General features: G+C 73.6%; 50 protein-coding genes (1 of these 50 only partly in view). 33 read left to right on the forward strand and 17 right to left on the reverse strand.

Annotated features, from left to right (window positions below):
* Positions 1-346: 346 nt before the first annotated feature.
* The 3 genes from ACIRST_RS14330 to ACIRST_RS14340 form a co-directional block, all read right to left on the reverse strand.
* Positions 347-775, reverse strand: coding sequence for a DUF4240 domain-containing protein (locus ACIRST_RS14330; protein WP_402802496.1), 429 nt, complete (start codon positions 773-775; stop codon positions 347-349).
* Between the two features lie 169 nt (positions 776-944).
* Positions 945-1,616, reverse strand: a complete 672-nt coding sequence (locus ACIRST_RS14335; RefSeq protein WP_402802497.1) for a hypothetical protein — start codon at positions 1,614-1,616, stop codon at positions 945-947.
* Between the two features lie 406 nt (positions 1,617-2,022).
* Positions 2,023-2,460, reverse strand: coding sequence for a hypothetical protein (locus ACIRST_RS14340; RefSeq protein ID WP_402802498.1), 438 nt, complete (start codon positions 2,458-2,460; stop codon positions 2,023-2,025).
* Between the two features lie 333 nt (positions 2,461-2,793).
* On the opposite strand from ACIRST_RS14340, the gene ACIRST_RS14345 reads away from it, so the two are divergent.
* Positions 2,794-4,233 (forward strand): alpha/beta hydrolase, encoded by a 1,440-nt coding sequence (locus ACIRST_RS14345; RefSeq protein ID WP_402802499.1) that lies wholly within the window; start codon positions 2,794-2,796, stop codon positions 4,231-4,233.
* Between the two features lie 36 nt (positions 4,234-4,269).
* On the opposite strand, the gene ACIRST_RS14350 is transcribed toward ACIRST_RS14345, so the two are convergent.
* Positions 4,270-4,995, reverse strand: a complete 726-nt coding sequence (locus ACIRST_RS14350) for a HEAT repeat domain-containing protein (RefSeq protein WP_402802501.1) — start codon at positions 4,993-4,995, stop codon at positions 4,270-4,272.
* A gap of 277 nt (positions 4,996-5,272) precedes the next feature.
* Here ACIRST_RS14350 and ACIRST_RS14355 point away from each other — a divergent pair, with 277 nt between their 5' ends.
* A complete protein-coding gene (locus ACIRST_RS14355) occupies positions 5,273-6,025 on the forward strand; it encodes a hypothetical protein (protein ID WP_402802503.1) in 753 nt (250 codons plus the stop codon).
* Positions 6,026-6,453: 428 nt separating this feature from the next.
* Positions 6,454-6,879 (forward strand): hypothetical protein, encoded by a 426-nt coding sequence (locus ACIRST_RS14360; RefSeq protein ID WP_402802504.1) that lies wholly within the window; start codon positions 6,454-6,456, stop codon positions 6,877-6,879.
* Positions 6,880-6,911: 32 nt separating this feature from the next.
* On the opposite strand, the gene ACIRST_RS14365 is transcribed toward ACIRST_RS14360, so the two are convergent.
* From ACIRST_RS14365 to ACIRST_RS14375, 3 genes are all read right to left on the reverse strand, one after another.
* Entirely contained in the window at positions 6,912-7,619 is a 708-nt protein-coding gene (locus tag ACIRST_RS14365; protein ID WP_402802505.1) for a hypothetical protein, read from the reverse strand.
* A 215-nt stretch (positions 7,620-7,834) separates the two neighbouring features.
* Entirely contained in the window at positions 7,835-8,974 is a 1,140-nt protein-coding gene (locus ACIRST_RS14370; protein WP_402802749.1) for a glutamate--cysteine ligase, read from the reverse strand.
* Between the two features lie 353 nt (positions 8,975-9,327).
* Complete coding sequence (locus ACIRST_RS14375) at positions 9,328-10,191, reverse strand: SDR family oxidoreductase (protein WP_402802507.1); 864 nt, start codon at positions 10,189-10,191, stop codon at positions 9,328-9,330.
* Positions 10,192-10,278: 87 nt separating this feature from the next.
* On the opposite strand from ACIRST_RS14375, the gene ACIRST_RS14380 reads away from it, so the two are divergent.
* Positions 10,279-11,007 (forward strand): TetR/AcrR family transcriptional regulator, encoded by a 729-nt coding sequence (locus tag ACIRST_RS14380; protein WP_402802508.1) that lies wholly within the window; start codon positions 10,279-10,281, stop codon positions 11,005-11,007.
* 141 nt (positions 11,008-11,148) lie between these two features.
* Here ACIRST_RS14380 and ACIRST_RS14385 read toward each other — a convergent pair whose 3' ends face one another.
* On the reverse strand, positions 11,149-11,862 hold the full coding sequence (locus tag ACIRST_RS14385) for a hypothetical protein (RefSeq protein ID WP_402802509.1): 714 nt from the start codon (positions 11,860-11,862) through the stop codon (positions 11,149-11,151).
* Positions 11,863-12,055: 193 nt separating this feature from the next.
* Positions 12,056-12,961 (reverse strand): oxidoreductase, encoded by a 906-nt coding sequence (locus tag ACIRST_RS14390; protein WP_402802510.1) that lies wholly within the window; start codon positions 12,959-12,961, stop codon positions 12,056-12,058.
* Between the two features lie 66 nt (positions 12,962-13,027).
* Here ACIRST_RS14390 and ACIRST_RS14395 point away from each other — a divergent pair, with 66 nt between their 5' ends.
* The 4 genes from ACIRST_RS14395 (at position 13,028) to ACIRST_RS14410 (ending at position 18,719) form a co-directional block, all read left to right on the forward strand.
* Entirely contained in the window at positions 13,028-13,714 is a 687-nt protein-coding gene (locus ACIRST_RS14395; RefSeq protein ID WP_402802511.1) for a TetR/AcrR family transcriptional regulator, read from the forward strand.
* Between the two features lie 84 nt (positions 13,715-13,798).
* Positions 13,799-14,512, forward strand: coding sequence for a TIGR00266 family protein (locus ACIRST_RS14400; RefSeq protein ID WP_402802512.1), 714 nt, complete (start codon positions 13,799-13,801; stop codon positions 14,510-14,512).
* Positions 14,513-14,647: 135 nt separating this feature from the next.
* A complete protein-coding gene (locus ACIRST_RS14405) occupies positions 14,648-16,363 on the forward strand; it encodes an alpha/beta hydrolase (protein ID WP_402802513.1) in 1,716 nt (571 codons plus the stop codon).
* A 190-nt stretch (positions 16,364-16,553) separates the two neighbouring features.
* Positions 16,554-18,719 carry a bifunctional lysylphosphatidylglycerol flippase/synthetase MprF gene (locus ACIRST_RS14410; protein ID WP_402802514.1) on the forward strand — a complete coding sequence of 722 codons (2,166 nt, stop codon included), beginning with the start codon at positions 16,554-16,556 and terminating at the stop codon, positions 18,717-18,719.
* 77 nt (positions 18,720-18,796) lie between these two features.
* Here ACIRST_RS14410 and ACIRST_RS14415 read toward each other — a convergent pair whose 3' ends face one another.
* Both ACIRST_RS14415 and ACIRST_RS14420 read right to left on the reverse strand, forming a co-directional pair.
* Positions 18,797-19,216 (reverse strand): arsenate reductase ArsC, encoded by a 420-nt coding sequence (locus ACIRST_RS14415; RefSeq protein ID WP_402802515.1) that lies wholly within the window; start codon positions 19,214-19,216, stop codon positions 18,797-18,799.
* The gene (locus ACIRST_RS14420) at positions 19,213-19,608 is read right to left on the reverse strand and encodes an ArsR/SmtB family transcription factor (protein WP_402802516.1); all 396 of its coding nucleotides are present in this window, start codon (positions 19,606-19,608) and stop codon (positions 19,213-19,215) included. Before ACIRST_RS14420 ends, ACIRST_RS14415 begins: the two co-directional genes overlap by 4 nt.
* Before the next feature lie 88 nt (positions 19,609-19,696).
* Here ACIRST_RS14420 and ACIRST_RS14425 point away from each other — a divergent pair, with 88 nt between their 5' ends.
* Both ACIRST_RS14425 and ACIRST_RS14430 read left to right on the forward strand, forming a co-directional pair.
* Positions 19,697-20,179, forward strand: coding sequence for an ArsI/CadI family heavy metal resistance metalloenzyme (locus ACIRST_RS14425; RefSeq protein WP_402802517.1), 483 nt, complete (start codon positions 19,697-19,699; stop codon positions 20,177-20,179).
* Positions 20,180-20,298: 119 nt separating this feature from the next.
* On the forward strand, positions 20,299-20,577 hold the full coding sequence (locus ACIRST_RS14430) for a hypothetical protein (RefSeq protein WP_402802518.1): 279 nt from the start codon (positions 20,299-20,301) through the stop codon (positions 20,575-20,577).
* A 97-nt stretch (positions 20,578-20,674) separates the two neighbouring features.
* Here the strand turns inward: ACIRST_RS14430 and ACIRST_RS14435 are convergent, their stop codons facing one another.
* From ACIRST_RS14435 to ACIRST_RS14455, 5 genes are all read right to left on the reverse strand, one after another.
* Entirely contained in the window at positions 20,675-20,995 is a 321-nt protein-coding gene (locus tag ACIRST_RS14435) for a hypothetical protein (protein ID WP_402802519.1), read from the reverse strand.
* 142 nt (positions 20,996-21,137) lie between these two features.
* Entirely contained in the window at positions 21,138-21,767 is a 630-nt protein-coding gene (locus ACIRST_RS14440) for a hypothetical protein (protein WP_402802521.1), read from the reverse strand.
* Between the two features lie 579 nt (positions 21,768-22,346).
* Entirely contained in the window at positions 22,347-22,826 is a 480-nt protein-coding gene (locus ACIRST_RS14445; protein ID WP_350524180.1) for a nuclear transport factor 2 family protein, read from the reverse strand.
* A gap of 299 nt (positions 22,827-23,125) precedes the next feature.
* Positions 23,126-23,539 carry a MarR family transcriptional regulator gene (locus ACIRST_RS14450; RefSeq protein WP_402802523.1) on the reverse strand — a complete coding sequence of 138 codons (414 nt, stop codon included), beginning with the start codon at positions 23,537-23,539 and terminating at the stop codon, positions 23,126-23,128.
* Positions 23,540-23,574: 35 nt separating this feature from the next.
* Positions 23,575-24,417 carry an SDR family oxidoreductase gene (locus ACIRST_RS14455; RefSeq protein ID WP_402802524.1) on the reverse strand — a complete coding sequence of 281 codons (843 nt, stop codon included), beginning with the start codon at positions 24,415-24,417 and terminating at the stop codon, positions 23,575-23,577.
* Positions 24,418-24,550: 133 nt separating this feature from the next.
* Here ACIRST_RS14455 and ACIRST_RS14460 point away from each other — a divergent pair, with 133 nt between their 5' ends.
* From ACIRST_RS14460 to ACIRST_RS14570, 23 genes are all read left to right on the forward strand, one after another.
* The gene (locus ACIRST_RS14460; RefSeq protein ID WP_402802526.1) at positions 24,551-25,063 is read left to right on the forward strand and encodes a MarR family winged helix-turn-helix transcriptional regulator; all 513 of its coding nucleotides are present in this window, start codon (positions 24,551-24,553) and stop codon (positions 25,061-25,063) included.
* A gap of 412 nt (positions 25,064-25,475) precedes the next feature.
* The gene (locus tag ACIRST_RS14465) at positions 25,476-27,422 is read left to right on the forward strand and encodes a phage tail sheath family protein (RefSeq protein WP_402802527.1); all 1,947 of its coding nucleotides are present in this window, start codon (positions 25,476-25,478) and stop codon (positions 27,420-27,422) included.
* Between the two features lie 13 nt (positions 27,423-27,435).
* Entirely contained in the window at positions 27,436-27,954 is a 519-nt protein-coding gene (locus ACIRST_RS14470; RefSeq protein ID WP_402802528.1) for a phage tail protein, read from the forward strand.
* Complete coding sequence (locus ACIRST_RS14475) at positions 27,951-28,778, forward strand: hypothetical protein (RefSeq protein ID WP_402802529.1); 828 nt, start codon at positions 27,951-27,953, stop codon at positions 28,776-28,778. Before ACIRST_RS14470 ends, ACIRST_RS14475 begins: the two co-directional genes overlap by 4 nt.
* Positions 28,775-29,758, forward strand: a complete 984-nt coding sequence (locus tag ACIRST_RS14480) for a hypothetical protein (protein WP_402802531.1) — start codon at positions 28,775-28,777, stop codon at positions 29,756-29,758. The genes ACIRST_RS14475 and ACIRST_RS14480 overlap by 4 nt, the downstream gene beginning before the upstream one ends.
* Positions 29,755-30,987 carry a Pvc16 family protein gene (locus tag ACIRST_RS14485; RefSeq protein WP_402802532.1) on the forward strand — a complete coding sequence of 411 codons (1,233 nt, stop codon included), beginning with the start codon at positions 29,755-29,757 and terminating at the stop codon, positions 30,985-30,987. Before ACIRST_RS14480 ends, ACIRST_RS14485 begins: the two co-directional genes overlap by 4 nt.
* A complete protein-coding gene (locus tag ACIRST_RS14490; RefSeq protein WP_402802533.1) occupies positions 30,984-33,035 on the forward strand; it encodes an AAA family ATPase in 2,052 nt (683 codons plus the stop codon). The genes ACIRST_RS14485 and ACIRST_RS14490 overlap by 4 nt, the downstream gene beginning before the upstream one ends.
* Positions 33,032-33,337 (forward strand): hypothetical protein, encoded by a 306-nt coding sequence (locus tag ACIRST_RS14495; RefSeq protein WP_402802534.1) that lies wholly within the window; start codon positions 33,032-33,034, stop codon positions 33,335-33,337. Before ACIRST_RS14490 ends, ACIRST_RS14495 begins: the two co-directional genes overlap by 4 nt.
* Positions 33,334-36,528 carry a DUF4157 domain-containing protein gene (locus tag ACIRST_RS14500; RefSeq protein WP_402802535.1) on the forward strand — a complete coding sequence of 1,065 codons (3,195 nt, stop codon included), beginning with the start codon at positions 33,334-33,336 and terminating at the stop codon, positions 36,526-36,528. The genes ACIRST_RS14495 and ACIRST_RS14500 overlap by 4 nt, the downstream gene beginning before the upstream one ends.
* Positions 36,529-36,550: 22 nt before the next feature.
* Positions 36,551-37,219, forward strand: coding sequence for a hypothetical protein (locus ACIRST_RS14505; protein WP_402802536.1), 669 nt, complete (start codon positions 36,551-36,553; stop codon positions 37,217-37,219).
* Between the two features lie 32 nt (positions 37,220-37,251).
* Positions 37,252-37,557, forward strand: coding sequence for a tail protein X (locus ACIRST_RS14510; RefSeq protein ID WP_402802537.1), 306 nt, complete (start codon positions 37,252-37,254; stop codon positions 37,555-37,557).
* A complete protein-coding gene (locus ACIRST_RS14515; RefSeq protein WP_402802539.1) occupies positions 37,554-38,654 on the forward strand; it encodes a phage late control D family protein in 1,101 nt (366 codons plus the stop codon). The genes ACIRST_RS14510 and ACIRST_RS14515 overlap by 4 nt, the downstream gene beginning before the upstream one ends.
* Before the next feature lie 6 nt (positions 38,655-38,660).
* Positions 38,661-39,365: a phage baseplate assembly protein V gene (locus ACIRST_RS14520; RefSeq protein ID WP_402802541.1), complete on the forward strand. Its 705-nt coding sequence runs from the start codon at positions 38,661-38,663 to the stop codon at positions 39,363-39,365.
* A gap of 82 nt (positions 39,366-39,447) precedes the next feature.
* On the forward strand, positions 39,448-39,813 hold the full coding sequence (locus ACIRST_RS14525; protein ID WP_402802542.1) for a GPW/gp25 family protein: 366 nt from the start codon (positions 39,448-39,450) through the stop codon (positions 39,811-39,813).
* Positions 39,810-42,374, forward strand: coding sequence for a putative baseplate assembly protein (locus ACIRST_RS14530; RefSeq protein WP_402802543.1), 2,565 nt, complete (start codon positions 39,810-39,812; stop codon positions 42,372-42,374). Before ACIRST_RS14525 ends, ACIRST_RS14530 begins: the two co-directional genes overlap by 4 nt.
* Positions 42,371-45,055: a hypothetical protein gene (locus ACIRST_RS14535; RefSeq protein WP_402802544.1), complete on the forward strand. Its 2,685-nt coding sequence runs from the start codon at positions 42,371-42,373 to the stop codon at positions 45,053-45,055. The genes ACIRST_RS14530 and ACIRST_RS14535 overlap by 4 nt, the downstream gene beginning before the upstream one ends.
* A gap of 109 nt (positions 45,056-45,164) precedes the next feature.
* Entirely contained in the window at positions 45,165-47,417 is a 2,253-nt protein-coding gene (locus tag ACIRST_RS14540) for a hypothetical protein (protein ID WP_402802546.1), read from the forward strand.
* A gap of 154 nt (positions 47,418-47,571) precedes the next feature.
* On the forward strand, positions 47,572-51,042 hold the full coding sequence (locus tag ACIRST_RS14545; protein WP_402802547.1) for a DUF6519 domain-containing protein: 3,471 nt from the start codon (positions 47,572-47,574) through the stop codon (positions 51,040-51,042).
* Between the two features lie 51 nt (positions 51,043-51,093).
* Entirely contained in the window at positions 51,094-51,453 is a 360-nt protein-coding gene (locus ACIRST_RS14550; protein ID WP_402802548.1) for a hypothetical protein, read from the forward strand.
* A 147-nt stretch (positions 51,454-51,600) separates the two neighbouring features.
* Positions 51,601-52,356 carry a BTAD domain-containing putative transcriptional regulator gene (locus tag ACIRST_RS14555; RefSeq protein WP_402802549.1) on the forward strand — a complete coding sequence of 252 codons (756 nt, stop codon included), beginning with the start codon at positions 51,601-51,603 and terminating at the stop codon, positions 52,354-52,356.
* Positions 52,357-52,450: 94 nt separating this feature from the next.
* Entirely contained in the window at positions 52,451-53,038 is a 588-nt protein-coding gene (locus tag ACIRST_RS14560) for a DinB family protein (RefSeq protein WP_402802550.1), read from the forward strand.
* Between the two features lie 162 nt (positions 53,039-53,200).
* On the forward strand, positions 53,201-55,522 hold the full coding sequence (locus ACIRST_RS14565; RefSeq protein WP_402802551.1) for a protein kinase: 2,322 nt from the start codon (positions 53,201-53,203) through the stop codon (positions 55,520-55,522).
* A gap of 509 nt (positions 55,523-56,031) precedes the next feature.
* Positions 56,032-56,505 (forward strand): hypothetical protein, encoded by a 474-nt coding sequence (locus tag ACIRST_RS14570; RefSeq protein ID WP_402802552.1) that lies wholly within the window; start codon positions 56,032-56,034, stop codon positions 56,503-56,505.
* A gap of 135 nt (positions 56,506-56,640) precedes the next feature.
* On the opposite strand, the gene ACIRST_RS14575 is transcribed toward ACIRST_RS14570, so the two are convergent.
* Positions 56,641-57,361 carry the 3' portion of a HEAT repeat domain-containing protein gene (locus tag ACIRST_RS14575; RefSeq protein ID WP_402802553.1) on the reverse strand. 719 nt of this gene lie beyond the right edge of the window, so 721 of the gene's 1,440 nt are visible here — the last part of the coding sequence; its start codon lies off the right edge, out of view; the stop codon is at positions 56,641-56,643.

A 57,361-nucleotide genomic window follows, 5' to 3' on the forward strand; every position in this document is an offset into this window, starting at 1 on the left:
TGGCGGGCCGGTGCCCGGCTGGCCGGGGTGTTCGGGGTGTCGGTGAGCCGGAGCACGGGTGCCGAGACCCGCCGGCCGGTGGACCTGCTGCCCGACCGGGAGTCGTCGGGCCTGGCGGCCTGGCCGGCCGAGCGGCCGGGCGGCGCGGATTGCTCGCCCGAGCCATCCGCACGGTCGACGCCGGGATCTCCCGCCCGGACCACTACCCCATCGCCCTCGCAGCCCACCCCCAGTGAAGAACCCTCAGGCGGGAACAGCAGGGCAGACATGCCCGACGGCCGGAAAGGCCGGGATCCTCACCCTCTTCGGTGAAGAGCGCCCGGCAGCATTCGTCTCTGTCCGGCGCTCAGCCGGCCCAGCCCTCGGCGTTCGAGTACGACTCGAAGGAGTAGCGCGTGTCGCGGCCCCACTCCTCACCGGTGATGCGTTCGTAAGCACGGTCCGGCACGTAAAGCAGGCTCTCGGCCCAGATGTGGTCGATGACGAACGGGGCGAAGGCGGAAGCGTCCTGCAGAACTCTGCCGAATACCGCGCGGCCGGCGGCGACGACCGCGGCCCGCGTGTACAGGAAGGCGTCTTGCGACAGGTCTTGTCCGTACTCCTTGCGGTCCAATTGGTAGAGCACCCAGGACAGTTGTTCCGCTAAGCCTGTGACCAGCGACAACGGCGACCGGGCGAGGCGCTCAGTGATGTTGGCGGCGAGGAGTTCGGCCTCCGAGTCAGGTCCTGCGGGCCTGCAGTCTTCGATGAGCTGCCAGAAGGCGTCTTCGTTCACGCTGGGAGCATGACGCAGCGGACGGACACTTCCGACCACTGAGCGACCTGGGTGCTGTTGTGGGACTGGTGGAGATCACCAACAGCATCCGGAAGTTGAGCCAGAACCACTTCACGTGCACGAAGCCAACGGCGCACCGGCCCAGGCATCAACTCGCCCGGATCGATCGTCAGTAGTGTGACCAGTATGGGTCGTCGGTGATCGGGGGCACGACGGTCAGCTGGTGCGAGTAGTCGTCCAACCGGTGGCCGGGCTGGGAGGGGGCCTTGCCGTACACCTCGGTGCCCGCGTTGTGGACTCCGTCCATGAAGGCCTGGAGGCTCACCCCCGGGGTGTCCATCTCCAGGGTGACGAGGACGCCGTCGGGTGAGGTGGCGGAGATCTGGCGCTCATCGGTCGGGAAGGTGTCGGTGTTGGCCCCGACGAAGTTCTGGAACTTGCCGACGGTGTAGCCGTGCGCGGTCCAGTACCGGGCGAGCTGGTCGGCGAGGACCTTGTACTTCGACCGGTCGATCCGGGCCTGGAGCGACCACATGCGGTACACGTGGGAGGTCGGCATCGGTTCGCCGTCCCAGTGGTCCGGGTCGCGGACCACCCAGTACCAGCCGTCGGAGTGCGCGACCTGCGGGGTGATGGCGCCCACCGAGCCTTCGAGGGCGCTCTGGATACTGTCCCGGGCCTTCCCGGCGTCCGTCCCGGGCTCGTCGTGCCTGGCGACCGGGCCATGGCCGTGGTCCCAGGCCCAGTTCGCGGTCGCGATTGCGCCGATCAGAAGGAGGGGGAGCACCATGCCGAGAACGACCGGCCACCTGCGGGCCGTCGTACGGTCACCGGTCTGCATCTGTGTCGTCCCCCGTGTCGGCCGATCCGCTTGCGTTCTTGATCACGCTACTGACGTGCAGTACCGCGGTCCTGAGCACGAGTACTCAGATCCGGGCTCAGGCCGAGGCCTGCAACCACGAGCGCCGACGCACCATGGGGCACGCGAGCCGGGCGTTCGGACCGGCATTCCGGCATTGCCACCACAGGTCACCTCAAGCACGGGCAGGTGACGTGACCCCTGACGTCCGTCAAGAACACGCAGCGTCAAGTGACATGGCTGAGAACAGAGGAGGGCTCCGCGCTCCGAGCGTGGCGAGAGCAGTGCAAGGAGAATCAGGTCCTGTCCGGAGTCCGGATCCACCTACGTGCAGTCAGGAGCAACGGGATTGCGCCTCGGCCGCCCCGGACGACCCGCAGCCGGTCCGTCACCACTCCCTGCCGCGCCTGACCAGGACCGCCAGCACCACCACGGTGGGCAGTTTGATCACCAGAGACACGGCCAACGCCACGTAGGAATCACCGTCGCCCCCTATCGTCATCACGTCGATCACGGTACCGATCAGCATCAGGGTCACGCTCGCGGCTGCGGCCCACGCGACCATCCGCGAACGCCCCGTCAGGAGAAACGCGGTGACGATCAGTGCGGCGCACTGGAGCAGGTCCTCCGTGCCGATCCACATCTCGGGCCAGGTCCCGAGCCACGTTTGCCCCGCCGCGTTCGACCCGAACAGCGCCACCACGACCAGGGCGCCGCCCAGCACCCTGCGCCGACGCGCCGACTGCGGCTCGTCGGCCCCCAGCCGGTCGAGCACATCACGCAGCGGCCGGTCCGCACGTATACGACTTCCCATGACCGGCACCATATCGCCACGCCACCGCGGCCCGGGCGCCCTTTCCGGCTGCACCCCCGCCCGGTGGCGCAGCGTGGCCGCGGCCACGGCGGCGCCGGCAGTGGGCAGTTGGGCGATCCAGGCCGGGTGGTCCGTCTCAACCGGTACTGACTTGCCCGGCTGACGCGTTCCGCAGCGATGACGGATTGCTCGCCCCGAAGCCGGGGGGTCGCTGGAGCGGTGCATGCGGTGTCATTCCGATCACCTGATCGGGTCTGGCCCGTCGATTCCTGTCGACCATGCCGCAACGGCGTCGCTTACGTTGGTCGGGACGACGTGATCGCGTCGGGACCGGGGAGAAGTCGGATGCGCAGGAGCTTGTCCGTGGTGCTCGGCGTCGCCGTGTTGGCAGTCGCACTGGTACCGGGGGTGTCCGCGGCGGCCGCGCCGGGTGCGGTGCAGTGGGGGGCGTGCCCGGAGGATGCCGCGTGGGCCGGCCTGGAGTGCTCGACGGTGCGGGTGCCGCTGGACTATCGGCAGCCGGACGGGAGGAAGATCGAGATCGCGGTCTCCCGGCTGGCGAGCCGGAAGCCGGCGCAGCGGCGAGGGGTGCTGTTCACCAACCCGGGTGGTCCGGGCGGGGTGGGGCTGCGGTGGGCGGGTCAACTCGGCCAGTTGCTGCCCCAGGAGGTGCGGGACGCCTACGACGTGATCGGGATCGATCCGCGCGGCGTCGGCCACAGCACGCCGGTGACCTGTGATCTCACCGAGGAGCAGATGGCACCGGGCAACCTGCCGTATGCGAGGAATCCGGGCGATGTGGTGAAGCAGGCCGAGATCGCCGAGACCGTCGCCAAGCAGTGCGCCGCCTCGGAAAGCGGGTACATGCTGCCGCACGTCACCACCGCGAACGCGGCTCGCGATCTGGATCGGATCCGGGAAGCCCTCGGCGAGCCGAAGATCTCGTACCACGGGGTTTCCTACGGCACCTATCTCGGCGCGGTGTACGCGCAGCTGTTCCCGGAGCACACCGACCGGATCGTGCTCGACAGCAACCTCGGGCCGGGCGGGTACGACCGCACGGCCATGCGGCTGTTCGGTCGTGGCATGGCGGACCGGTTCCCGGACTTCGCGAAGTTCGCCGCCGCGGAGAACGCGAAGTACGGACTGGGCGCCACGCCTGAAGAGGTGACGGCGAAGTTCTTCGAACTCGCCGCGCGGCTGGACCGCAAGCCGGTCGGCGGGGTCGACGGTTCGCTGTTCCGCGGGCTCAACTTCGGCGCCCTCTACAGCGACTTCGGCATGCCGGAGCTGGCCGGGAACTGGCGGCTGCTCGACCAGGGCCGGCCACTGCCACCACCCGTGCCCGCTTCCGACAATCCCTCCGCCGCCCGGCTCTACACCCTCTGCGGCGACTCCAGCTGGCCGAAGTCGGTGCTGCGCTACCAGGTGGATGTCGAAGTCGACCGGGTCAAGTACCCGATGCTGGGCGCCTCCGGGGCCAACATCACGCCGTGTGCGTTCTGGCCGTCCGAGCCGGTCGAGCCGCAGGTGCGCATCACCGGCGAGGGCCCGTCGAACGTGCTCCTGCTGCAGAACCTCCGCGACCCGGGAACGCCGCTCACCGGAGCCCGGAAGCTGCGGCGGGCCTTCGGCGACCGGGCCAGGATGGTGACCGTCGACGCCGGCGGGCACGGTTCGTACCTGTTCGCCAAGAACAAGTGCGGCGACAGAGCGGTGACCACGTTCCTGACCACCGGGGAGCGACCGGCGCAGGATCTCGCCTGCGCGGCCGAGACCGGCTGACCGGATAGCCGAAACAGCCGAACTCGACTCGGGGCCTCACAGATCCGAGGCGTCAATCCAAGAGATCGTCGCCACCAGGTCGGGGGCCTTGTCGGTTTCTTCGGCTGCCAGAAGTGCCCAGTCCCGGCATTCGGTCACGATCCGAGCCCAGGGCAAGCGGCGGTCGATGTCCCAGTCGATGCCCGGACCCCGACGCCAGTAGGCCCCGTCGTCCGGCTTGATCTGCCACACCTGGTAGTAGAGCACCGCCTGACCGTGAGCGGCCAGATCCTCGATGACCTCGGCAAGGTGAGCCGTCGGCCATGCCGGGTCCGGGTTCCCCGGCGAGGCCCGCAGCGCAGCGGCCCGTGGCGGGATCACGGGCTCGCGGGCGCCGAGATCCGTCAGCGCCCAGCGCAGCGCCTCTCCTTCGCTGTCATCGGGGGCCTCCCCTCGCTGCCGGAAGGCTTCGTAGACCCGTTGGAGATCGGGCACGGCACGCTGGATCCCCAGGCCCGCCAAGGCTTCGGCCGCCCATTGGCGAACGGTGGCGTTCTCGCTGTCCAACAGGCCGATCAGCACGTCTCCCGGCCGCGGATCCTTCAGCGCGGTGAAGACGTCGATGGCGCAGAGCTGCCCGAACGCCCCCAACTGCGGCACTGCGGCGATCAACTCGTCCAGCACCTCCGGCCCCATGGCGATCAGCGCGTGCTGGGCGTCTTCTGCCACTTCGCTCGAATCCGCGTCGAGCTCGCCAACCCGCTGAGCAATCGTGCCGTCCATGGCCACGGAGTCTGGCCCATGCCCTCCATCGCGACCACTCAATAACCAGGCACCCCGCGCCCACGACAGGTGCGAGCCCTCGGCTCAGCCGACCGGCGCTCACCGCTCATCGACTCTCCGAGCGATACCCGACTGACACGGAAAGGAGCCCGCAGGACGTCGCGAGAGCGGTCAGGGTGGCCGGATCCGCGTCGGACGCCGGTGCAACAGTCGGTGCAACAAGGGCCGCCGGGCGGGCTCCCGATGGCCTCTGCGCAAGGGTCGATAGGCTGACGGTATGACAGGAGTGCAGGAGTTCGGCGTGCTGCTGGCGCGCCTGATGGAGCATCGAACGATCGATGTCTCCGTGCTGTCGACGGCGGCCGGCACCGGGACGGAGGAGCTGCAGGCCGTGCTCGACGGACGGGTACCGACCGAAGGGCTGCTCAGGGCCCTCGGACCGGCGCTCGGGCTGCACACCGCCGACCTGTTCGTCCTGGCCGGGCAGCCGGTACCCGACGACCTGACGCCGGTCACCCGCAATCCGCACTGGTCGGTCAGCCATGTCGTCTACAACACGATGGTCATGCCCGCCGGGAACCGGCGCCCGCTGCTGGACGCGATCCGGGCGCAGCCCTTGGTCCGGCGGGAGGGAAAGGGTGGTGTCGACCGGCCGCACCACCAGTACGAGCCGGGCTTCGGCGCGGTGCTGCTGCAGCTGGCGCACAGTCGCAACCTCACCTGGCTGTCTACGGCGAAGGCCCTGTACGCGGTGACGGACGGGCGGATCTACCTGGCGGCGTCCACGATCGGCGGGGTGGGCCGCGGCACCGTCGAAGCGACCCCCGAGCTGGTGGCCGGTTTCGCGGGCGTGCTCGGCATTCCCGCCGGCGATCTGGCCGCGCTCGGCGGCATCCGCCTGCCCGACGACCTGCCACCACTCCACTCCCGGGCCGCCGACGTGGCCGCGGTGATCTGGGAGGCGCGACACCTCACCACCGCCCAGCTCGACGCGGTCGAGCAGCTCTCCCGCCACCTCGCCGGCCGCTGACCGGCCGGCCCCGCCAAGGCCCCGGGAACCACCCGGCCGGCCACGGCCGAGAACAGCCACCGACCGGCGGCCCGGCGTGCCGTCGGACGCTGACCGCACGCCGGGCTGCCACCAGGGCTGGTTCGAGTCCTTCGACGTCTTCCTCTCCCCCAAGAACAGCACCGACTGGCTCCGCGCCTGGACGCATGGTGGTGAGAATCGCGTCCCGCCGCTGAAAGGATCACTTCCCGGAAATACCCGTCGTGCCGGACAGGATCAGCCCGATATCGTCATGCGCGGACTGGCCGAGCGTGGGGTACGGGGGCGGAGATGGCGGGAATCCGGGTCGTGGCCTGCCTGCCCGCGGCTGCACGGGACGACCTCGTCACGGCGCTCGGGCAGGCGATCCGTGGGATCTGTGGCAACGCCTCGCCCCCGAGCATCCGCCGATGCTGCCGTGGACGACGCTCCGCGCCCGTCACCTGGAGGATCCGCAGGGTTATCCGACCGAGCGGATGTGGGCCGACTTCACGGGACAGCCGCTGCTCCAGGCGTTCGTCGCGGATCCGCTCAGCCAGGTCCCCGAGCTCGGTGACATCTCGTGGCTGAACCACCAGATCGGACTCGTCCCCGCACTCGACGGTGACCGGGCGGACTTCGTGGACCGGGTGACCGTCCGTATCCAGCAGCCCGACCTTCTCACGCTCGACAGCTGGTGGATCGAGGGCGGAACCTCGCCCGTCCACGCCCTCTGCGAGGACTGGAAGACCTGCCCTCACATGGATGACGGGTGGCACTACCAACACGACATCGGCGGGTACCTGGACGCGCTTGCCGACGATGTCCTGCTGATCAAGCTCAAGTGCCATGGGTGACCGCCTGCTGGTGGGACCGGACGGCCTCGCGGCTACGCCGAGGCCCTGCCGGCCACCCAGGACCGCCAGACATGACGGGTGTTCGGCACGTCAGGGCGGTCAAGGAGCCAGAGCACGTACCCTGCCTGGCACCGGGCCCACGGACTGTCCGAGTCGACTGCACGATCGAGCCGGTCGCGCAGGTCGGCGCTGTCGACGGCCCTGGCGACCCGCACGTATTCGCGGTCCTTGCAGCGGTACGCACGGTGGACGACGATCTCGACCAGATCGGTGAGCTTCGCCTTCACCGCGTCCTCCTGGCGGGCGAGGGCCAGGTCCCGGATGAGCCGCTGCTTCGTACCCCACGCCTTCGCATGGTGCGTCCACTCCTGCGGGTACTTCGCCTCCCACTCCAGGAAGAGCAACGCATAGGGCAGCCCCGGCCAGGTCGCCAGATCCCCGACTGCATGGCGACCCCACAGCCCGTCAGGCAGCGAACTCCTCTGGGCTTGGTGATACATCCGATGCGCCTGTACCAAGGCCGACTCCTGGTACTGCTCTTCCGTTCCCAAAGACGACGTCAGCCACCACATCTCATTGAACCGACCGAGCGCGTCCGAGACCTTCCTCTGCGCCTCGGCCAGACGAACCAGCGCCGCAGCCCGCTCGGCCGGATCGTCCGCTATCAGACCGAATGCCCAGCCCAGTCGCTCGTCCCATGCACGAGCATCGTCCGCACCTGCAACCACTTCCTCAGCCACGCAGGAGATCATCCCCCAGCGCGGCCGGCTCGCTCCACCCGGTGTGGAGAGACGCCACGACTCCGAGAACGACGCCCCGAAGCGCGGACAGCGAGATCGCTTGACCGCCGTGGCAGCGCGGCCCCGGTGGCCAGGACGGGCGGCCGGACGTCGCCGCGCCGTCACGCTCGTCGCCGCGCCGTCACGCTCCGGCTACCGCGCTCAGGCCACCCCGCTCAGGCCGCCGCGCTCTCCGCCGCGATCATCGCGATCAGTCCGGAGCGCCCGTGTTCCGCCAGGTGCCGACGCTGGCGTTCGGCGCCGTTGCCCTCGTCCAGCAGGCGCTCGACCAGCGGGACCACCGCACGGGTGTCACCCAGTTCGTCCATGACCGGACGGAGCGCGGCCAGCATGGAGCCGACGAGCTCGCCGGTCGGCCGGGACAGTCCCGTCGCCGGGTCGTGCAGGGTGCCGTCCATTCCGTACCGGGCGGCGTGCCACCCCGCGCCGTCCAGGCTCTCCGGCGTCCGCTCCGGCGCGGGACGTCCGGCGGCCGCGTCCCGCATCGCCGTGACGACCAGCGCGCGCACCAGCCCGGCCAGCATCACCGCCTCGTCGGCGCGCAACTGGACGTCCATCGCGCGCAGTTCGACGGTCGGGAACTTCGCCGAGAGCCGGGCCTGCCAGTACAGCTGGCCCCGGTCGCGGATCAGCCGGGCGTCCAGCAGGTGGTCGATGCGGCGGTCGTAGTCCTCGGCGTCCCTGAAGTACGGCGGGATCCCGCTGATCGGCCAGCGGCTGAAGACCACCGTGCGCCAACTCGCGTAGCCGGTGTCGGAGCCGTACCACAGCGGCGAGTTGGCCGACAGCGCAGTCAGCACCGGCAGCCAGGGCCGGAGGCGGTTCAGCACCTCGACACCCGTCTGCGGGTCGGGCACGGCCACGTGTACGTGCATGCCGTTGATGAGCGCCTCGTCGGCCAGCCGCGACATGTTCTGCCTGATGGCGCGGTAACGCGGGGCGTCGACGATCGCCGGGGGCGTGGAGGGGGCGTACGGGGCGGTGCCGCACGCGGCGAGCCGGCAGCCGGCCGTCTCGGCGGCGGCCGCGAGCGCGTGCCGCAGGCGCAGCAGATGGCCGCCGACCTCGGCGAGGTCCCGGCAGACCGGGGTGGCCACCTCCACCTGCGCCTGGAGCAGCTCGTTCTGCAGCTCGGTGTGGTGCACGGCTGGGTGCAGTCCGGCGGCCTCCTGCACCGCGTCGACGTGCGGCAGCGGCAGACCGCTGTCCGGGTCGAGCAGCAGGTACTCCTCCTCGACGCCGATGGTCGGACGGCCGCCCGCATCCAGGGTGAGCCCGCCGTCACCGCCTGTCATGCCGGTGCCAGTGCCCATAACTGCGGGTTACCCGCCCATCTGGTGGCCAACCGGCACAGGCGCAGCCCGGCTGCCCGGTTCGGGGTGCCCGGCCCGTTCGCGGACCTGGAGTCGGCGCGGATCGTCCGGCACCGGGACGTCACGGGGCAGTGTCGACGTCACAGGGCAGTGTCGACGTCACAGGGCAGTGTCGACGTCACGGGGCAGTGTCAGTGGCAGGGGCTACGCTCCCCACACCCTGAGGAAACCCCGGAAGACCGCCCCTCGACTTCGCCTACAGGAGGCGGTCTTCCGGCCACCCCCGCCGACGTCACCGGTGGCGGACGCGTGGACATCGTCGGCTCCCTCGGGATCTATTCGGCCCAGGCGCGCGTCAGCAGGGCACCGAAGGTGGCGGGCTCTCGCCCGATCAGCTCGGCCAGCGTCGAGTCGACGGCGGAGAACTCGCCGTTCCGCGCTGCTGCGAAGATGCTCACCATCAGGTCGGCGATCGGGGCCGGGGCGCCGTGCGCCAGTGCCTGCTCGCGGAAGGCGTCGTCGGGGACGACGGTGCGGGTGAAGGGCCGCCCGGTGGCCCGGGACGCGACCTCGGCGATGGCGTCGAAGTCGAGCGCCGCCGCGCCGGTGAGCGGCGGGGTGGGCCCCTCGAAGCGGCCCTCCTCCGCGGTGAGGATCGCCGCGGTGGCCTCGGCGAGGTCGTCGTGGCCGGTCCAGGCGACGGGGCCGTCGGCGGGGAGGGCGATGTCGCCGGTGTGGCGGGCGGACTCCAGGAACAGCAAGGCGCTGGCCGTGTAGAAGCCGTTGCGCAGTGCGGTCCACGGCAGACCGGTGGCGCGCAGCAGGTCCTCGGTCCGGGCGTGGTCACGGCATGCCTGGAAGCGGGAGTCGTGGGCGGCGCCCGTCTGGCTGGTGTAGAGGATGCGGCCGACGCCGGCCTTCACGGCTGCGTCGATGGCGGTGCGATGGCCGCTGACGCACTCCTCGCCCGTGCGGTCGAGGGAGACGAGGAGCACCTGCTCGGCCCCTTCGAAGGCGTGCACGAGCGAGGCGGGGTCGTCGAAGCTGCCCTGCCGGACACGAACGCCGCGGTCGGCGAGGTCCTGGGCTTTGCGAGGGTCGCGGACGCTGACGCCGACGCGGTCGGCGGGGACGCGCTCCAGGAGGCGTTCGACGGTGCGGCGGCCGAGCTTTCCGGTGGCTCCGGTGACGATGATCATTGGCTCCCCCAACGGTGTTTCCAGTGGAATCACTTTGACAGTAACACCGGAATATCGGTGGAATCAAACCTCCGATACCATCGATCCATGGTTACGCGTGACACCACCGACAGCCCTCGTCGCCGCATCGTCGAGGCGGCCGTCGAGCTCCTGGAGAACGGCGGCCCGGACGCGATGAGCACCCGCGCGGTCGCCGCCGCGGCCGGAATGCAACCGCCGGCGATCTACCGCCTCTTCGGCGACAAGGAGGGGCTGCTTGAGGCCGTCGCCGAGCACGGCTACGCGCAGTTCCTGGAGAGCAAGCGCGCGCAGCTCGACCCCGATCCGCAGGACGCGGTGGAGGACCTGCGCCGCGGCTGGGACGTGGTGGTGGAGTTCGGGATCTCCCGCCCGGAGCTGTTCGCGGTCATGGACAGGGCCACCGGCCAGGAGGCGGACACGGCACACCGCGCGGGCCTGGAAATCCTCCACGGCCGGGTGCGCCGACTGGCGGCCGGGGGGTGGCTGCGGGTCGACGAGGAGCTGGCCGCCCAGATCATCCAGGCCACCGGCCGAGGCGCGGTCACCACCTGGCGCTCCACCCCGGCAGAACGCCGCAACCCGGCGCTGCTGACCACGCTCCGCGAGGCCATGGTCGCCGCCGTCACCCGCGCCGAACCGACGGTCCCCGCCGCGGAGGCCGGCCCCGCCGCGGCGGCCCGCGCCCTGCGCGCCGCTCTCCCCGACGACGCCGACGTCCTGAGCGAGGCCGAGCAGCACCTGCTGCGCGAGTGGCTCACCCGCCTGGCAGCGGACAGGGCCGCTCCGCATGCCTGATCGCACGTCAGGAGCCCTCGTGCCGGTCGGACCTCCCGAGCAGATCTCGTGCGACGGCGGGTCCGCATCGAGGGACAGGGGCCGGACGGGGCCGCGGCGCGGCGGTCAGGCGCGGCCCGACGGTCAAGCGCGGCGCGGCGGTCAGGCGCGGCCCGAGCCGATCCAGACCCGCAGCGGACCGACCGCCTCGAAGCCGTGCCGCAGGGCGGCCACCAGATCGTCGTCGCCCTCGTAGCCGACCAGGGGCAGGGCGGGGAACAGCCGGTGGACCGCCTCCAGCACGACCGGCCAGGCCGCGTCGACGCCCCCGTCCAGGGCGAAGACATTGGAGATCCCCACCACCCGGTCACTGCGGCTCGCCACCGCACCGGCCACCACCCGGCCGTCGGGAGACCGTCCGGCGATCACGAAGGTGGCCGGGTCGTCGAGCAGTTCGGGCCGGAAGAGGTGCGTGTAGCCGGCTCCGTCGTCCCAGGCGAGCGCCCAGGCGCGCAGGGCGTCGGCGCTGTCCACCACCTCCCAGGCGAGGTCCGACGCGGTGGTGGGCGGGCCCGCCGGGCGGTGGACCCACTGCGCGTCGAACAGCACCCGGAAGCCGGCCTCGGTCAGATCGAGGTCGGCGAAGCTGTCCTTGACCGACGCCCCAGGGACCGCGTTGTCGATCCGGGCGACCAGCGCGGCCGCGTCCGCCCCGGGCAGCAGCGTCACCGCGTCGGGGTAGTAGAGGGGTGTGCGGCTCGCGGCAGCCCACGCCTCCTCCTCGAAGGCGCCCACCGAGCCGTGCGTTCGGCTCATCACCGCACACCATTCGGCGTTGTTGCGGGCGGCCGCCCGTACCAGGGAGTGGTTCGACATCGTCACAGGTGCGGATCATGCCCCGACCGCACCCGACCGGGCGACCCATTTCCGCGCCGCCACTCCCCCTCCGTGACGCACTCGGTCAGCCGCCCGGCGGTCCGGACAGCGAGCGCGCGGGCGGGCCGCGCCTGCTCGTAGGCGTGGCCGACCGGAATGGTCGGAGGGTGAACGGCGTGCCCGCGGGCGCCGCTCAGTGGTCCAGGATCGCGGGGAAGCCCACGCCGGTGAGCTTCTCGGAGGCGTCCCAGAGGCGGCGGGCCTTGGTGTCGTCCGTGGCGTTGGCGCTGAGCTGGGCGGGGGCGGGGTAGCCGCGCAGCTCGCCGCGGCCGTCGGGGCCGGTGTAACTGGCTCCGGGCAGGGGCTGGGTGGCCGCGTAGAGCGAGGGCAGCGCACCCTGCTCCTCGGACTGGGCGATCAGGCGGTTGGCGATCGCCAGCACCAACCGCTGGCCGGCGCCGGCGGAGCCGCTCTGCAGGTTGGTCGCGGCGTAGCCGGGGTGCGCGGCGTGCACGGTGACGGTGGAGCCGGCCGCGGTGAGGCGGCGCTGGAGCTCCCGGACGAAGAGCAGGTTGGCCAGCTTGGACTGCTGGTAGGCCCGCCAGGGGCTGTACGACTTCGTCGAGTTGAGGTCGTCGAAGTCGATGTCGACGCCGGGCCTGCGGTGGGCGTTGGAGGCGACCGTGACGACGCGGTCGGTGATGTGCGGCAGCAGCAGGTTGGTGAGGGCGAACGGCCCGAGGTGGTTGGTGCCGAGCTGCATCTCGAAGCCGTCGGCCGTGCGCGCCTCGGGGATCGCCATCACGCCGGCGTTGTTCACCAGGACGTCGAGCGGGCCGTGCCAGCCCTCGGCGAACTCGCGGACCGAGGAGAGGTCGGCGAGGTCGAGCCGCCGCACCTCGGTACTGCCGGACAGGCCCCGGGCGAGGGCTTCGCCGCGGCGGGTGTCCCGGACGGCCAGCACCACGTGGGCACCGGCGCGGGCCAACTCACGCGCGGTCACGGCGCCGAGACCACTGGTGGCTCCGGTGACGACGATCGTGCGGCCGGTCTGCGCCGGGAGGTCCGCGGCGGTCCACTTGCTGTGCGAAGTACTCATGGCTCCAGGCTGCCAGCGCCAACCAATGTTGTCAATGACAACATCGCCGTTTGTTAGCATCCGGACATGTCAGAACGGAGCTACCACCACGGCAACCTGAGGACCGAGCTCCTGGACCAGGCGGAACGCTCGGTCATCGCCTCGGGCGTGGAGGACCTGTCACTGCGCGCGCTCGCCCGCGACCTCGGTGTGAGCCACGGCGCGCCCCGCCGGCACTTCGCCGATCGGGCGGCACTGCTGGAGGCGCTCGCCGTCCGGGGCTTCGAGAGCCTGTCGGAGAGGATCGCCGAAGCGCTGGGCGACGCGGGCTCCTCCTTCGAGGCCCGGCTCCGGGCGATCGCCCACACCTACATCGCGTTCACCGCGGGCCGGATGCCACTCGTGGAGCTGATGTTCGCGAGCAAGCACCGGGAGGGTACGGACGCCACACGGGCCGCGGCCCACGCCGCGTACACCGTGCCCTTCGAGGCCGTCGCGGCCGCCCGGCGCGACGGCGAGCTCGGCACCGGCGACGAACAGGCCGCGGGGCGGCTGGTGTTCTCGACGCTGCACGGCCTGGCGGTCCTGCTCAACAGCGGCATGATCGCGGGCGACGACGTGACCGCCGTCGTGGACACCACCGTCGACGGCCTGCTCACCGGCCTGCTGCCCAGGGCCCAGGGAGGGTCGCCGACGGCGACGGCGACGGCGACGGCGACGGCAGCAACGGGAACGGCAGCAACGGGAACGGCAACGGTGAAGCGGCAGGGCTGAGCGCGGTCCCACCCGGCGGGAAACCGGCAGCCCCCTGTGCCACGATGAGGAGGGCGCCCCGATCGCGGGGTCGTGGAGGTCGCGATGCAGGTCGAGACACGTCACCAGCCGGGGTTCGCGGTCGCCCGGTGCGTTCTCGCCCCGGGTGAGTCGCTGGTGGGACAGTCCGGTTCGATGTACCGCTGCGGGCCGGACCTCGACATCGAGGCGATGGCCCAGGGCGGCGTCCTGGCCGGCCTCAAACGCGCTGCCCTAGGCGGGAGTTCGCTCTTCCTCACCCGCTACACGGCACACGGCGCGGGCAGTTGGGTGGACCTGGTGCACGAGCTGCCGGGCGACGTGACCGCTCTGGAGGTCACCGGCGGCCGCCCCGTCCAGGTCACACAGGGGAACTGGCTCGGATGCTCCGCCGAGGTCACGCCGCAGACGAAGTGGGCCGGCATGCAGAACGTGCTCGGCGGCGAGGGCGGTTTCGTGCTGCGCATGGAGGGCACGGGCACCGTGGTCCTCGGATGCTACGGAGCACTGGACGCCGTCGACCTGGGCCCGGGCGAGCAACTGACCGTGGCCGCCGGACACATCGTCGGCTACGACGTCGGCGTGGCACTCGACGCCCGCCGCATGGCGCGGGGCCGGACCATCCGGTCCCTGAAGACCGGGCAGTTCCTGGTGTGCGACCTGACCGGCCCCGGCCGCGTGCTGCTGCAGACCCGCAGCCCGGGCGAGTTGGTGTCCTACCTCCAGGAGAAGCTCCCCAAGCCCGCCGCCGGCGGGGACGAAGCCGGCCGCGACGACTGAGCCGGCCCACGGGTCCGCGGTCGTCATGAAGGACGTCGCCGTCCGGCAGACGCCACTCCGCCTCCCCGCCACCCGTCCACGGCCGGTCGGTCCCCCGAAGGTGTCAGCCGCCGAAGGCGGCGACGGGAGGTAGCCATGCTCAACGCACCGAAACCGCTCGGAGCCTCGTCGGCGGCAGCCCTGCTCGCCGCTTCCCTGCTCCTGCCCGCCACCGCCGCCCAGGCGCAGAGTCCCTCGCCGTCCACCACCGGCTCCCCCACGTCGACGACCGCGGTCCCCCAACTGCACTGGAGCCGATGCCCCGCCGCGCAGCAGGGAGACCCGAGCCTCGACGGCTACCAGTGCGCCACCATGACAGCCCCGCTGGACTACGCGAACCCGACCGGCCGCACGATCAAGCTCGGCCTCGTCAAGCACCTCGCCGGCGGATCCGCCAAACCGCTCGGCACGCTCTTCTACAACCCCGGCGGCCCCGGCGGACTCGGCTCGGTCTTCCTCCCCGCCGGCATCGACGGCTTCGGCCCCGATGTGCTCTCCACCTTCGACATCGTGTCCTGGGACCCGCGCGGCATGGGCGGTCTCAGCTCGCCGACCGTCCAGTGCTTCGACACCGAGGACCAGGAGGGCGCCCTCCTCTCCTCCACGTCCTTCCCACCCCTGACCAGCGCGCAACAGCAACAGTGGACATCCGCCTACGGGCAGCTCTTCCAGGCCTGCGCCGGGCGCGACGACGAGCTGCTGACCCATGTGTCCACCGCGGACAACGCCCGCGACCTCGACCTGATGCGCCAGGCGGTCGGTGAGGACAAGCTGTTCTACTACGGCACCTCCTACGGCACCTTCCTCGGCGCCACGTACGCCAACATGTTCCCGTCCAACGTGCAGCGAATGATCCTCGACGGAGCCGTCGACCCCACGGCGTGGGCCGACAACACCTCGCCGCTCAGCACCTTCGTCCGCGCCGGATCCGACCTCTCCACGGCGGCCGTGGTGCAGGACTTCCTCCGGCTGTGCGGGAACAGCACCACCCAGCAGTGCGCGTTCTCGGCCGGCACGCCCGACGCCACCAGCGCCAAGTTCCAGACCCTGCTCACCCGCGCGGGACAACAACCCCTCGTCGTCGATCCCTCGCAGCCGGGCGTCACCGACAGCGACCTCGTCGCGCTGATGACCAACAGCCTCTACGTCGTCCGACCCGTCCCCGGGTTCAGCGCCTTCCCCGGCTGGACCGGACTCGCCACACAGCTCCAGGCACTCTGGCAGGCCGGCACGACCAGTCCGGCACCGAGCGGCACCGCACCCGGCCCGCAGTCACCGGCGGGAGCCCAGTCACCCACCGGAGCGCAGTCGCCGACGGGACCGCAGTCGGCCGGCGGCGGAAGCACCGGTGCCGGCGGAAGCGCCGCGCCCCAGCCCTACCACGGCGTGGAGCAGCAACTCGCGGTCATCTGCGGTGAGAGCCCCAACCCCGCCACGGTGAGCGCCGCGATCGACCAGGCGCAGACCTCGCTGCGCCGGGCCGGGACCGTCAGCCAGAACTGGCCCTGGACGGCCTACTGCGTCAACTGGCCCGCCAAGGCCGCCTCCTCGTACCTCGGCCCGTGGAACAAGGTCGACACACCCGTCGTGGTGGTGGGCACGACCGGGGATCCGGCCACGCCCTACGGCGACGCCCAGGCCGTCGCCAAGCTGCTCCCCGGGGCGCGCCTCGTCACCGTCAACGGCTACGGGCACACCGAGCTCTTCAACCCGAGCTCGTGCGCCCAGGCGTTCCTCTCCGGCTACCTGACCAGCGGCACCCTCCCGCCGGACGGCGCGAGCTGCTCGCAGAACGCCCAGCCGTTCCGCTGATACCCCGCAGCCCGGACCGCGCCGCCCCCGCCACTCCGATCCATGACCGGGGCGGCGCGGTCCGTACCGTCGGGAGCCGATGTCGGCGAGCGGCGCCCGCCGGGCTGGGCCAACCGGATTGGTCTACGCTGTGTGAAGGGCTGCCGGTCGCGCTCCAGCCCCGGCGGGACCATCGGCACGGAGGTACGAGGTGCCCGCAGACACGAGCCCGCGGTGGCGGCGCACCGGATCAGCAGTGACCGCGATGGCCTCGACGGCCCGGCGGCTGCCCTTCACCACCGGAACGGCCGTGGTCATCCTGCTGGTGGGTCTGAGCCTCGGTGGCCTGTGGAACTCACTGTCCGACCGCTCCTGGTACCCGGACGTGGCGTACGGTCTGCCCTCGTTCGAGGCCGGCCGCTGGTGGACGCTGGTCACCGGGTCGCTGCTGTGCGCGACCCCCGCCGACTACCTGCTCGTCACGCTCGGGATCGTGCTGCTCGTCGGGCTCGCCGAGGCCCGCCTCGGCACCCGGTGGGCCGCGGCGGCGACGATCGTCGGCCAGCTCGGCGCGGTGCTGCTGGCGGCCCTGCTGTTCCTGGTGCTGCGCCACGCGGACTGGGCCTGGGCCCAGGAGCAGGCGCGCGCCGTGGACGTCGGCCTCTCCGCGGGCGCGTTGTGCGCCGGAGCGCTGGCCTCCGCCGCCTTGCCCTCGCCGTGGCGGCAACGCCTGAGGATGGGCCTGCTCACGTACGTCGTCGTGTGGCTGCTCTACGTCGGCAGCCTCGTCGAGGTGGAGCACGCGCTCGCCGTCACGGGCGCGCTGATCGCGACCCACTGGCTGAAGGTGCCCGGCGCGGCCCCGACCTCGGGCCGGCTCAGTCGGCGTGAGTGGCGGCTGCTGGCGGTCACCGGACTGGTCGTCATCGCGGCGATCCAGACGGTGGTCTGGCTGTCGCCGAGCCGCGGTCCGCTCGGGAACACCGAGGGCCAGGGCGGCTCGGGCTGGCAACTCCTGATCTCACTGGTGCTGATCGCCCTGCTGGTCAACGGGCTGCGCGGCGGGCGCCGGGCCGCCTGGCGCTGGAGCATGGCACTCTGCCTGGCCAACGTCCTGCTGGGCCTGTTCGTGGCGGTGGCCTACGTCGTCGCCCACATCGTGGGCGCCGAGGTCACGGTGACGGGAGCGGCGGTCTTCGTGCCCGCGGCCGTCCTGTGGACTGCCGAAGCCGTCGTCCTGCTCGCCGGCCGGGAGGCGTTCCGGGCCAGACGCCCGCGCCGCAGGGAGCGGGGGCACGCCCCGGCCACCGACCCGCACCCCGCGGGCGCTCACGACCGGACCGCGGACACCGACCCGCAGGAGCGCGCCACCGACCTCCTGGTGCGTCACGGCGGCGGCAACCTCTCCTGGATGACCACCTGGCGCGACAACTCCTACTTCTTCCCCGACGACGAGGACGAGGGCTACCTCGCCTACCGGGTGCACGCCGGCGTCGCCGTCGCGCTCGGCGACCCGGTGGGCGCCGAGCGGACCCGGGCCCGCACCATCGCCGGCTTCGCCGACATGTGCGACCACTCCGGACTGGTCCCCTGCCTGTTCTCCGCCACCGGGCAGGCCGCAGGGGCGACCGGTCGACTGGGCTGGCGCTCCGTCCAGGTGGCCGAGGACACCATCATCGACCTGCCCGACCTGGAGTTCCGCGGCAAGGCCTGGCAGGACGTGCGCACCGCGCTGAACCGGGCCAAGAAGGACGGCGTGGAGTACCGGCTCGTCGCCCTCGCCGAACAGCCCCGCCCGGTCCAGTCCCAGGTCCGCGCGATCTCCGAGGAGTGGGTCGGCGACAAGGGCCTGCCGGAGATGGGCTTCACCCTCGGCGGGGTGGAGGAGGCCCTGGACCCGCGGATGCGGGTCGGCCTCGCGACGGACGGCGACGACCACATCCACGGCGTCACGTCCTGGATGCCGGTCTACGACGGCGACGGGAGCCCGCACGGCTGGACGCTCGACATGATGCGCCGCCGCGACGGCTTCCGGCCCGTCGTCGAGTTCATGATCGCCTCCAGCTGCCTGGCCCTCCGCGAGGAAGGCGCCCGCTTCCTGTCCCTCTCCGGCGCCCCACTCGCCCGCACCGAGACCACCGAAGCCCCCACCGTGCTCGACCGGATCCTCGACCAACTGGGCGCGACCATGGAGCCGTACTACGGCTTCCGCTCGCTCCACGCCTTCAAGGCGAAGTTCCAGCCCCGCCACGAACCCATGTTCCTCCTCTACCGCGACGAGGCCGATCTGCCCCGGATCGGCCTCTCCCTGCTCCGCTGCTACATGCCCTCCGCCACGATGCGCGACCTCCTCAAGCTCCCGGCACACCAGGGCTGACCGGGGCACTCGACCAGCGCGAGGGCCGTGGGATGACTCCGCACTGCGCGGCGGACCACGGCCGACGTCGGAGGTGGTCAGGCGGTGGGCTCGATGCCGAGTTCGGTGAGCAGATGGCGGATGCGCTGCTCGATCCGGTCGCGGATGGGGCGCACGGCGTCCACGCCCCGGCCGGCCGGGTCGTCCAGCGTCCAGTCCAGGTACCGCTTGCCGGGGAAGTACGGACAGGCGTCGCCGCAGCCCATGGTGATCACCACGTCGGACGCCTGCACGGCTTCGACGGTCAGCACCTTCGGCACCTCGGCGGAGATGTCGATCCCGGCCTCGGCCATGGCCTCGACCACGGCCGGGTTCACGGTGTCGGCGGGGGCGGAGCCGGCCGAGCGGACCTCGACCCGGCCGTGGCCGAGGTGGGTCAGGAAGGCAGCGGCCATCTGGGAGCGGCCGGCGTTGTGCACGCAGACGAACAGCACGGACGGGACAGCGGGAGAGCTCACGGGTTCTTCCTTCGAGCAGAGGCGGGTCGGGGCGGGACCGGGGCCTGCAGCAGGACGGACAGCCTGGCCAGGGCCGCCGGGAGCACCCAGTAGTAGACCCAGGTCCCGCGCCGCTCGGAGCCCACCAGCCCGGCCTCGCGCAGCACCTTCAGATGGTGGGAGATGGTCGGCTGGGACACGTCGAACGGTCCGGTCAGGTCGCAGACGCACGCCTCCCCGCCCTCGTGTGAAGCGATCAGCGACAGCAGCCGCAGCCGCACCGGGTCCGACAGTGCCTTGAACATCCGCGCCAGGTCCACGGCGGCCTCTTCGCCCAGCGGCTCGCGCACCATCGGCGAGCAGCACACCGCGGCCTCGTCCTGCCCGAGCACGACCAGCTCTGAATTCGACATACGTCTATGTTGACAGCCATCTAATTACGGAGGCAAGCTCGCTGTATCGACACCTGTCGAAACAAGACCTCGGATCGGGGAGACCGCCATGTCCCGTGTTCAGCTCGCCCTGCGCGTCGCCGACCTCGAAGGCTCCATCGCCTTCTACACCACGCTCTTCAACACCGGGCCCGCCAAGCGCCGCCCCGGCTACGCGAACTTCGCCGTCGCCGAGCCCCCGCTCAAGCTCGTCCTCATCGAGGGCGATCCCGGCGAGGACACCCGCCTGGACCACCTCGGCGTCGAAGTCGAGACCACCGAGCAGGTCACCGCCGCCGCCACCCGCCTGAAGGACGCCGGCCCGGCCACCTTCGAGGATGGGGGCACCTCCCGGCCGAAGGCCGGGGGAAGCACCACCTGCTGCTACGCCCTCCAGGACAAGGTCTGGGCCACCGGCCCCGGCAAGGAACCCTGGGAGGTCTACGTCGTCAAGGCCGACGCCGACACCCTCGGCGAGAGCACCGACAGCACCCCCGACACCTGCTGCGACACCACGGCCCGCCGCACCCCCGACGAGCAGGCACCCGCCTGAGGTCGCCATTCGACCGGACCACACGGGCACTGACGGTGGCGAAACAGGCGAACTCACCCAGTACCAGGACCGTGAGGGATCCTTGTCCACGTGCTCACAGTGCAGAGGACTACGTGCCCGTGACCGTCGACGTCCTGGCTGACGGTGAGCCCGTCATCGCCGAGGCCGATCAACGGCTACTACTGGCCCAGGGTCTGACGCTGGCCCTGCACATCTGCCACCTCGGCCGCTCGACCGAACCTCCGCTGCAGATCCGATGCATCGTCAGCGCAGGTACCACCAACGGGACCTTCCGCTTCCACCGCATCCGCACCGGCCAGCGATGGCACCATCCGAACCTGGACGGGTACACGCTGGAAAAGATGATCGTCATCGACACGGGCTCACCGAGTTCCTGACCTGACCCGCCGGAGCGCCCACCCTCCCGCCGCATCGAAGACAGCCGGCCCGGCAAGGCGCAGCCCGAACCCGGACGGGTCGACCACGCTCGTCCCCTCAGAGGTCCGTTGCCCCCGGATAGCGGCGACGGAGCTCGCCGAGTACGCGCTCGTCGACAGCCCGGACGTCCCAGAACGAGCTGTCCACCTCGGCCAGGATGACCACCAGCTCGTCCTCGGCGAAGCCATGTGCTTCGGCGTCGATCAGTTGGAGGAAGGGCGTCGTCAGCGACAACAGCGTCAACGTGTCCATCCCGCCCTCGGCGGACCGTCTCTCCATCTCGACACAGCGAGGATCGACGATCTCGTCGCATTCGACCCGCCACGTCAGGTCCAGACCGAAACTGCCGAGCCGGACCAGCAGTTCCGCCAGGGTCACGTAGTGCTTTCCGTGCCAGGCAGGGAACGTGATCCCCTTCATCCCCGCCTCGGCTCCGGCCGTATCGCCTGACAAGCGACCCCCTTCGTTCACCAGCGAACACCAGGCTACGGCCGCCGGCTGACGGGCCCGGTCAGCCCGGTCAGCCCGCCGGGGGGAAGGTCAGCTTCGGCCGCGGCTTGAGGCTCGTCAGGCACAGCAGGTACTTGTCGCTCCCCCGCTTGTACGTGAAGTAGCTGTCGGCGTCGGGGTACTTGCGGCACTCCGTCTCACCGTCGGTGGTGTTGTCGGCCCGGCCCACGACGCGGGCGTCCGCCTGCGGGTCGGAGCAGGAGACCACCTTGACGTCCGGGTTGTTGTCGTTCAGGCCGGACATGGCGAGCGGGCTGCTGTTGTGGATGCAGTCGCCGGCCTTGGCGAACTCGGGGTCGCCCTTCAACAGGGCGAAGATCAGCGTGCCCAGGACCGCCGGGATCAGCAGGCCGACGATCGTGGGCCGCAGGTAGACCGGCTTGCCGGTGTCCATCGGCGTGCCGGGAGCTCCGGGCACCGGCTCCGCCAGCTTGTTGATCTTCATTCGCTGCGGGATGTTGAACAGCATGACGATCGGATTGACGATCATCGACGGGATGCCCCACCAGCCCTGCCAGAGGGTGTCGGAGGTCATCTCCCGGTGGGTGGCGATGCCGCAGGTGCGGCAGAACGGGCCCCGTCGCTTGAGGTAGCGCATCACGATGACGAAGCCCTGGTGCCCGCGGATCGTGGCGTTCACGGCCGGGACGGAGCCGCAGACGGCGCAGGTGAGCTGTCCCTCGCCGTACCCGGGCTCCCCCTGGATCGGGGCCGCGGAGGCGGTCTCCGTGGGCGCGGTGGCGTCGGGCAGCTCGGCAGACTGAGTGGAAATGGTGAATCCCCCGTGGTGATCAAGAAAGTGTGCCGGGGAAATCTACCGCCCTCGAACACCGGGAACGGGCCATCGATCCCCCATGGGTCCGAAGGTCACCGAACCGTGATGACAAATCGGTCGTTCGCTGCGGAATCCCGGCAGCCCGGGGCAGCGGCCGAGAGACGGCCGCCAGGCCGCTGGAGCGGCGCGGCCGGGTTCCTCCGCGGCTGGCTGACCGGGCAGATCACCACCTCCGTGTTCCCTGACCCAGAGGAATTCGCGTCCTGCTCCGAACGGAGAGGCCGAAAACCACACGCCCGGCCACCGAGGACGGCTTCACCGCGACCGCCGTCGAAGGCACTCCGCCGGCCCTCTTCGCCCCGCGTCCCGGGCTGCCCTCACCGACCATCAGGGCTCGGCGACCGCCGGCACCCGCCTTCGGCCGCCGCGCCCACAGCGAGGTCATCAGGCGTTGGAGGCATCCGCGGCGGGAAGCCGTTCGGTTCCGCCGCCGAAAGGGAGGAAGACGGTGCGGCCGGCGAGGAACCAAGCACCGTCGATCTTGCGGAAGACGTCCTCGTAGTGGCCGACGTTCGCCGGGAGCCGGGGCTCGATCATCCCACCCGAGTAGCCATCGACCCGGTATGTCGTCAGGTACGAGACGGCCCGCGCTGTCGCCTCGGACTCCACCGTGACCAGGATGTTCGTCATCAGGCGCCGAGACAGCCTGTCGGCCGGGCGGGAGGCGAAGTAGGCGCGCAGGGCCTCACGCCCCTCGATGCGCCGGTCCCCGAAGGGCCAGTACCAGACACCGTCAGGCGTGAACAGCTCGGCCACCGAGCTCGGTTCACCGAGGTCGAGGCGGTGGATGAAGTCCACGATGATGCGCTCGCAGGCGCGTTCCGCGAGCATCCGCTCGACCGGGGGCATGATTTCGTCGTCCATGCCCCTGTCTATCAGCCCTGACCGGCTCCAGGGCAACGGCTTTTCCGCCGGAGCGCCGGCAGGACGGTCGTCGGCGCCTCACCGGAGGAAGCCCGGCGGCCGAACCAGCCCTCGGGGCCGCGAGCCGCTCGGCCGGAGGCAGCCCCCGCTCCGGCACGAGTTCGGCGAAACCCCGGCCGCCGTCGTCGGCCGCGGCACCGCGGAACGTCTCGGCGAGGTGGTTCAACACGCAGTCGGCGGGCGGGGCTTTCGATCACGCCGCCGGGGTTGCGCCGGCTGCAACGATCTCCCCGGTCCGGTCAGTGGTCTTCGAGGTTGCGGGTCATGCGTTCGAGGACGGTGACCGCGGTGCGGTACTCGTCGGGTGTGATGCCGACGGTGGACAGCTCACGGAAGGCGTGGACTCGTTCCGCGACGACGGCGAGACGGTGCTCGCCGTCGGAGGTGAGGGCGAGCCGGCCGGGTCCGGGGCGGGTGGCCCAGCCGTCGGCGAGCACGGTGTCGACGGCAGCGGCCAGGGTGGCAGCATCGGCGTTGGCCGAGAGCGCGGTGCGGACGTCGTCGTCGGTGATGGGCGTGTCCGTGGCGGCAGCGCCGACGACGTTGAGGACCTGCCAAGCGGTACGGGTGAGGCCGAACTCGGCGAGCATGCCGTTCATGTAGCCGGTGAGGGCCTTGTCGGTGCGGTTGAGCCAGTAGCCGATGGGCTTCATGGTGGCGCTCCTGCAGAAATGGCGGGCGGGACGGGTCAGCGGGCGGTGAACGCGGCGGCGTTCTCGGTCACCCACCGGTGGAAGCTGCGCTCGGGCGTGCCGAGCAGGGTGCGGGTGGTCTCGCCGATCGGTGCCGGGCCCACGCAGGCGGCGGCCCACAGGGTGAGCAGCGAGCCGGCGATCCGGGCGGGCATGAAGCGGCTCATCTGCTGCTCGGCTTCGGCGTGGGTGATCGTTTCGACGGTGACGTCGCGGTCCAGGACCTCGGACAGCACGGCGAGTTGCTCGCGGAAGGTGAGGGACTGGCCGCCGGTGAGGGTGAGGGTGCGGCCCTTGAGGGCGGTGCCGGTCAGTGCTTCGACGGCGATGTCGGCGATGTCGTCGGGATGAACGGGCGCGAGGTGGGCGTCGGGGTAGGCGAGCCGGACGGGCAGACCGTGGCTGATGGGGTGGGACCAGCCGAGTGCGTTGCTGGCGAAGGCGTCCGCACGCAGGAAGGTGGTGGGTATGCCGGAGGCGGCGAGGGCGCGCTCGACGCGGAGGTTGTGGGCGGCGAGCGGGTCGGTCTCGGCGCCGGGCGTCAGGACCGAGGAGGAGGAGAGCAGGACGATGTGCTCGACGCCGGCGGCCCGGGCGGTCCCGATGAAGGCGTCGATGCCCTCGGGGTTGGGGTAGAGGAAGACCTGGCGCACCCCGGTGAGTCCGGCCGAGAAGGTCTGCGGCCGGTCGAGGACCAGCTCGACGGTGGCGACGCCGGCCGGGACGGTCAGCTCGGCCGGTTCGGCGCTCGCGGCACGGACGGGCAGGCCCTGGGCGTGCAGCCGGCCGAGGACAGCGCGGCCGATCTTGCCGCGAGCGCCGGTGATGAGAACGGTCATGGGAACCCCCGGGTGTCGTGATGGTGACTGCCGTCGACCAGAATTGCTCAACGGTCAACACATGCATGCTTGCATGCATGTAATTTCTGGTCAACACATGCCTTCACGTGCCCACGGACCCTACGATGGGCACATGACGACGAACGACGCCCCCCAGCAGTCCCCGGCACCGCAGGAGCCGACGGCCGAGGAACTGCTGGACGCGGTCGGCCCGGCATTCGGCAAACTGCGCCGCACGTCACTCCTGGAGGTCGAGAACCCGATCTCGGCCAAGGACCTGAGCCGCACCCTGGTGCTCAACCTCGTCCTGGAACACACCCGCGACTCCGAGAAGGAGATCACGGTCGGCGCACTCGCCGGACTCCTCGGCGTCGACCCCTCGGTCGCGAGCCGGATGGTCACCGACAACATCAAAGCCGGCTACCTGCTCCGCGCCGCCTCCCAGCACGACGGCCGCCGCACCGTCCTCCACCTCAGCCCCGCCGGCACCGCCCTGATGGCTCGCTTCCGCCGCCACCAGCGCTCCGCGTTCGAGTACATCACCGCCGACTGGGCCGAACACGACCGCCTGGAGTTCGCCCGCCTGATGGTCAAGTACGTGGACTCGCTCGGGCGGTTGAAGGAGCGCACACCGGCTGGGGAATGAACGGCCCCTGCAGAGCGCGGCATCCGCGCGTGCATCCAGCCGCTCCGCGAGACATCGGCCAGGACCAACGTGACAGCGCCGGGGACGGGTCCGCTCAGGTCGGCCGCGCAACGAAGGATTTCGAGATCCGGATCGGCACGACGGCGGCCCGGATCGCCGCGCCGCGCAGGCGAAACGGGCACCGCCGCCTGAACGTTGATCAGATGCCCTCTTGGAGGTCCTGACAAGGGCGTTGAACGTGTCTGTGGGTGATCAGGCAGGTGGCGAAGCCGAGGAAGCCTGCGTGGGTGGCGTCCCGGATGCGGCATCCGGGTGAACCGGGTCGATGTGACGCCACTGTGACGCCGGCTCGGACGGCGCGGTGACAGGCCGTCGGGAGACTGCGGGGGATCCACTGACGAAAGGAGCGCCCATGCCCACCGCACCCACGTTCCCGGGCGTGTACGTCGAGGAGGTGCCCAGTGGTGTGCATCCGATCGTCGGTGTGCCCACCGCGATCGCGGCCTTCATCGGCTGGTTCCCACGCGGTCCGATGAACAGCCCGGAGGAGGTCCTCTCCTTCGCCGACGTCGAGCGGACGTTCGGCGGCCTGCACAAGGACAGCGACACGTCCTTCGCACTCCAGCAGTACTTCCTCAACGGCGGCGCGCGGGCCTACGTGGTCCGGGTGGCCGCTCCCGGAGCCGGCGCCGCCGCACTCGGCCGGGCCCACGTCGACGTCCTGCAGGCCGACGGCGCAGGCGCGTTCACCGTCAGGGCCCGGGACGAGGGGGCGTGGGGCAACGACCTGCGCGTCCAGGTCCTCGTCGCGACCGACCCCGCCCGGTTCGACCTGGTGATCAGCCTGCTGGGCGGTGACGCCGGCAACCCGACCGTCCTACGGCAGGAGACCTACCGGGGGTTGACCGCCGACAGCACCAAGACCGACGACCCCCTCTACCTCACGACGGCCGTCAACGCGGCCTCCGAGCTGGTCTCCGTCGGCCCCGTGACGGGAGCGAACGCCCCCTCGCAGCCCGCCGCCAGCGGGCTGGTCTCCTCCGCCGTGGTCGACAAGGGGGCACTCCCCGACACGAACACCCTGGGTGTCACGGTGACGATCCAGGGGCTCCCCCCGAGGCCGATCACCTTCCCCGGCAAGCCCGACTCCGTCGAGACGCTGGCCGCCGCCTTCCAGTCGGCCCTGCGAACGGCCGTGGCGAACAAGCCCGTCTGGTCCCAGGCCGTCGTGCGGGTGGTCCCCGACAACGCCGACCCCACCAAGAGCCGGCTCCAGGTCCTGCCCGGTGCCGCCTCCGGGCTCACCGTCACCGTCGAGAACCTCGGCGACGACCACACCGCGACCGCCCTCAACCTGAACGGCGCGACAACCCACGCCGGGGCCGTCGCGCTGGCGGGCGGCGGCGACGGCGCCCATCCCGGCGCGGACGAGCTCGTGGGCAGCGAGGTCGGCACCGGATCGGGCATGTTCGCCCTGGAGAACACCGACTTCACGCTCCTGTGCCTGCCGAGCCTCGGCAACCAGACCGCCTCGGACAACGACCCGTTCGCCTCGGCCGGCACGCTGGACGCCGAGTACAGCAAGGCCGTCGGCAACGCCATCGCCTACTGCCGCCGCAAGCGCGCCCTGCTGCTCCTCGACCCCCCGGACAGCCTGAAGAGCCCGACCGCGCTGCGCAACTGGCTCCAGAGCCACAGCTACGTCCGCGACGAGTACAGCGCCCTCTACTACCCCCGTCTCGACATCGCCGACCCGACCCGCAACTACCTTCCGCGCTCGGTCGGGCCGAGCGGCACGATCGCCGGCCTGATGGCCCGGATCGACGCGGCGCGCGGCGTCTGGAAGGCCCCGGCCGGGACGGAGGCCAAGCTCTTCGGCGTCCAGGACCTGGGCTACGACCTGACCGACCCCGAGAACGGCACCCTCAACCCGATCGCGGTCAACTGCCTGCGCAGCTTCCCCGCCTACGGCCAGGTCTCCTGGGGCGCGCGGACCCTGGCCGGCGGTGACGCCGCCTCCTCGGACTACAAGTACGTCCCGGTGCGGCGGCTGGCCAACTTCCTGGAGTCGAGCCTGCTGATCGGGCTCAAGTGGGCGGTGTTCGAGCCGAACGACGAGCCGCTCTGGTCGCAGATCCGGCTGAACATCGGGTCGTTCATGCACGGCCTGTTCGTGCAGGGCGCCTTCGCGGGGCGCACCCCGAAGGAGGCCTACCTCGTCCGCTGTGACGCCACCACGACGACGACCACGGACCAGGGGCTCGGCGTGGTGAACGTCCTGGTCGGCTTCGCGCCGGTGCGGCCCGCCGAGTTCGTGATCATCCGGCTTCAGCAGCTCGCCGGCCAGACGCAGAGTTGAGGGGAGCCCACTCATGGCCCAGTTCGCCGTCAACACCAATCGCTTCGACCCGTACAAGAACTTCAAGTTCAGGGTCAAGTGGGACGGCCGCTACGTCGCGGGCGTCAGCAAGGTCAGCAGCCTCAAGCGCACCACCGAGGTGGTCGAGTTCCGCGAGGGCGGCGACCCGTCCAGTGCGCGCCGCTCGCCCGGCCGGACGAAGTACGAGGCGATCACGCTCGAACGCGGAGTCACCCACGACCTGGAGTTCGAGGCGTGGGCGTCCAAGGTCTGGCAGCACGGCGCGGCCCTCGGCGCGGAGGTGAGCCTCGCGGACTTCCGCAAGGACATCGTGATCGAGCTCTACAACGAGGCCGGCCAACTCGTCATCGCCTACAACGTGTTCCGCTGCTGGGTGAGCGAGTACCAGTCGCTGCCGGACCTCGACGCCAATGCCAACGCGGTGGCACTCGCCCACATCAAGATCGAAAACGAGGGCTGGGAGCGGGATCCGGCCGTGGTCGAGCCCAAGGAGGTCTCGTTCTCCGTATGATCCCCGGACTCGACATCGGCCCGGCGCGCCCGGTACGGCTGCGGCACGGCCTGGCGACGCGCCCCGCGACGACGGCCGCCGTGCGCGTGCTCACCGGCGCCGACGAGGCCGCCCTCGGCGGGAACGGCCCCGGCGGCGAGCACTGGGTCACCCTGGTGCTCGCCACCGTGGTCGCGGAGCTCGGCGGCAGCCGCCCCGAGCCCGACGAACTGCGGGCGCTCAGCATCGGCGACCGCAACGCCCTGCTGCTCGCCCTCGTGGCGTCGACGTACGGCTCGCTGGTCGAGTGGGTGCTCGACTGCCCGTCCTGCGGTGAACGGCTGGACGCCGCCGTCGACCTGGTGGAGCTGCTGGGCGACGCGACCCACGCCCCCTCCGGGCCCCGCCCGCCGGAGGGCCTGCCCGCCTTCCGGCTGCCCACCGGCGCGGACCTGGAGGCGCTCGCCGAGCTGGCGCCGACCGCACCGGACCCGGCCGAGCAGGCCCGACGGCTGCTGCTGGACCGCTGCGTGACGGCCTGGCACACCGTGGACGAGGCGACCCTCGCGGCCGTCGAGACCACCATGGCGGCCGCCGACCCGCTCGCCGACATCGAGCTGCTGCTCTCCTGCGCCGCCTGCGCCGCCCCGGTGCCGGCCGTCCTCGACCCGGCGGCCGAACTGGCCGCGCGGCTCACCCCGCACCGCCGCCTGATGACCGACGTCCACGCCCTCGCCCTGGCGTACGGCTGGACCGAACCGGAGGTGCTGGCACTTCCCGCACCGCGCCGGGCCGGCTACCTGACGCTGGTCGCGGACGGCGAAGCCTGGGACGGTGACCGGTGACGGCGGCGGCCCCGGTGGGCCTCCTGCGCCGCCTCGTCGCCCGCGCGATGACGGCCGGCCCCGCCACCCCGAGCCCGGAACACCCCCGGCCGGAGCCGGGCACCGGCCGGGACGCCTCCGCCGCGCCGTTGCTGCGCAGCGCCGCGGAGTCCCACCTGTCCTGGTTCGCCGCGGCCGCGGCCGCCTCCCGCCTTCGCAGCGCCCGGACGCCCCACCCGGCCGACCCGGCCCATCCGGCCCATCCGGCCTCGCCGGACGCCGACCGGGGCCGGCCGGCGGACCGTCAGGCCGGGCCCGCCTCCTGGGGGTCGCGCCCCGAGGTCGGTGGGCAGCCGGTGCCGGTGCCCACCGGACTCGACGCGGCGAGCTCCGGGGCTCCGGCACCGCTGAACCGGTCCCCGCGGGCGGCCGGCCCGTCGGCCGCCGGCCGGAGCGTGTCGCTCGGCCCGCTCCGGTCGGAGCAGCCTGCTGCGGCGGCACGGCCGGACGGGTACGAGCAGAGCGCCGCCGAGCCTCCGGCGGCCGCTCCGGCACACCCGGCACCGCGCCGCCGCGCACCGAGCACCGACCTCGGCCCGTTCGCCGGACCGGACCGGGACCCCGGCTCCGGGCCGCAGGCCCCCGGCCGCGCCGCCCGGCCGGCCGGGCCCGGGCCCGGGCCGCACCCCGTCAGCCGGGCGGCCGACACCGCGGCCGCCGCCCCGCCGCTGCCGCCGGCGGTGGTGCTGCTCCCCCGCCCGGGAGATCCGGCGCACGGTGCGCCGTCCCCGTCGGCGCACGGCAGGGCAGGCCGGCGCGGGCGGGCCGCCGAGGCGCCCGCACCGGCTCCGGTGGTCGTCCGGATCGGCCGGGTGGAGCTGGTCGTGACGCCTGCCGCGCCGGCCCCGGCCGCCCCGGCCGCACCGGCTGCGCCGGCCGCCGATCGGCACCCCGACCTGCTCGCCGCGCACCGTCGGCACGGCGGGGGGTGGCCCGGATGAGCAACGCGCTCGCCGTCCCGACCGTCACCGCCTGTCTGGTGACCCTGCTGCAGACGCGCATCGACGCCGCGAACGTCGCTACGCGCACGACCGTCAAGGCCGGACCGCTGGACGACGACGCCAACCTGCCGCTGGTCGGCGTCCACCTGTACCGGATCGACCGCAACGCCTCGCTGGCCGCGGACGACCTGCCGACCCGTCCCCCGTTCGGCGGAGCGCTGCGCCAAGTCCCCCGGACGGCGCTGGAGCTGCACTACCTGCTCACCTTCCGGGGCCAGAGCGTCTACCAGAGCGAGCAGCTGCTGGCACTCTGCGCGGCCGCCCTGCACGCCACCCCCGAGGTGTTCCCCGACCTGATCCACCAGGCCTCCGCGAGCCACCCCGACATCACCGGCAACGACCTGGCCCGGGCCCAGGAGCGGGTGCGGATCCGCCCGGAGTCGCTGAGCATCGACGAGCTGACCCGGATCTGGGCGCTGTACCAGCCCGGGGCCTTCGCCCTCAGCCTGGCGTTCGTCGCCGGGCCCGTCGTGGTGGAGTCCCCCGAGGTCGCGGGCACCGTCCTGCCGGTGCTCCGGACCGGCCTCGGCGCCCGGGTGCTGAACGGCCCCCGGCTGGACACCGCGGCCGGCCCGGACGGCGCCGGCGCGCCCGTCAGAGCGGCCTCCCCGATGCCGGATCTGCGGCTGTTCGGCTCGGCCCTCGCGCCACTGCCCGGCGAGACGCTCAAGGTGCTGGTCGACGGCGCCCCCGCCCCGGCCACGGTGCTGGACGCAGGGCAGCTGACCGTCCCGCTGACCGGGGTACGGCCCGGCGTCCACACCGTGCAGGTCCTGCGGCTGACCGCGCCGCTCGACACCGCCGTGACCCTCACCGCTCCCGCCCTGGCGAGCGCGCCGGTCGCGTTCACGGTCCTGCCGACCCTCGGCGCAGTGACCGCCACGCCCGCCCCCGGGGCGGGCGCCTACCAGGGCACCCTCGCCGCCGACGTCCTCCCGGCGCTCACCGGATCGGAGCGCCGGGTGCGGCTGCTGCTCGACCGGGTGCGCCCGGACGCGACCGTGGCGCTGGCGCTCGACGTGACACCCGCGCCCCAGTCCTCGATCAGCGTCCCGCTGACGGACGCGCCGCGCGGCGACTACCGGGTGACGCTGGAGGTCGACGGCGCCCGGAGCCTCCCGCCGCTCGACCTCCACGGCCTCTTCCTGCCGCAGGAGGTGACCCTGTGACCACCACCGAGGACGACCGGCTGGCCACCGGCGCCGGCACCGCCGGCCCACCGCCGCAGGCCGCACCGACCGCCGTCTGGGCCCGGGACAACCAACGGCACCTCGTCCTGCACGCCGAGGCCGTCGCAGCCCGGCTGGACGGCCGCCCGGCCGACGCCGAGCGGCCCGAGCGGGCCGGGGCGCTGCTGGCGGCCGAGGTGGCCGCGGACACCGGCACGCCCGTGGCGCTGCACCGGATCGCGCGGCTCTTCGGCCTCACCCGCTTCGAACAGGACGTCCTGCTGGCCGCTGCTGCGCCCGAACTCGGCCTGCCCTGCGCCACCGGCCCGGCGACCTTCTCCCGGGCGCTCGCCGCGCTCCCGGACCCGCACTGGAGCGCGCTGCTGCCCGACGCGCCGCTGCGCCACTGGCGGCTGGCCGACCTGCCCCCGGAGCCCGCGCCCGGCCGGTACGGCGGCCTGGCCCAGCTGCCGCTCGCGGTGGACGAGCGGGTGCTGCACGCCCTGGTCGGGGCCGTCTCCCTGGACGAGCGGCTGCGCGGACGTGCGCGGACGGCCGAGGACCTCTGCCGGCTGGCCCCGGGACAGCTGGCGGCCGTCGGACAGCTCGCCGCCCTGGCGGCTCCCGGGCCGGCCGCGCTCCCCCGCCCGGTCTCGCTGGTCGGCGAGGACCGTCTGACGCGGCGCCAGGCCGCGGTGCAGGCGGCCCGCGCACTGGGGCTGACCACGCTGGTGACCGAGGCCGGGGACGTACCGCCCGACGCCCCCACCGCCGAGCTGTACGGGCGGCTGCTCGCCCGTGAGGCGGCGCTGGGCGGCCGGCTGCTGCTGATCGAGGCGCCGGACCGGCCGGCCGGCCCGGACCACGGCCCCGACGGGGACCCGGCCGCCTTCGCCGGGCCGGCGCCCGCGGTGCTGCGCCTCGCCGCGGACGTGCGCTCGTACGGCGTCCCGGTGGTCCTCTCGCTCTCCGAGCCGACGGCCGGCGCCGGCGCGCAGCCCGTCCTGCGGCTGCCCGCCGCGGGCCCGGGTGAGCGGCGGGAGCTGTTCGCCGCCGCCCTGGCGGACGTGGGCCTGTCGGCCGGCCCGGCCGAACTCGCCGAGCTGGCGCAGTGCACCCCGCTCACCCCGGCCGCGATCGCGCTGGGGGTCGAGCGGGGCGTCCGGCTCGCCGCACCCGCTTCGGGGGCCGTCCCGGTGCCGGACCTCGTGGCGGCCTGCCGGGCCACTGCCGACCAACCGCTGCACGGCCTCGCCCGGCTGCACCGCCCGGTGCGCGGACTCGACTCGCTGGTGCTCGCCGAGCCCGCCGAGCGGGCGCTGCGGGCGATGCTGGCGCAGGTCCGCCAGCGGGGCCGGGTGCACGACGAGTGGGGGCACCCCGGGCCGGGCCACCGGGGTCTGGCGGTCACTGCCCTGTTCAGCGGGCCGAGCGGGACGGGGAAGACCACCGCGGCGGAGGCGGTGGCGGCCGAGCTCGGACGCGACCTGGTCTGCGCCGACCTCGGCCAGCTGGTCAGCAAGTACCTCGGCGAGACCGAGAAGAACCTCTCCCGGCTCTTCGCCGCCGCCGAGGCGGGGGCCGTCCTGCTCTTCGACGAGGGCGAGGCGCTGTTCGGCCGGCGCACGGCCGTCCACGACAGCCGCGACCGGTACGCGAACCTGGAGGTCAGCTTCCTGCTCCAGCGGCTGGAGACCTTCGGCGGGATCTGCATCGTGACCACCAACACCCGGGAGGCGCTGGACTCGGCGTTCCTGCGGCGGATGCGGTTCGTGGTCACCTTCCCCTTCCCGGACGCCGACCAGCGGGCCCGGCTCTGGGAGCGGGCGTTCCCGGCCGGTGTCCCGGTCGACGGGCTGGACCCGGCACGGCTGGCTCAGGTCGCCGTGGCGGGCGGAACGATCGCCCAACTCGCGCTGCACGCCGCCTTCCTGGCCGCCGACGCGGACGAGCCGGTACGGATGGCGCACGTGCGCGAGGCCGTGCGGATCGAGTGCGAGAAGCTGGAGCGCCCACTGTCCTCGCACGAGCTGCGGGGGTGGGAATGAGTTCCCCGGCCGGACCGTGGACGGCCGGACCGTGGACGGGCACCGGCGCCACCGCGCCGATCGAGGTGGAGATCGAGCACCTGGTGCTGCGCGGCGTCCAGGAGGCGGACGTGCCGCAGGTCCTGGAGGTCTTCCGCCGCCGGCTGGCACAGCTGCTCGCCGATCCGGCGACCCCGCGCACACCGGTGACCGACGCCCGCGTGCCGGGCCCGGACGACCCCGAGTCCCCCGTCCGGGGCCCGGGCGGCGAGCGGCTGGGGCGGGAACTGGCGGAGGCCGTGGCGAGGGTGGTGCGGCGATGAGCAGCCCGTCCGCCGCCACCTGCCTCGCCGGGCCCGGCCGGCCGCTGGAGGCGGGCACCCGCGACCGGCTGTCCGCCAACTTCCGGCACGACTTCACGCCCGTCCGGGTGCACACCGGCCCCGAGGCCGACGCCGCCGCCCGCACGCTGGGGGCCCGCGCGTACACCGTCGGCCACGACATCGTCTTCGCGCACGGATCCTACGACCCGCTCACCGCTCCGGGCCGCGCGCTGATCGCCCATGAACTGGCCCACGTGGCCCAGCACGGCGGCGTCGCGCACGCCCCGAACCTCCTCGCCGGGGACGGCACCCACCTGCCCGCCGCATCGGGCGCGCTGGAGCGGCAGGCCGAGCACGCCGCGGCGCTGTCGCACCGCCCGCTGCCGCACGGCTGGTCCTGGCAGCGGGCGACGGCGCCCTTCCTCGGCCGGGCCGGGGAGGCCCCGCCGCCCGCCACGGTCTGGCAGCCCTTCACGATCACGTACGCGGGCGAGGAGCGCACCGTCGGGACGGTGCGGCAGCTCCAGGAGGACCCGGCCGTCGTGCTCGTCGAGCTGGGCGCCTTCGTCCTCCCGCAGGAGAAGGGCCCCTGGAAGGAGGAGTACCAGGCCCTGGCCGCGATGAACGCCGCGGACGGCGGCGCCCTGCAGGCCGTCACCGACGTCAGCGGCACCCACATCAGGGCGGGGCTGTGGCAGAAGCGCGCACCGACCGACGAACTGCGCGGGCTCTGGCTGCAGCGCGTCAAGTGGCCCGCGGAGGCGGCCCGCCAGTGGTGGTACGAGGCGGGCGGGAAGGAGCAGAAGTCCGGGGAGTTCCGGCCTGAGTCGCGGGCCGACAGGACCCAGATCGACCATGTCATCGAGCTCCAGCTGGGTGGCACCAACGTGCCGGCCAACCTCGCCCCGCACGATGCCGAGGCCAACATGGCGAGCGGGCGCAGGATCTGGAACGAGCTGAGCAGCGCCGCGAACCAGGTTCTGAAGGCGCTGAACCAGCAGAACCCGGCCTTCGAGCCCCGCAGTCTGACCCTGCGCTTCTCTGGTGCCGTCCAGCGGGGGACCTACGTCGCGCCGGCCTTGGAGACGCTGCCCGTCGAACCGGAGCAGCTGGACGCGGTGATCGCGAAGCGCCGCGGCCAGGCGGCGAACTCCGTCGCGGTGCACCGCACCGCCCTCGCCGACCTGGCAGCGGGCAGCCGGCCGAACCAGGCGGAGCGGGCCAAGCTGGAGGAGGCCTTCGCCGACCGGACCCCCTACCCGATCTCGGCCGGGGCCGCCTCGCACGCGCTGAGGGTGGCGCCCGAGATCCGGCCCACCGTGCCGGACCCGATCGCCGGCGACCAGGCCAACCACCCGGCGCGCGAGCTGATCCCGGTCATGGTGCTGAAGTCGCTGCACCGGACCGTGGACCACCGCCACGACACGGTCACCGCGAGCTTCGAGGGCACCCGGGCCGGCAGCCGGCAGCCGCTGGCGGTCAGCCCGCTCAAGGGCGGCGGCGACTTCCCCCTGAAGGTGGTGGACCCGGGCGCCACCGGCCGGCTGGAGTTCCCGGACAGGACCAAGCGGATCGAGTTCACGTACCCGTACCTGAGCACCGGCCACCTCGACCTGCGGATGGCCGAGGAGGGCCTGGTCGGGAAGGGTGAGATCACCCCGAGCATCCCCCTGCTGAACCGGGTGCCGATCGCCGTGACCCTGGACCGCGAGGGGCTGCACGCCTCGGTGAGCCCGGACCGCAGCAGACTCTCGCTACCGCCGTTCAGGATCACCGACGCCTCACTGGCGATCACCCTCGGGCCGGGCTTCACGGCCGGCGGCCACCTGGGCTTCGAACTCGCCAGGGTCCTCACCGGCGACCTGACCGCGGGCGCGGACGGCGCGGGGCTGTTCGCGACCGGCACCCTGCACGCCGCCGTACCCGGCCTGGACCGGGCCGAGGCCGCGGTGACGTACCGCCCGCACACCGGGCTGACCGGCCGGCTGGACCTGCGGGCCACGCCCCGGGCCGGGCTGGTGACCGGCGGCGCGGTGGCGGTCGACTTCGCGGGCGGCCGCTGGGGCGCGACCGGGGAGGTCACGCTGTCGGTCCTGGGCACCCCGATCGAACTCAAGGTGGCCAGGCGCGACGACCGCCTGGTCTACTCCGGGCAGGGCACCGTCACCGTGCCCGGCCTGCGCCCGTTCGAGCTGCGGCTCTCCTACGACGGCGAGCAGGTCACCGGCTCGGGGCACACCACCTTCACCGTGCTCGGCCTCGACGGCACGATGGACCTCGCCTACGCCGAGGGCCACTTCACCGGCAAGGGCACCATCAAGCTCAAGCGCGACCGGGTGAGCGGACAGCTCGTCGCCGTGCTCGACCGGGAGGGCCGGATCTCGGGCAAGGGCGAGGTCGAGGTGGCGATCCGGCCCGGCCTGGTCGGCCGGGCCGCCGTACTGCTCTCCCCCGACCGGAAGCTGCGCGTCGAGGGCGAGCTGCGCTTCCCGCCGTACCGGTTCCTGGAGCCGCGGGGCAACCGCTACCAGATCTTCGACATCCCGTTCCCGGAGATCCCGCTCTTCGCCGTGCCGCTCGGCCCGGTCTCGCTCGGCCTGGTGGCGCAGCTGAGCGCCGCCGCGGCGTTCAGGTACAGCTTCGGGCCGGGCGAGATCCGTGACCTGGTGATCTCGGCGGCCTTCGACCCGCTGGAGCAGGACACCGACCTGGAGGTCGGGGCCAAGGCCCGGCTGGTGCTCCCCGCCGAGGCGGGCCTGGAGCTGCGGTTGCGGGCGGCGGCCGGGCTCTCGGCGGGCGTGGCCAGCGTCACCGGCGGCATCAGCGTCACCGGCGGGGTGCTGCTGAAGGGCGGTCTGAACGCCGAGGCGGCCCTGGTGTACGCCCGGAACGTGCTCTCCTTCGACGCGAAGGCCGAGATCAAGGTGCAGCCGGTGCTCACCCTGCGCATCGCGGCGGACATCACGGCCAAGGCACGGCTGTTGGGCGAGACGAGCTGGCCGTACGAGCTGGCCGCCTACGCGTACGAGACCGGTCTGGAGTTCGGTCTGATCGCGCCGTTCCACTACGAGTCCGACCAGCCGCTGCGGCTGCCGGAGGCGAAGGACATCCAGTGGATCACCCCGAAGATCGACGTGATGGCGCTGGCCGGGCAGATCACCGACCGGGTCCGGAGCGGGCTGAAGTTGTAGATGCACGGGATTGGGGTTGTCGATGAGCGAGTTTCCCGGCCGGCCGAGGGTCACCAAGGGGGCGCTGCTGGTGTTCGGGTCGGTCGTGCCCGTCCCCGTGCAGATGATCGTGTTCCCGCTGAACCCGGACTCCATGGCGCGGCGCTTCGACCTGGGGCAGGCCGCCGGGGCGAAGCCGCCCGCCGGGGCGGGCGAGTCGCAGACCCCCGCCACCACACCCGTCGAGACGTTGACCGTGTCGCTCGCCCTGGACGCCGCCGACCGGCTGGAGCACCCGGACGCCAATCCGATCACGGTGGTCAGCGGGCTGCTGCCGGTGATCTCGGCGATCGAGCAGCTGGTCCATCCCTCCACCGTGCTGGCCAAGTTGACGAAACTGCAGGCGGAGATCGGGCTGGCCGTCATCACGCCGCAGGGGCTGAACTGGACGGTCCTGGTCTGGGGCGCGGGCCGGGTCCTGCCGGTCAAGGTGGCCGGCCTGTCCGTCACCGAGCAGGCCTTCGACGCCAGGCTGAACCCGATCAGCGCCCGCGCGGAACTCCAGCTCGCCACGCTCAGCCAGGACGAGCTCAGGGCCGCGCCCGTGTTCATCAGCGCGCTCGCCGACGTGCACGCGGTGGCCCGGGAGGTGTTCTCGGCGGTGAACACCGCGCAGTCCGCCGCGCAGGCGCCGTCCGTCCTGCCGCTCTGACCGCCCCTCACCCGCCCTGCACAGGAGGCCCGATGTTCGACCCCGCAAGCCGCTACCGGGACGTTCCGGTGGCGGTGCACGTCGACGATCGGGGCCGGCCCCGGCCGTGGGTGACCCTGCGCGTGCCGCCGGCCACGGGCCCGACCGTCACCAGCGCGACCCGGCCGCACGACCGGCTGGACCTGCTCGCGTACCGGACCTACGGCGACCCGGGCGCCTGGTGGCGGATCGTGGACGCCAACCCCGCAGCCGCGGCCGCCGGCCCGGCCGCGGTGCTGGAGCCGCCCGGCACGCCGATCGAGCTGCCGCAGCCCGTCTCCCCGGAGGCGCTGTCGTGACGGCCGTCACCGTCGTCCTGCTGGTCGACGACGCCCCCGCCCCGGGCGAGGTGCTGGACGCGCTCCAGGAGCTGGTCGTCGAGACCACCCTGGACGCGCCCGGCACCTTCCGGCTGCGGCTGGGCACCGGGTTGTCCCCGCGCGGCGAGTGGCCGCTGCTCGAACCCGACCGGTTCACCGCCGGGCAGAGCGTGCGGATCGGGGCCGTCATCGGCACCGTCCCACTGCCGGTCTTCCTCTTCGCCGGGTACGCGGCGACCCGCTCCGTGGTGTACGGCGAGAGCGCCGGGGACTCCTCCGTCGAGGTCGGCGGCCTCGACGCCACCGGCCTGATGAACCTCCAGGACCGCACCCAGGCCTGGCCCAACCTGCCGGACGCCGTGATCGCGGCCCAGATCTTCGCCGGCTACCGGCTCGTCCCCCAGGTCTCGCCGACCGGGCCGGTGCTGATCGAACCCGAGGGCACCACGGTGCAGCGCGGCAGCGACATCCGCTTCCTGCGCCGGCTCGCCCGGCGCAACGGCTTCGAGGTGTACACCCTGCCGCAGGCCAACACCGGCATCGAGATCGGCCACTTCCACGAGGTCTCCGCCGAGGGCCTGCCCGTCGCCACGCTCGCCGTCCGGGCCGGCAGCGCCAGCGGGGTCACCGACCTGCGGATCGGCCACGACATGCTGCGCGCCACGACCGTCACCGCGGACGCGATGGACCTGCGGCACAGCGGGCAGAGCGCCGAGGTGACGGCCGTCAGCGCCACGATCGGCGGCACCAGCGTGCTCTCCGGGCTGAGCCCGACCCCGGTGACCCGGCTCACCGGCTCCGCCCTGACCGGCGCGGGCGACCTGCGCAAGGCGGCCCAGGCCCTGGTCGACCGGGCGGCCCTGGCGATCGTCGCCGAGGGGACGGTGGACGCCTCGGTCGGCCCGCTGCGCCCCGGTGACCCGATCCGGCTGGCCGGAGCCGGCCCCGCCTACAGCGGCCCGTGGCTGGTCCGCAAGGTCGTGCACCGGATCACCCCCAGGGCCTACAGCCAACGCTTCACCGCGGTGCGCAACGCGGTGGGCGATTCCGGACTGCTCGGCGCACTGGGAGGCTGAACGAACGTGCTGGACCACGCACTGCTGACGATCGGGGCGAGCACCGACCGCTACTTCGGCAAGTACCGGGGGGAGGTCACGAGCGTCGACGACCCGCTGAAGTCGGGGCGGCTCAAGGCCAAGGTGCCCGAGGTGCTCGGCGACGTCGAGACCGGCTGGGCCCTGCCGTGCACCCCGTACGCGGGGCAGCGCTCGGGCCTGTATACCGTGCCGCCGGTCGGCTCCGCGCTGTGGGTCGAGTTCGAGGCGGGCGACCCGTCCCGCCCGATCTGGACCGGCTGCTGGTGGGGGCCGCTGGAGGCGCCCGGCGCGCCGACCTCGCCGCTGCCCAGCCCGGGCCGGCGCGAACTGACCAGCGAGACCGGCCTGACCGTGGCCCTGGACGACGACGGCCACACCCTGACGGTCAGCGACATGACCGGGCAGAACCTGCTGGAGATCAAGGCGGACTCCGGCCAGGTGACGCTGCAGGCGCTCACCCAGGTCACCCTGGAGGCGCCGCTGGTCAACCACGGCCGGCAGGCCTCCGAGCCGGCCGTCCTCGGCACCCAGCTGCTGAGCTACCTGACCCAGCTGGCCACCCTCTTCAACACCCACATCCACCCGGGCATGGTCGCGGGGCCGGCACTGCCCGTCGTACCGACCCCTCCGGTCGCCCAGGCGCCCCCGCCCACGCCCGCCCTGCTCAGCGTCAAGAACCTGGTGGAGTAGCGCAGATGACCCCAATCCGGCCCGGAGTCCGCCCGGGCGCAGGACCGGCGCGACCACGCCCCGGCACCACCGCGGAGCCGTCGTGACCGGGCCGCTCTCCTTCCCGCTGCGCGTCGACGGCACCGGGCGCACCGCGAGCGCCGACCCGGACCGCCACGTCCGCGAGCTGATCGAACTGGTGCTGCTGACCGAGCCGGGCGAGCGGGTGATGCGGCCCGACTTCGGCTGCGGGCTGCGCGCGCTCGTCTTCGCGCCGCTCGGGGACGTCCTGGCGGCGGCCACCCAGGCGCTGGTCAAGGCCCAGCTGCACACCTGGGTGGACGACGTCGTCGCCGTGGACCGGGTGGACACCGTGGCCGGCGAGGACGGCTCCCTGGTGGTCACCGTCGCCTACCGCCGCCGCGTCGACCGCGGGGCCGGAGTCGTCCAGGTGGTGGTGCCGGCATGAGCGAGGCGATCCTGCCGCCCGACCCGCTCTCCCGGCGCCGGGCCGAACTCCTCGACGAGGAGGAGCGCGGCAACGGCATCGACTACGTCGAGGTGGACGCCGCCGACCACAGCCGGCTCACCGTCGGCCTGCTGCGCGACCTGCCTCCAGGCGCGGACCCGTGGAAGCTGGTCAGCCGCCCCGACCAGGTGCTGGTCAAGGGCGGCGAGCGGGTCCGCGGCATCCGGGTGCGGGCGGTCGCCGTCGCCGACGCGCGGACCCTGCTGGTGCGGACCGACAGGCCCGGCGACTTCAGCCGGTACGAGCTGGAGCTGACCGTCCCGGACCTCGACCCGGTACTGCGCCGGATCGGATTCTCCTTCATGGCCGCCTGCCCCTCCGACCTGGACTGCCGCACCCCCGGCTCGGGCCCGGCCGACCCGGGCGGGCCCGAGCCGCTGCTCGACGGCGCGGCCAAGGACTTCGCGGGCTTCCGCCGGATGCTGCTGGACCTCGCGGCGCAGCGCCACCCCTCGCTCTCGGACCGGCACCCGGCCGACCCCGCCGTCACCCTGCTGGAACTGCTGGCCTTCCACGCGGACCAGTTGTCCTACGCCCAGGACGCGGCCCTCCTGGAGGGCTACCTCGGGCTCGCCCGCCGCCGGGTGTCGGTACGACGGCACGTCCGGCTGGTCGACTACGCGCTGCACCAGGGCCGCAACGCCGCCACCGCGGTGCACCTGGCCGTCGACGCGCCGGTCACCGTGCCGCGCGGCACCCCGCTGCTGACCGCGGTCCCGAACCCCCTGCCCGGCGAGCGCGGCGCCCCGAGGCCCGGGATCCGCGCCGACCTGGTCGACCGCACGGCCCTGGCCACGCCCCCGCTCGACGGTTCGGTGGTGTTCGAGACCGCCCACGAGCTGACGGCCGATCCGCTCGGCAACCTGCTGCACCTGCACCACTGGGGCGAGGACGCCTACTGGCTCCCGGCCGGCGCCACCACCGCCTGGCTCTGGGCCGAGAACCCGGCGCAGCCCGGCACCGCCGCCGAGCCGGTGCTGAAGGCCGGCGACCTGCTCGTCCTGGAGCAGGTCCGCTCGCCGCGGACGGGGCTGGCGGCCGACGCCGACCCGACCGCCCGCTGGGTCGTGCGGCTGACCGACGTCCAACCCGGCACCGACCCGGCCTATCTGCCGGCCGTCGCCCTGGACGCCGACGGCCAGGTGCAGCTGACCGAGCGCACCCACGACGCCGACCCGCAACTGCCGCTGCTCGCGGTCCGGTGGGCCGCCGCCGAGGCGCCCGACCGGCCGGTCTGCGTCCGCGCCGTGCAGACCGACGGCGACGTGCTGGAGGACGTCTCGCTCGCCCGGGGCAACACCGTGCTCGCCGACCACGGCGCCACCGTCGACGGCGTCGACATCACCCCGGACGGCTGGGACCCGACGGCCGCCGGGCCGCTCGGCGGACCGCTCGACCCCCGACTGCGGCTGCCGGACGCCCCGCTGACCCATCAGGCCGGCGCGCCGGGCACCGAGCGGACCGACCTGTCCGGCGGCCCGCAGACCGCCGTCCCGGCCCTGACCGTCACCGCCCGGCCGCGCTCGGGCCCGGCCGAGGTGTACTCGCCGGTGCCGGACCTCTTCGACAGCGGGCCGAACGACCTGCACCTGGTGGTCGAGGTGGACGACACCGGGCACGGACTCATCCGGTTCGGCCGGCCCCCGCTGGGGCGGCCGCCGCTGCAGGCCGAGACCTTCGAGGCCCGCTACCGGATCGGCAACGGCACGGCCGGCAACATCGGCGCCGAGGCGCTGGCGCACATCGTCCTGCCCGCGGCCGACGCCGACCACGTGCAGACCGTCCGCAACCCCGTGCCGGCCAGCGGCGGCACCGAGCCGGAGAGCATCGAGCACGCCCGGCGCCTCGCCCCCGACGCCTTCCGGGCCCGCCAGGAGCGCGCCGTCACAGAAAAGGACGCCGTCGACGCCGTCCTGCGGCTGCCCGCCGTACGCGCGGCGGTGGCCGCGCTGCGCTGGACCGGCAGCTGGTACACCTGGCTGGTCTCCGTCCTGCCCGTCGACCCCGCCGCGCTGGTGGACACCGGCGGCAGCCACCAGGAGCTCTCCGACGGCCTGCGGGCCCAGGTGGTCGCCGCCCTGGACGCCGTCCGGCTCGCCGGGCAGGACGTGGACGTCCGGCCGCCGCAGTTCGTCGCGGTCGAACTCGCGCTGCACGTGTGCGCAGCCCCGGGGCGCAGCCGGGCCGTGGTGCGCCGCGCCGTACGGGACGCCCTGCTCGCCGGCCGGCTGCCCGACGGGCGACCGGGCCTGCTCGCCGGGCCGTCGCTCGGCTTCGGCCGTCCGCTGCTCCTCGGCGAGGTGTACGCGGCGGCGGCCGCCGTCCCCGGGGTGGACTCGGTCAAGGCCCTGACGCTGCGCCGCTACGACGCGCCCGACAACGGGGAACTCGCCGCCGGGCGCCTGGACGTGGCGCCCTGGCAGGTGCTCCGGCTGGACGACGACCCGAGCCTGCCGGAGCACGGCGTGCTGCGCCTGGAGATCGACGGAGGTACCCCTTGAGTGCTCCCGGCACCTGCCCCGGCGGCCGGCCCGCCACCCCGCTGCCGGTCGACAACCCTCCGGGCCTGCCGGCGCTGCGCGCCCGGATCGGCGGCTTCGCCTCGTTCCGGCGGACCATGCTGGAGCGGATCGCCGCGCAGCCGGGGCTCGCCGGGCTCACCACGCGGGACCAGGACGACCACGCGATCACGCTGCTGGAGCAGTGGGCCGCGCTCGGCGACGTCCTGACGTTCCATCAGGAGCGGTACGTCAACGAGCACTTCCTCGGCACCGCGGTGCTCGACGAGAGTGTGCACCGCCTGGTCGAACTGATCGGCTACCGGCCTCGGCCGGGCGTCTCCGCCACCACGACGCTCGCGTTCACGCTCGCCGCCGGCGCCGCGCTCACCGTGCCGGCCGGCTTCCCGGTGCAGAGCGTGCCCGGCCCCGGCGAGCAGCCGCAGACCTTCGAGACGCTGGAGGGGTGCGCGGCCGACTGGCGGCTCAACGCCCTGCCCGCGTACGGACGGCCGACGACCGTCGATCCGCTCACCCGGCCCGGCGGCGCGCTGGTCCACCCCGCCGACGCCCCGCGCTGGGCCGCTCTGCTGCGGCCGGGCGACCCGATGCTGGTCGTGGTCGAGGGATCGGGCGCGGCCGACGTCGGGAGCGCCTCCGACGCGGCCGGCCCCGGCTCGGTCGTCCGCACCACCGTCGCCGCCCTGGACGCCGGGCCGGACGGGCTGCGGCTGCGGCTCGCCGCCCAGGCTCCCGCAGCGGGCGCGGCCGCGTACCGGCCCGCCCGGCCGCTGCTGGTCAACGGGCACGACGCCCCCGACACCACGCCGCCGACGCCGTCCGAGGACAGCGCGGGCAAGGTCACCTGGGACCTCGGGAAACCGGTCGACCTGACGATCGCGGCCGGCGCGCCGCTGCCGCTGGACCGCAAGCACGAGTCACTGGCCGTCGGGACGCCGCTGCTGGTCGTCGACCCCGGGGCGTTCATCCGGGTGGTCCGGGTGAAGGAGACCGCGCCCGGCACCGAGAAGCTCCTGGGCAGCGCCGGGCCGACCGGCCAGGTCGCCCTGGTCACCGTCGAGCCCGATCTGCCGGACATCGCGGACCGGCGCGCGCTCCAGGTCGTCGAGCTCGACGGGGAGGCGGTCCGGTGGCTCGGCCAGGACTACCCGGACCGGCTCGGGAACGAACTCTGGATCCCCGGCCTGGCCGTGGCCGCCCCGCACCCGCCGACCACAACCGGGGCCGCCGACGCCGTACAGGTGCTCGGCCCGCCCGGCACCGACCGGGCCGCGGCGCCCGTCGTGGCACCCGCCGACCTGCCCCGGGGCCGGCGGCTGGTGCTCGCGGCCCCGGGCGGACGGGCCGTCACCACCACCGTCCGGGACGCCGTCCGGCTGGAACCGGCCGGGGCGAACCCGCCCGCCGGGGGCGTCCGGGCCGGCGACGCCTGCTACCTGGTGGTGCCGCTCGCCGCACAGCCGGAGGACACCGCGCCGCTGGACGCCGCCGCCACCACACTGCTCGGCAACGCCGCGTCCGCGAGCCACGGCGCCACCGTCCCCCACGAGGTGCTCGGCTCCGGTGACGCCTCGTCCGCCTTCCAGCGCTTCACGCTCGCCCACGGCCCGCTGACCCGGGTGCCCGCGGCCACGCCCGAGGGCAGCGTCGCAGCACTGACCGTCCGGGTCGGCGGGCTCGCCTCCCGGGAGGTGCCGCAGCTGCTCGGCGCCGGGCCGGACGACGACGTGTACGAGCTGCGCACCGAGGCCGACGGCTCGACCGTCGTGCAGTACGGCGACGGGACGACCGGCGCCCGCCCGCGCAGCGGCACCGCCAACGTCGTCGCCGGCTACCGGTACGGCGCCGGGCTGGCCGGCCGGGTCGGCGCCGGCACCCTCACCCAGCCGCTGCACCGCCTGCCCGGGCTCGAAGCCGTCGCCAACCCGGCCGCCGCGCAGGGCGGGGCCGACCGGGAGGACGGCAGCGCCCTGCGCGAACGGGCCCCCGGGACGGTCCGGGTGCTCGGCCGGGCCGTCAGCGCGGCGGACTGCGCGGACCTGCTGGTCGCCACCGGCCAGGTGGCCAAGGCCCGGGCCGCCACCGTGTGGGACGGCCGCGGCCTGCTGATCGCGGTGACGGCTGCCGGGCCCGCCGGCGGCACCTTCGACGCCGCCGGGCGCCGGCTGCTGGCCCGAACCGTCGCCTCGGCGAGCCCGCCCTACCGCCGGGTGGTGGTGGAGGACTTCGCCCCGGTACCGCTCGTGGTCGCCGCCGCCGTCACCCCGGACCCTGCGGCCGAGGCCGACACCGTCCTGGCCGGGGTGCGCGCCGCCCTGGCCGAGCGGCTCGGCTTCGACCGCACCGAACTCGCCCGCGCGGTGCACCTGTCCGACCTCTACCTCGCCGCCTCCGCGGTGCCGGGAGCGGCGGCGGTCACCGTCACGCGCTTCGGCTTCGCCCGCCCGCCCGGACTCCCGGACGCCGCCTGGGCGGCGTTCCTGGCCGACCACGGGGCCGACCCGGCCGACGGCCCGCTGCCCGAGCGGCTGCGCCTGCTGGACGTCCGGGCCGACGCGGGCGGCGGGGTGCTGCCGGCCGAACTGCCGGTACTCGCCCCCGGGGAGCTCACCGTCACCCTGGCGGCGGCGCCGCCCGCCCCGGCCACCGGCGGCCTGGCATGACGCCCCCGCACCGCCCGCCCCGACCGCACCGCCCGCCTCCTCGGCCCGCCCGCCGCCCCGCGGACGGGAGTCCGACAACCAGCCCCGACACCCCCCGGAGGTGGCCCGCATGACCGCCGCAGACCAGCTCTACGCCCAGCTCCCGGCCGTGATCAGGGCCAGGGACGCCGAGGCGGGCGAGCCGCTGCGGGCCCTGCTCACCGTCATCGGCGAACAGGCCGACGCCATCGCCGCCGACATCGCGCGCGGCTACGAGGACCACTTCATCGAGACCTGCCAGGACCAGTACGTCCCGTACCTGGCCCGGCTGGTCGGCACCGTCCCGCTGTACGACGCCTCGACCGCGCAGGACGACGCCACCGCCCTCGTCGAGTTCGACGACCTGCGCGGCCCGCGCCTGCTCCCGTCCGCCGGGGCGAGCGCGCGCGCCGACGTGGCCCGGACCATCGCCGTACGGCGGCGCAAGGGGACCGTCTCGGCACTCGCCGACGTCGCCCAGCACGCCTGCGGCTTCCCGGTGCGGCTGGTCGAGGGCCTCGCCCGGACGGCCTGGACGCAGCACCTGCGGCACACCCGCCCCGACCTGACCACCGCCCGGCTGCCCACCCGGCTGGACAGCGCGCTGGCCGGCACGCCCTTCGACCGCACCACCCGGCTGGTCGACGTGCGCCGCCCGGACGGCCCCGTCGGCTGGTACCACCCGGCACACCTGACCGTCACCGTCCACCGCGAGCGCGCCGCCGCCCACCAGCGGGTGCCGGCCCGCCAGGCCGACCAACCGTGGCGCTACCGGCTGGACCCGCTCGGGCTCGACCGCCCGCTCTTCACCCGGGGAAGCCGCACCGCCGACCTGCCGCCCGGCCTCGAAGCCGCGGCCGTCCCGGCACCGCTGCGGCCCGCACTGTTCGAGGCCGACCTGCTCGCCCACCCCGACACCTCGGCGGCGGGAGGCCCCCTGCCCTCGCCCACCACGCTGTACGGCCCGGTCGGCGACCAGGCCGACGCCCCCGCGGCGAGCCTCGGCATCTGGTTCGACGACCGCCTCGCCGCCCCCACCGCCGACCCGGCCGACCCCGGGCAGCTCCACGCCACCGTGGTCAGCCGCCGGCTCGACCCCTGGCCGGCGGCCCGACCGGACGGCGCGGTGCTCGCCGTCGACGTGCGCAACGGGCGGGTGGCGGTGGGCTCCGGGCTCCCGCTGCCCGCCCTGCTGCGCGGGTCCTTCTTCCACGGCGCGGCCGGAGTGGTCGGCGGCGGGGACTACGACCGCTCCGGCTGGCTCGCCGCCGGCGAGCCCGACCAAGTGCTCACCGTCGCCGCGCACGGGGCCGACCACACCACGCTGACCGCCGCGCTGACCGCCTGGTCCACCGGCCCCGCCCGGCACACCGTCATCCGGATCCTGGACAGCGAGGACTACGCGCTGCCCGCCGGAGTCACCGTCACCGGACGCAGCCTGCTCGTCGAGGCGGCCGACCTGCAGCGGCCGGTGCTGCGCCCCGCCCCCGCCGACGGCACCCTCGCCGTCCGGGGCGACGGCACGCTGACGCTGTCCGGGGTGGCCCTGGACGGCCGGATCGCCACCGGGCCCGCGCTCGCCCGGCTGCGGCTGCTGCACTGCACGCTGCTGCCCGGCGGCCCGCGCGACCAGACCGGCGCCCCGGTCGCGGACGGGCCGAGCATCACGGTGGGCGGCCCCTCCCCCACGCTCCGGATCCAGCTCGCCTTCTGCCTGCTCGGGCCCGTCCGCCTGGACACCCCGGCGGACGAGGTGCTGCTGCTGGACTCGGTGGTCGCCGGACCGGCCACCGGACCGACCGCGTCCGCCGAGGCCGTCACCGGCACGGGCGCGTCCGGAACCGGGCTACGGGCCGAGCGGACCACCTTCCTCGGCGCCGTCGCCGCCCGGACGGTCGACGCGAGCGAGTGCCTGTTCACGGCCCGCCTGACGGCCGCCCGCACCCAGCAGGGCTGCCTGCGGTACAGCTACCTGCCGCCGGACGACCCGGCCCACCCGGCCCAGGCCGGCCGCACGCCCCGCCGCTTCGCCTGCCAGCCCGACCTCGCCGTCGCCCGGGTGCTGGCCGCCCACCCCCACGCCACCGGCGCCGACCGCGACGCCCTGGTGGACGCCGAACAACGCCGGGTGCGCCCGGTGGTGGTCTCCCGCACCTACGGCGACCCGGGCTTCGCGGAGCTGGACCCGCGCTGCCCGGCGGAGATCGCCACCGGCGCGGAGGACGGCAGCGAGATGGGCGCCTACTGCCACGTCAAGGAGCCCCAGCGGCTGGACAACCTGCGACGGCGGCTGGACGAGTACCTGCCGGCGGGCGTCACCGCCGGCATCACCGTCATCGTCTGACCGCCACCGTCCGAGGGCCCCCGAGGGCCCCCGACGGCTCCCGAGGGCCCCGAGGCCACCCGGGAACCCGGGAGCCCGGAGGAGCCCGCCCCGCGCCCGCCGCGCCCCGCGCGCACACCGGGCAACCCATGCAGCGATCTCGAAGGAGCCGTACATGCCGGGCGACTACACCCGCCTCAGCTTCGACCCAGCCGAGGACTACAGCCGGCCCCGGGCCGAGCAGGGCCGGATGCTGCGGGACGCCTACCTCAACGAGCTCGCGGACGGCCTGGACCACCGCCTCCGGGCGCTCGCCCTGGACGTCCTCGGCCCGTGCACCGCGCCGCTCGACCTCGACACCGGCGGCACCCCCGGGTCGACCGGGTTCCGGATCGAGGCCACGGCCGACGGCACGTCCTTCACCATCGGCCTCGGCCGCCTCTACCTGCACGGACTGGCGCTCGACAACCACGGCCAGGTCGGCCCGCAGGCCCCGCAACCACCGCACGTCGAACCGGGGTTGCAGGACCTGCGGGCCGCGGCGCCCGTCCGGTACACCGAGCAGCCGTACCTGCCGCAGGCCCCGGACCTGACGCCCGGCCGCCACGTGGTGTACGTCGAGGCCTGGGAGCGCGAGGTCACCGCGGTCGAACGGCCCGACCTGATCGATCCCGCCATCGGGGTGGAGACCGACGCCCGGATGCAGACCGTCTGGCAGGTGAAGGTGCTGCCGGAACCCGCCGACGGCGTCGACTGCGGCACGCCGGACGCCGACGTCCCGGGCTGGGCGGCGGCCACCGCCCCCTCCGCCGGCCGCCTCTCCACCCGGGGCGTGGCCGTCCCCGCTTCCACCGACCCGTGCAGCGTGCCGCCCGACGCCGACTACCTGGGCTGGGAGAACCGGCTCTACCGGGTGGAGGTGCACGGCGGCGGCACGCTCGCCCAGGCCGGCTTCAAGTGGTCCCGCGACAACGCGAGCGTGGCCGCCGCCGTGCTCGGCGTGGACGACACCCGGACGGTGCTGACCGTCTCCCGCACCGGGCGCGACGACGTCCAGCGGATCCGGGAGGGCGCCTGGGTGGAGGTCCTGGACGAGACCCGGGAACTGTCCGGCACCCCGGGCTTCCTCGCCCGGGTGGTCACCGTCGACCGGGTCGACGACCCCACGCAACAGGTGACGCTCTCGGCCGCCCTGCCGGCGGACCTCGACCCGACCGACGCCTCGCTACGGACCAGGCTGCGGCAGTGGGACCAGGGCGGCGCACTGGTCGGCGCCGACGGAACCGTCCCGGTCTCCGCCGCCACCGACGGTCTCGTCCTGGAGGACGGCGTCCAGATCACCTTCGCCGACGACCCGTCCGGCGGCACGCTGCGCACCGGCGACCACTGGACCTTCACCGCCCGCTCGGCCGACGGCAGGGTCGAGGAGCTGAAGCAGGCACCCCCGCAGGGCCACCGCCGCTTCTACGGCCGCCTCGCCGTGATCGACCTCCCGAACGAGGTGGCGGACTGCCGGGGCACGTGGCCGCCGACCTGCTCGGAGTGCGGGGACTGCACGGTCTGTGTCACCCCCGAGTCGCACGCCGACGGCACCCTGACCGTGCAGGAGGCCGTCGACCGGATCCGCCGGACCGGCGGCCGGGTCTGCCTGGCGGTGGGCGAGTACGAGCTCGACGAGCCGGTGGTCCTGGACGCGGCCCAGACGGTGACCCTCTCCGGGCACGGCTGGCGGACGGTGCTCCGGCATCAGGGGGCCGGCCCGGCGCTGGTGCTGCGTGGATGCCGCGGAGTGACGGTCAGTGACCTGACGGTCCTGTGCGACCCGGCCATTCCCCAGGAGCCGGACGGCGGGGACGGAGCGGAAGGCGGGGGCGGAACGGAAGGCGGGGGCGGGGGCCGGTTCTCCACGAGCGGCATCGCGGTGACGCGCTCGTCCGGTGTCGACCTGCTCCGGTGCGCCGTCGCCCGGACCTCCCTGCTGCGCAACGGCGGGCCGCGGATCCTGCGCGCCCTGATCAGCGGCGGGGGCGTGGTCGGCGACCGGGACCCGCTGGGGGGCGACGCCACCGTGACGGCGATCACGCTGTCCGGAACGGTCGTCGGGCTCACCGTGCGCGACTGCGCGCTGCTCGCCGACCTCGCCATCGCGCCGCCCTTCCAGCAGAACACGCTCGCCGCCGGCGGTCGGAGGCAGTTCGACGGAGGCCGGTTCCTCCTGCTGGCCGGCTTCGAGCTCGCCGACTCGCTGGTCTACGGCGTGGAGGGCGGCCTGCTGCTGGACGAGCGCGTCCAGCTCGCGCTCGGCGCCACCCTGCACGACTGCCTGATCGTCGGTGACGACGGCGCCGCCGTGACCTGGCAGGCCACACCCATGAACGCCTCCCTGACCATCCGGGACTGCCGGATCGACGGCGGCGGCGCCGGGATCGAACTCGCCTCCCCCGACAGCGAGATCCGCCACTGCCGGATCAGCGCGCGCCCCGTCGGCGATTTCGCTCCGGGCGGGGGCCGCGACGCGGAACAGCCCCCGCCCCGGCTGGACGGCACCGGGATCGCCCTCACCGCCCCCGTCCTGGCCGGCGTCCTGTCCGCGGTGACGGTCACCGGCTGCACCCTGGCCACGGCAGCGCACGCCATCGCCCTGCAACTCGCGCAGCAGGACGTTGTGATCGCCGACAACCGGCTGGACGGCGGCACCGGCGGCGTCATCATGCGGCCGGGGTCGAGCGGCACGCGCGTGGTCGTCCGCGGCAACGAGGTGACCCGGACCGAGCGGCCCGACTCCCGGTTCGACCCGGGCGAGCCGATGGTCGGCGTCTGGCTGACCGGCGTGACCGACGGCGAGGTGCGCGGCAACCGGATCCACGACCTCTACCCCGTGCCGGCCATCGACCCGGAACGGCTGGGGGTCGTCGCCGTCGCCCTCCAGGAGTGCCGCTCGGTCACCGTCGCGGACAACACCCTCGACGTGCCGCTCCCGGCCGGGAGCACGGCCCGCCTGGTCGCCGGGGTGGTCGGCCTGACCAGCTCCGGCCGGATCGACGTGCTGGACAACGTCATCACCAGCGGCGGAAGGCCCGACCAGGCCGGCCGCAGCGCCCCCGTCCTGCCCGCCATGCTGCTCTCCCTCGGCCGGACCCACATCGACACCGCCCTCTTCGCGGCACCGGCTGCCCGGGAACCGTTCGACCCGGACGTCGACGCGGCGACGGTGTTCGCCCGCATGGGCAGCACCGGCTGGTACGCCGAGCAGGGGGAGGAACTGGCCTGGGTGACCGCCGCCCGGGTGTTCGCCGCGGACGCCTCCGTCCTGCCCGCCGCGACCGTCCGGGGCAACCGGATCGAGGCGGACGGGGACTCCGCCGTCATCCAGAGCGTCCTGGAGGGGCCGCTGCTGGTCAACGACAACCTCGTCCGCCGGACCGACCAAAACAAGGGTGACGCGAACCCGCTGGCCCTGCTGAACGCCTCCGCGAGCAGCATGGTCGTCTCCGCGAACCACCTGGAGACGAAGGCCATCACCGCTGTTCGGCTGGACATCCCGATCAACCGCGTGGCCGTCACCGGCAACGTCGCCAAGGGCGCGTTCCTGATCAACGGCGATGTTCTGCCGGCGCCCTGGGCCGCGATCAACGTCGTGCTGTAGCGACGTGTTCGCGGTTCCCCTCCCCCCACCCTCCCACCATGGAAGGACGCCATGGACGCCATGGACCACATCGGCACCACCACCGCCCTCCAGCAGCTGTTCCGGCAGGAGAACGACAGGATCGACGAGATCCTGGCGCGACGCGTCGCGGAGCTGGAGGCGCAGCTGAGACTCGCCCAGGAGATCACCGCCGGCGCCACGCGTGGCCCGCGGAAGGCGATCGCCGGCCAGGCCCTGAACGCCGCCAAGGCAGCGCTGCGTGACGTCGAGAAGCTTGCCGGGGACCGACGGGAGGCCCTCACCCTGGCGGCCGAGGAACTGGCGGAGCTGCTGTTCCCGCAGGGCAGCGGCGGGCCCCCGCCCACACCGTCGGGGCCCGGCGGAGCGGGCGGGCCGTCCGGGCCGGCCTAGCCGTTCGCATTCGGATGACCCGGGCGTCCACCGGAGAACGGCGCACAACCCCGTACGGGTCACCGCTCGTCGACGCGCGGCAGCGAACGTTGACAGCACGTCGGCCGACCGACAAGGTCGGCAGCGTCCGTCCGTGGGGAGCAACAGATGACGCCTGACCACTCCGGGGCGCACCACCTCCGGCCGCCCGGAGCCGACCTGCGACTGCTCGGTTGCTGGCAGCTCGTGCTGGGCGGTCGGACCGTCGAGATGCCGCCCACCGCCCGCCGGATCCTCACGGTGCTGGCCCTGCGGGGACCGACCGCCAGGGCGGCGGTCTCCTGCATGCTCTGGCCCGAGGCCGACGAGGCCGCGGCGGCCGGGCGGCTGCGCACCGCGCTGTGGCGGCTCTCCGCCGGTCAGCAGCTCGTCGAGACGCGCAGCGAGGTGCTGGCGCTCGCCGCAGCCGTCCGGGTCGACGTCCAACGGATGCTCACCGCCGCACTGGCACTGCGCGACGGCGTGGAGGCCGTCGAGCCGCCGGTGGCACTGTTCACCCAGGACCTGCTGCCGAACTGGTACGAGGACTGGCTGGTGGTGGAACGGGAGCGGGTCCGGCAGGTCCGGCTGCACGCCCTGGAGACCCTCTCCGCCCGGATGAGCCGTCAGAAGCGCCACGTGGAGGCGGTCGACGCCGCCCTGGTCGCCGTCCTGGCCGAGCCGCTGCGGGAGAGCTCGCACCGGGCGGTGATCCGGGCGCACCTGGCCGAGGGCAACGTGGGAGAGGCCGTACGGCAGTACGAGACGTGCCGGACCGCCCTGCGTGAGCAGCTGGGTGTCGAGCCCAGCGCCGAACTCGCCGGGCTGCTGCCGCTGCGCAACCGCGTCCTGCCCGCCCGGCGGCGACCGGCGCCGACGCACTGAGCGGCCCTGCCGTGGGCCTGCGCAGGAGCCCGCATGCGCACTGCCACGTACGGGATCTTGAGACCACGAGCAGCCCGTGGCAGGCTCATGCCGCATGATCGATGAGTTCGCGAAGGACAACCTGCACGGGAGACTGCGGCGGGACCGCACGGCGCTGCTCTGGAAAATCGACGGCCTGTCCGAATACGACGCCCGCCGGCCTTTGACAGCGACCGGGACCAACCTCCTCGGCCTGGTGAAACACGTGGCCACCGTCGAGGCCAGGTACTTCGGCGAGGTCTTCGGCCGCCCTTCCCCGGAACCGCTGCCCCGGTGGCAGGACCACGCCGCGGGCAGCGATCTGTGGGCGACCGAGGACGAGACCCGCGATCAGATCATCGGGTTCTACCGGCGCACATGGGAACACTCGGACGCGACGATCAACGAGCTTCCCCTCGACGCCCCCGGCCACGTGCCGTGGTGGTCGGAGCCATATCCGAACACCAACCTGTTCGCCGTCATGGTCCATGTCCTCAGCGAGTCCGTCCGGCACGCCGGGCACGCCGACATCCTGCGCGAGGGCCTCGACGGCCGGACCGGGTTGCGCGCCGAACACGAGAAGCAGATCGACGCTGAAGCCCGGGCCGCCTACTGCGCGAAGATCGAGCAGGCCGCCAGGTCGGCCGCACCGGTCGAGGCATGACGCGCCACCGGCACCCAGCGGCGAGGAAGTTCGGCCTCGACGGGGTCGAACAGCGGATGGACCTGCGGTTTCCGAGGGCCGCCGTCGGTTCGTGAACGGGTGCCCCACTAGGCTGGGCCGGTCGGCCGGGTGGCCGCTCATGCCTGGGGGAGGGGTCGGAACGTGACCTTGCTGGAGAACGATCCGCGAGAGATCGGCGGGTACCTCCTGGAGGGCAGGCTCGGCGCGGGCGGGATGGGTGTGGTGTACCGCGCCCGGTCGGTGTCCGGGCGCCAGGTGGCGGTGAAGGTGATCCGGCCCGAGCTGGCCGCGGACGCCGAGTTCCGGGCCCGGTTCCGGCAGGAGGTCACGGCCGCGCGCAAGGTCAGCGGGGCGTTCACCGCGCCCGTGCTCGACGCGGACGCCGACGCGCCGGCGCCCTGGCTGGCGACGCTCTTCATCGCCGGTCCCTCGCTGGGAGAACGGGTCGCCGGCCAGGGCCCGTTGACCCCGCCCGAGGTGCGCAGGCTGGCCGCCGGGCTCGCCGAGGCGCTGCGGGAGATCCACCGCGTCGGGCTGGTCCACCGCGACCTCAAGCCCGGCAACGTGCTGCTCGCCGAGGACGGCCCGCGCGTCATCGACTTCGGCATCGCCAAGGCGGCCGGCGAGACCCAGCTGACCAGCACCGGAGTGGCCGTCGGCACCCCGCCGTTCATGGCGCCCGAGCAGTACCGCAGCGGTACGGCGACGGCGGCCACCGACGTGTTCGCGCTGGGCTCGGTGCTCGCCTTCGCGGCCACCGGGCGCGGGCCGTTCGGCGCGGACTCCTCGCATGCGGTGGGGTTCCGGGTGGTGTACGAGGAGCCGGACCTGACCGGGCTCGCGGCGGAGCTGCGTCCGCTGGTCGTTGCCTGCCTGACGAAGGACCCGGAGCAACGTCCCACGGTGGAGCGGCTGTTGGGGCTTGCCGCGCAGGTTGAGCGGGAACGGACGGTTCAGTTTCGGACCGGGCTGGTGACGCCGACGGCCGTGGGTCCGGTGACGCCGACGCCGACGGCCGCGGGTCCGATGACGCCGACACCGACGGCCGCCGGTCCGGTGACGCCGACGCCGACGGTCCTGGCGGCTCCGCCCGCGGCGGTGACTCCGCCGGCTCCGGTGACCGCGCCGCCCGCCACGCCGCCGACCGCTCCGCCGACCGCTCTGCCCGCCGGGGCCGCAGCGCCGACGGGCCCGGTCCCACCGGCCGTCCCCTCGTACATGGCGGCCCCCTCCTACCTGGCGGCCCCCTCCACCCGCCCGTCCCTCGCCGACGCAGCCCCGCGCCCGCGGAGGCGCAAGGGTGTGCTGATCGGCTCGGCGGTGTCCGCGGTGGTCGTTGCCACGGCGGGCACCCTGGGCTTCCTCGCCTGGCAGAACCGCGTCCCGGACGAGCCCGGGTCCCACGGCTCGAAGCCCGGCCCGTCGTCCTCGGTGACGGCGACGGGTCCGATCGCCGCCTCCGCCTGCGGCCCCGACGGCAAGCAGGCGGTCGGCGCGGACGGGCTGCAGGTCGCCCTCGTCAAGCAGTGGCAGGCGGACTACGCCAAGGAGTGCCCGGGTGCCGCGATCACCTTCAACGGCCCCGCGAGCGGCACCGTGATGGACCAGTACGCGACCTTCAAGTCCGACGGCGTCGCCCTGGACTCCCCGATGACGGCCGATCAGCGGGCCGTCGTCGGCCGCCACTGCCCCACCGGCTACGCCTCCCAGATCCCGGTCACCGTGCTGCCGATCGCCGTGGTCTACAACGCGCCCGGGTTGAAGGGGCTGGAGTTCGACGCCCCGACGCTCGCCAAGATCTTCACCGGCAAGATCACCAAGTGGAACGACCCGGCGATCAAGGCCCTCAACTCGATCTGGAACCTGCCGGACTCGCCGATCGACGTGCGGATCCCGAGCAACGAGTCGGCGGCCACCGCCATCTTCACCCAGTACCTCGCCAAGGCTGCGCCCGCCGACTTCCCGTACCAGCCCGGCCGGGCGTGGCCCGACAAGTCGCGCCCCGCGTCCGGCACGAACGCGTCCGACCTGCCCGCCTACGTCGCCGGGGGCCAGTGGTCAATGTCCTTCGTGCCGCTCCCGGACGCCGGCGCCCTCCAGAAGGCCAAGGTGAAGTCCGGCGGCTCCCAGGCGGTGGAACTCACCCCCCGCTCCGCCGGCTTGATGGCCGCCGGGGGCTCGGTGCAGGGCACGGGCACCAACGTGACGGTCACGATCGACTACACGAAGCCCGGCTCGGGCAGCTACCCCATCGTCGACGTCGGCTACATCGGCTTCTGCGACCACGGCGGGGCCGACCGCGCCTTCGCCGGCACCGCCGTCCTGACGAACTTCCTGGCCCACGGACTGAGCACGACGGGCCAGGCCGCCGGCGAGAACCTCATGTACGGCCCGCTGCCGGAGGCCATGGCCAAGCGCGTGCTGGACTCCCTGGCCCCCCTGCGGGTGAAGCCCGGTAACTGATCGAGGAGCAGCCCTGCACGGATCGAGCGTCACCGGGCAGGGCGAGACGCTGGTTCCGGCGACGTGTGAGGACTTTCAGAACAGGACCCGCACCGTCGCCTACGTCCTCACCACCCGAGGCAGCACCGGACCCGCCGGGCGGCTCGCCGCCTCGGCCGCATCACCCCCTGACACACGTTGCACGGCGGGCGGGGGCGCGACCGATCGACCTCCGTGTGGTAGACCAGTGCGCAGGTGCGGGATCACTCACCCGCGCCGGCAGCCACCGGCTGCCACTGACATCGGGGGGATGTATGAGGGTTCGCCGTACCCTGGCCAGATGCCTGGCCAGATGCCTGGCCGTTGCCACCGTCGCCGCACTCGGCGCGGCCTGCAGCAGCTCCGGCACAACACCGTCGGGCGGTACCGGGGGTGTCGGGGGTGGCGGCGGCGCGGCCGTGCCGCCCCCGGTGGCACCGTCCTCCAGCCGGGCCGGGGGGCTCGCCGGGCGCGGGCCGGTGATGCACGGGGTGTTCGGCGAAACCGGGTTCACCGCCCAGGTGGTCAGCGCCGCCACCAGCGCCTCGCTGCCCGGGATCGCCCCGCCCCTCGGCAGGACCACCCTGCTGGTCCGCCTCAAGGTCGCCTCGGACCCGATCGACCGGACGAGCAAGGCCCCGAACCACATCATCATGGCCGTCAAGTACCCGGCCTGCGGGCCGGTCCCCGACTGCTGGCACACCGAGGGCGGGGCACGCGCCCTCCCGGAGAGCGACGTCCTGGACGGCACCCACATGAACAGCGTGCCCGACTGGTTCGGCACGTTGGACGCCAACACCAGCTACTTCAAGTACGTCTGGCAGTTCGTCCCGGAGGGCACCGACTTCTCGGCCGCCCAGTTCTGCCTCCAGCAGAGCGACGGCAAGCCGGACGTCTGTGCCCCCCTCGGCCAGGTCGAGCCCTTCCACGGCCAGATGGACCGCGCCGACCTGGAATCGTCCTAGCCACGGCAGGACCCGGCGTGCGTGGGGCGCCCTCGGGGCGCCCCACGCCTGGCACCCTGCAACTCGCGACAGCCCGCGGGGCTTCTCGCGGTTCGCGCAGCGAGTCGCCACCTGGTGCGCGCCCGCCCGTCTCGGCTACCGACTGCCAGATACCAGGCGGACTACGTCACGCAGCAGTTGGACCACGCCCTCGGTGATCTCGGTACGGCGCTGCTCCGCCAGGGCGAGCAGTTCGGCGGCCTCTGCGGGGCCGGCGTCGAGGGACGGGACCGGGCGGGTGCGCCAGGGGTTCGGGGCCAGAGCGCGGATCTGCGTGGTGGCGTCGGTCTTGCCCCGGGCAGCGAGTCGGGGATGGGGATCGCCGCTCACGAGGAGGGCGGCACGCAGTGCGGTGAGTCGGTCCCGCCGGTTCAGCAACCGGTAGCCGGCCCGTCGCACCGCCGGCCGCTGCGGGTCGGCGAGCATGTCCCACAGCAGGTCGGCAGGCAGCTGGGTGGCACTGGGGGCGAGGGTGACAGCGGCCTCCTTGACCACAGCGGTGGAGCCGTCCCGAAGCAGCACCGTGACCCGGGGGACGGACACCGCGTCCAGGCTCCGCAGGGCGCGCAGCGCATGGACGCGAACCTGAGGGGCCGGGTTGTCCAGGAGGGGGGTGAGCAGCGGGCCGTCAGAGCGGCTACCGGTCTCGGCGAGCCCTCCGATCGCCCCGACCTGCGGCTCGGCGGCCTGGACGGCCGCGCGGTAGTACGCCGGTGAATCCGTACCGGTGCGGCGTGCCGCCTCCCGTGCCAGGGCCCGTACCAACGCGGACGAGTCGTCGAGGAACGGCACCACGTCCTTGGGGGAACCGGTACGC

The sequence above is a fragment of the Kitasatospora sp. NPDC101447 genome (assembly GCF_044767225.1).
In the GTDB taxonomy this organism is placed as follows: Bacteria; Actinomycetota; Actinomycetes; order Streptomycetales; family Streptomycetaceae; genus Kitasatospora.

What these genes read in the sequence shown, in the direction of transcription:
- ACIRST_RS14540 (WP_402802546.1), top strand. Translation starts at nt 45,165, where the DNA reads ATGACCGCCGCAGACCAGCTCTACGCCCAGCTCCCGGCCGTGATCAGG.
- ACIRST_RS14450 (WP_402802523.1), bottom strand. Translation starts at nt 23,539, where the DNA reads ATGAAGCCCATCGGCTACTGGCTCAACCGCACCGACAAGGCCCTCACC.
- ACIRST_RS14550 (WP_402802548.1), top strand. Translation starts at nt 51,094, where the DNA reads ATGGACGCCATGGACCACATCGGCACCACCACCGCCCTCCAGCAGCTG.
- ACIRST_RS14360 (WP_402802504.1), top strand. Translation starts at nt 6,454, where the DNA reads ATGCTGCCGTGGACGACGCTCCGCGCCCGTCACCTGGAGGATCCGCAG.
- ACIRST_RS14405 (WP_402802513.1), top strand. Translation starts at nt 14,648, where the DNA reads ATGCTCAACGCACCGAAACCGCTCGGAGCCTCGTCGGCGGCAGCCCTG.
- ACIRST_RS14510 (WP_402802537.1), top strand. Translation starts at nt 37,252, where the DNA reads ATGTTCGACCCCGCAAGCCGCTACCGGGACGTTCCGGTGGCGGTGCAC.
- ACIRST_RS14380 (WP_402802508.1), top strand. Translation starts at nt 10,279, where the DNA reads ATGGTTACGCGTGACACCACCGACAGCCCTCGTCGCCGCATCGTCGAG.
- ACIRST_RS14400 (WP_402802512.1), top strand. Translation starts at nt 13,799, where the DNA reads ATGCAGGTCGAGACACGTCACCAGCCGGGGTTCGCGGTCGCCCGGTGC.
- ACIRST_RS14560 (WP_402802550.1), top strand. Translation starts at nt 52,451, where the DNA reads ATGATCGATGAGTTCGCGAAGGACAACCTGCACGGGAGACTGCGGCGG.
- ACIRST_RS14345 (WP_402802499.1), top strand. Translation starts at nt 2,794, where the DNA reads ATGCGCAGGAGCTTGTCCGTGGTGCTCGGCGTCGCCGTGTTGGCAGTC.
- ACIRST_RS14385 (WP_402802509.1), bottom strand. Translation starts at nt 11,862, where the DNA reads ATGTCGAACCACTCCCTGGTACGGGCGGCCGCCCGCAACAACGCCGAA.
- ACIRST_RS14530 (WP_402802543.1), top strand. Translation starts at nt 39,810, where the DNA reads ATGAGCGAGGCGATCCTGCCGCCCGACCCGCTCTCCCGGCGCCGGGCC.
- ACIRST_RS14555 (WP_402802549.1), top strand. Translation starts at nt 51,601, where the DNA reads ATGACGCCTGACCACTCCGGGGCGCACCACCTCCGGCCGCCCGGAGCC.
- ACIRST_RS14485 (WP_402802532.1), top strand. Translation starts at nt 29,755, where the DNA reads ATGAGCAACGCGCTCGCCGTCCCGACCGTCACCGCCTGTCTGGTGACC.
- ACIRST_RS14390 (WP_402802510.1), bottom strand. Translation starts at nt 12,961, where the DNA reads ATGAGTACTTCGCACAGCAAGTGGACCGCCGCGGACCTCCCGGCGCAG.
- ACIRST_RS14355 (WP_402802503.1), top strand. Translation starts at nt 5,273, where the DNA reads ATGACAGGAGTGCAGGAGTTCGGCGTGCTGCTGGCGCGCCTGATGGAG.
- ACIRST_RS14500 (WP_402802535.1), top strand. Translation starts at nt 33,334, where the DNA reads ATGAGCAGCCCGTCCGCCGCCACCTGCCTCGCCGGGCCCGGCCGGCCG.
- ACIRST_RS14370 (WP_402802749.1), bottom strand. Translation starts at nt 8,974, where the DNA reads ATGACAGGCGGTGACGGCGGGCTCACCCTGGATGCGGGCGGCCGTCCG.
- ACIRST_RS14475 (WP_402802529.1), top strand. Translation starts at nt 27,951, where the DNA reads ATGATCCCCGGACTCGACATCGGCCCGGCGCGCCCGGTACGGCTGCGG.
- ACIRST_RS14495 (WP_402802534.1), top strand. Translation starts at nt 33,032, where the DNA reads ATGAGTTCCCCGGCCGGACCGTGGACGGCCGGACCGTGGACGGGCACC.
- ACIRST_RS14455 (WP_402802524.1), bottom strand. Translation starts at nt 24,417, where the DNA reads ATGACCGTTCTCATCACCGGCGCTCGCGGCAAGATCGGCCGCGCTGTC.
- ACIRST_RS14420 (WP_402802516.1), bottom strand. Translation starts at nt 19,608, where the DNA reads ATGTCGAATTCAGAGCTGGTCGTGCTCGGGCAGGACGAGGCCGCGGTG.
- ACIRST_RS14375 (WP_402802507.1), bottom strand. Translation starts at nt 10,191, where the DNA reads ATGATCATCGTCACCGGAGCCACCGGAAAGCTCGGCCGCCGCACCGTC.
- ACIRST_RS14350 (WP_402802501.1), bottom strand. Translation starts at nt 4,995, where the DNA reads ATGGACGGCACGATTGCTCAGCGGGTTGGCGAGCTCGACGCGGATTCG.
- ACIRST_RS14505 (WP_402802536.1), top strand. Translation starts at nt 36,551, where the DNA reads ATGAGCGAGTTTCCCGGCCGGCCGAGGGTCACCAAGGGGGCGCTGCTG.
- ACIRST_RS14395 (WP_402802511.1), top strand. Translation starts at nt 13,028, where the DNA reads ATGTCAGAACGGAGCTACCACCACGGCAACCTGAGGACCGAGCTCCTG.
- ACIRST_RS14340 (WP_402802498.1), bottom strand. Translation starts at nt 2,460, where the DNA reads ATGGTGCCGGTCATGGGAAGTCGTATACGTGCGGACCGGCCGCTGCGT.
- ACIRST_RS14445 (WP_350524180.1), bottom strand. Translation starts at nt 22,826, where the DNA reads ATGGACGACGAAATCATGCCCCCGGTCGAGCGGATGCTCGCGGAACGC.
- ACIRST_RS14460 (WP_402802526.1), top strand. Translation starts at nt 24,551, where the DNA reads ATGACGACGAACGACGCCCCCCAGCAGTCCCCGGCACCGCAGGAGCCG.
- ACIRST_RS14470 (WP_402802528.1), top strand. Translation starts at nt 27,436, where the DNA reads ATGGCCCAGTTCGCCGTCAACACCAATCGCTTCGACCCGTACAAGAAC.
- ACIRST_RS14465 (WP_402802527.1), top strand. Translation starts at nt 25,476, where the DNA reads ATGCCCACCGCACCCACGTTCCCGGGCGTGTACGTCGAGGAGGTGCCC.
- ACIRST_RS14545 (WP_402802547.1), top strand. Translation starts at nt 47,572, where the DNA reads ATGCCGGGCGACTACACCCGCCTCAGCTTCGACCCAGCCGAGGACTAC.
- ACIRST_RS14335 (WP_402802497.1), bottom strand. Translation starts at nt 1,616, where the DNA reads ATGCAGACCGGTGACCGTACGACGGCCCGCAGGTGGCCGGTCGTTCTC.
- ACIRST_RS14425 (WP_402802517.1), top strand. Translation starts at nt 19,697, where the DNA reads ATGTCCCGTGTTCAGCTCGCCCTGCGCGTCGCCGACCTCGAAGGCTCC.